Source organism: Streptomyces sp. 63XJN7_1_ISO-PGPR-S23-121 (assembly GCF_056173025.1).
Genome location: NZ_CM149653.1, coordinates 3,078,926 through 3,136,596 on the forward strand (window position 1 = coordinate 3,078,926; position 57,671 = coordinate 3,136,596).

Here is a 57,671-nt window from a genome sequence, read left to right on the forward strand (position 1 = left end):
GCCATGCACTCGGCGGCGGCCGACCGGGCGGTGTCGTAACGGCCGCGCAGCACCGCGTCCAGCACGAGGATGCCGTCCACGGTGTGGACGATGTTCACGGAGCCGAGCCGCAGCGCCTCCTCGCGGACCGCCAGCAGGTCCGCGGTGTCGCCGTCGGCCAGCCAGGCGTTGCCGCCGAGCCGGGTGGCCGCGTACATGCGCTGCAGCGGCAGTCGGTGGCGCTCCGCCGTGGCCAGTGCCTGCCCGAGCATCGCCGCCGACTCCTCGGGGTCGCGCTCGCGGGCCACCGTCGCGAGCAGTTCCCGGGCCTGGCAGGCGACGACGGGCAGACCGTGCCGTTCGGCGGTGTCGGCGGCGGACCGGGCCAGTTTCTCCGCGTGCTGGGTGCGGTCGGACCCCGGCGTGTCGAGGGCCAGGTAGGCGGCCGTGACGTCGACGGCCGCGGCGGCCGACTCGTCCGGTGCCACGGCCAGCACCTCACGGGCGCGGGCTATCTGCCGGTTGCCGTCGTTCCACCGGCCCGCCGTGTGGGCGACCTTGGCCAGCCGGGTGTGCAGCGTGGCCAGGCGGACGGGACTCAGCCCCGAGCCGTCCAGCGCGTGCAGGTCCTCGGCCAGGTCGAGGGCGCGGGCGAAGTCACCGGACTCCGCGAGGGCCGGCAGCAGGTTCTCCAGCACCATGGCCCGCGACTGCGGATCGCCCGCGTCGGCCAGCAGGCTCTCGGACCGGCTCAGCAGGGTGACGGCGGAACCGAGCGCTCCGGCCGCCAGCGCCCGGCCGCCCGCGTCCGCGAACAGCAGGCCGGCCTCCACCTTGTCGCCCGCCGTGCTGCGCAGCCCGGCCGCGAGCGCGCACCAGTCGCCGGCCAGGTCCGGATGCAGTTCTTCGACCGCCTCCGCGCCCCGCCGTGCCAGGTCCGCGCGCAGCCCCGGGGTCATCTGCGTGAACAGGGCCTCCACGGTGGGCGAGTGACGGAAGGAGTACCAGTCCGGCGCGGGTTCGTCGGGAACCACCAGCCGCGCGGCCACCCCGGCGTGCAGATGGCTGAGCAGGGCCCGGTCGTCGACACCGGTCATGCGCTGCAGGACCGTGAGCGGGAAGCGCCGTCCGAGCACGGCGGCGGCCGACAGCAGCGTCAGCCCCTGTGTGCCGAGCCGGTCGATACGCCGCAGGATGCCGCGCGCCAGCGAAGAGGAGACGTCGCTGCGCGGGTTGTCGACGGTCCGCCAGCCCTCCGGCCCCCGCACCAGGGTGCCCGCTCCGATCATCGACTGGAGCAGTTCCTCGACCAGGTACGGGCTCCCCGAACTGTCCTCCCACAGCCGCTCCAGCACCGCCGCCGGCGCCTGCTCCGGACCGTCGGTCCCGAGCTGCGCCGCGATCATCTCCTGCGTCTGGGGCCGGGTCAGCGGCGGCAGTTCCAGCAGGGTGGCGGCGCCGCGCCGGCGGGCCGACTGCGCGAGGTCGAGGGCGTCGCTGAAGTCCGTCCGGACCGTGGCGAGCAGCAGGACGGGCGAGTACTCCAGGTTGTCCACCAGGTACTCGAGGACGCCGAGCGTCTCCGGGTCGGCGTCGTGCAGGTCCTCCAACAGCAGCAACTGGCCCTGCCCGCGCCCGGCGGCGATGAGCAGGCGCAGCACGGCCTCGCCGAGGATCACCATGGAACTGCTGTCCCGCTCCCCGGTGTCCCAGTCCGGGATCAGCCGCCCCAGGACCGGCCGGTAGGGGCCGAGGGCCAGGTCGTCCACGGGTTCGCCACCGCGGAAGAGCGACATCAGGGCTTCGGTGAGCGGCCGGAACGGTACGGCCGGTCCCGTGGTGCTGCTGCGGCCCCGCAGCACCCGCATCCCGGCGTCCAGTGCCCCGCCGACGGCCTCGGCGGCGACCCGTGACTTGCCGACACCGGCCTCTCCGACCAGGAAGACCACACCGCCGCGGCCCTGGCGCGTGTCGGCCAGGGCACTTTCTAACAGGGCCAGTTGGGAGTCCCGTCCGACCAGGGAAGGCGCATGGGAACGCATGAGCGCAGATAGTAATCCGACATCGCGGTCCGCGGCAGGTCGCACAGCGGCGCACCGGTGCCACCGCCGCCACGGCGCGCCGACCGGAACAGGCCGACGCCGCACGTCCACGGAACCGCTCCGGCGCCCTGGAGGCGGACGGGTGCCGGGCGGGCCGGCGACACCACCGGCCGGCACCGCGGCGGCCGGCACCCGGACGCGGACCCGAGCGAGGCGCGCGGCCGCGGCGAGGTGATCGGTCAGCGGCCGGGTTCGTCCAGCAGCAGCAGGGACGGCACGGTCTCGGGGTGGGCGAGACGCAGGAGGCCGTAGCCGATGCCGGACAGCCCCGTCAGCAGCCCGGGGGAGGGGACGTGGTCGGGAGTGGCGCAACGGTGGCTCCGCGCCTCGACCAGCGCGAGCACCTGTCCGGAACATCGGGACAGCGCCCCGGCGGCCACCGTGTCGCCCCGCCCGGCGAGCACGGACAGCGCCTCCAGCGCCCCGAGCGTGCCCTGTCCGAGGCTGAGCCCGGGGCCCACCTCGGTGTCCGCCAGGAAGGGCGTCAGCGCGCCGGCGGCGCACCAGGGAGCGGCGGCGGCCACGCCGGCGAGCCCGGTGACCCAGGAGAGGTCCGAGGGCGCGGCCCGTACGGTGCGGACCGCGGCACGCAGCAGCGCGTCGGCGGCGTCCGCGTGCGCGGCGGCACGTTCCGGGCGGCAGCCGGCGTAGCGTCGCAGGGCCCAGCCGATGCCGGCGGCGCCGTCCGCGAACCCGGGTCCGTGGCCGACGGCCCGTGCGCCGGCGGGCCCACCCGTCCGGTCCGGTGCGCGCACCGCCGCCAGCAGCGAGTCCGCCACCGCGTCGGCCAGCCGCAGGGCCTCGGGCGCCCCGGTCGCCCCGTACGCGGCGACGGCGGCGGTCAGCGCCCCGGCCGCACCACCGGCCAGCCCCGGATCGGAACAGGCGGCGGTGGCGTGCCCGAGCGCGACGAGCGCGTCCGGCAGACAGCCCGTCAGGTCCTCACCGAGCAGCGCCGACAGCCGCACGAGCGCGTGGACGATGCCGGCGAGCCCGGCGTAGGCGCCGGGTCCGGCCGCCGCGCTCAGTTCGGGATCGTCGGCCAGCGCCTTGAGCAGGGCGGGCAGGGGCCGGACCGCCTCCCGGGCCAGCGCGGCGTACCGGCCGGCTCCGGTCAGCGCGTCCGCCTGCGCCAGGAACAGCGCCACCCCGCAATACCCCTGCCCCAGCCCGGCCCCCATCGGCAGCACGGCCCAGTGCGGCCCCGACACCCGCTCCAGGCCGAGCCAGTTGGTCCGGCCGCCGCCGCGTACCGCGCGGGCGGCGATCTCGTCGGCGATGCCGCACGCGGCGGCCAGCAGCCGCGAGGCGTCCGGCACGACCGCCGGGAGCGGGGCCAGGGCGAGTTCGGAACGCCGCGCCAGGGGGGAACCGGTCCCGCGCGCCGCCAGCGTGGCCGAGATGATCCACTCCTGGTCGTGGCAGTCGACCTCGTCCATCCGGGCCAGCTTCCGGCCCACCGCGGCCAGCGCGGCCACCGGCAGCACGTCCGGCAACCAGGTGCCGTCGGCCGCCCGGACCCCCGTACCGGACGGCCGATGCACGAACAGGGGGACGTCACCGCGCCACAGCTCCGCGGTCTCGTGCTCGATCAGGCGCCGGCGTGCCTCGTCGTGTTCCGACTCGGTCCACAGCACGGCGAACACCCCCTCCCGGGCCAGGGCGTCGCCGAGGAGCGAGGGGTGGGCGGACTCCTCCAGCAGCGCGGCGTAGAGACGGGTGGAACGCGTGATGAGCCGCGCGGGGCTGTCCGCGTGCCGCGCCAGCGGCCCACCCGGCGCGACCAGTTCACGACCGTGCGCGGCCAGCGCCGCGTAGCCGGTGCGAAACCCCTCCAGCAGAGCCGCCCGATGGTCGGCCCCGTCCAGATGCGCCCCCGAGGGCAGCGGCTGGTTCTGCGCGGCCGGACTGAGCACCGTTCCCCGTACCGCCCGCATCGTGTCCTCGCCGCTGTCCACCCAGCGTAGGCCCTCGCTCGGGAAGGCCCCCTCGGTGCTGCGGCCCAGCGCGGAGATGTCCAGCGCGCCGTCCTCGCCGATCAGCAGATGGGGCAGCAGACAGGTGCGGTGCACGGAGGCCTGGAGGGCGTCCGCGGCAGGATCGGCGCCGGCCGTCATGGCCTGCGGGAGGCCGGTGTGCAGCAGGGTCTCCGCGTCCACCAGGACCGGCTGGTCACCGCAGGCGATGACGTTCTCGTAGTGCACGTCGGCGCCGTCCACCGCGTACAGCAGGGCCAGCAGCACACCCTGGTGCCGGTAGAAGGCGTCGGTCTCGGCGCCCGACCGGCACCAGCGGTGCTCCACGAACTCCAGCCAGCCGTACCCCGGCCGGCGCACACTGCGGGGCGTGCGCAGCGCGAGCCCGGGCACCTTGGCGCCGAGCCAGGCCGCCAGGTCGTCCAGCAGGCCGTGCTGCTCCAGCGGCCGGGGCTTGTACACGAGCCGGTCGCCGCCGGCGAAGCGCAGCACCGCGACCGCCCGGTTGCCCTGATGGGCGTCGCCCAGACCGAGGTCCACCCCGGCCAGCGCACCGGGTGCCTGCCCGTCGAGGAGTCCGGTGACCAGGTCGGCCCGGTCGCCCTGGAACCGCGTCACCAGCTCCACCGCGGCGTCCGCCGCGTCCAGGGCGGTCTGCGCGAGCATCCGGGCCAGCACCGGGTAGGCCGTGAACAGCGCGGTCAGGCCCCGCCGGCTGCCGGTGGCGGCGACGAACGAGGCGAACCGCTCACGCGGGCCCGCTCCGGCGAGGCGCCCGGCGTGCCGGGCCAGGGACAGCTCGTGGACGAGGGTCCGGGCGGCCTGCCGGGTCAGCTGCTCGGTCAGGCGCCGCTCGAACGCCTGCCGCCACACGGCCCGTTCGGTCGTGGGAACGTCCGCCGAGTGGCGGGCGAGCCGGTCCGCGGCCGGGGTGACGAGGGGCCGTGCGACGGCGGCGAAGACCCCTGCGCCCGTGCCCTCCACGGCCGGCGCGTCGACGCTCTCGGAGGCCGCGGCCAGTGCCGCCTCGGCGTAGACGGCCCAGCGGGGCTTGGCCGCGCGGGCGGCGAGACGCTCGGCGGATTCCGCGGCGAGGGCCGCCGCGGTCGCCCCGTCCACCCCGAGATGGGCTAGTCGCAGCGCGAAGCCCGCGCCGTCCCCGAGGTCCCACGGAGCACGCCCGGCGGCGGAACCGGCGGGTGCCGCCGGACGGCCGGGTGCGGCGAGCCGCTCCGCGAGGGACAGCGCCGGGGCCCACCAGGCCGGCGGCAGACGGACGCTGAGCGGAGTCGGGAGGCTGTCGGTCCGGGGAGCCGGGGCGTCGGCGGTCTCAGTCACGAGGAAGAAGGTGCCAGACCTCCGCGTCCCCCACATGGGGAAGTGGCCCCCATATTCGTGCGCACCCCGCGCCGGAGCGCTGCGGTCACCGCGTGGACGTACCGTACCGAGGGGAACGGCCGGCCACGCGTGCCGCGACGGTACCCGGTGTCGCTCAGAACCGGGGCGTGGGCAGCAACCGCGGTTCGATCCGCTCCTCCACCACGTCGGAGCCCGCACGACCGACCACGTAGGCCCCCTTGCCCGGCAGTTCCGCCACGGCCTCGACCAGCTCGGTGCCCCGGTAGACCAGACCCACCCCGTCGTCGGTGCAGTGGGCCGTCCGGAACGCGCCCTCGGCGACCAGCCGGTGCATCAGCGGACGCCGGCCCGCGTCGGAGTCGTAGTGCACGCCGTTGCCGTACGGCAGCAGGCCCAGCCCGTCGGTGACCGGGCGCAGTCCGGGGCCGAAGGAGTCCGTCGCGCCGCCCTCGAACCAGCAGATGGAGCCCGCGCTGATCCCGGCGAGCACCACGCCCGCCCGCCACGCCCGCCGCATGATCGCGTCCAGGCCGTGCACCCGCCACACGGCGAGCAGGTTGGCCACCGAACCGCCCATCACCCAGACCACGTCGTGCGCGAGGACCGTGCCCTCGACGTCCTCGACGTTGGGCATGGGGAACAGCTGCAGGGGAGTGAGGTCGAAGCCCGCCACCCGGGCCGCCTCCGCCACCCGAGCCGTCACGTGCTCGGCGTCACCGGTCGCCGTGCCGACGTACAGGACGCGGGGACGCCGTCCGTGCACACCGGAGAGGTCGACCGCGTGGTGGACCAGGGAGTCGAGGAGCAGCCGGGTGCGCGTGCCGGCACGATGCCCTCCGGACGTGGCGAGGATGGTCGGTTCCGGAGCGGTCACACGCGAGATCGTAGCGCCCCGGCCTCCCCCTGCGAACGTGCCGTCCGGCCCCTCGCCTTCCCCGGTAAGGGCGTGGCGGGCCCGGCCTTCCGCCGAACCCGCCACGCCGGACTCCCCTCGGAGCCGGACCCCGTCGTGCCGTCAGCGCCGCAGGGTCAGCAGACCCGGACGGTAGGGCAGGAGGCCGTAGTCGCCGCCGGAGTTGGGGCTGCGCCCCTGGTAGAGCAACTGCAGATTGCAGGGATCGACGGTCATGGTCTGATCCGGGCTGGTGCGGATCAGTTCGCCATGGCTGATGTCGTTGGTCCAGGTGGCGCCGCTGTTGGCCTTGCCGGCGAACGGGTTGCTCTCGGTCGCGGCCTGGGGTGTCCATGAGCCGTTCAGGCTGGTGGCCGTGAACGAGCGGAAGTACCGGCCCTGCGAGCCGATCGCCTCGACGATCATGAGGTAGCGGTTCTGGCCCTGCAGCTTGTAGACCTGCGGGGCTTCGAACAGGTTGTTGGTCGTGTCGCTCATGACCACGGTCGAGGCCGAGCCGAAGCTTCCGGGGAAGTTCCCGATCGGCATGGCGGCCCGGTAGATCCTGCCGTTGTCGCCGGCGAAGAACAGGTACATGTTCGTGCCGTCACCGATGAGTGTCTGGTCGATGGGTCCGGTTCCGGAGCCGGAGATGCTTCCGGAGAAGAGCACCTGCTCGGACGACCAGCCGTTCGGGTTGGTGGGGTCGCTCGACGTCCGGTAGGAGAAGGCGGTCCCGCCCCACTGGTAGGCGCGCACCCAGATGTTCTTCGGTGCGAAGTGGAACAGCGTGGGCGCGACCGTGGAACCGGACATCGTGTTCTGCCCGGCCGAGGCCATCTCCGACCAGTTGGAGAACAGGCCGAAGTTCATCGAACCCCACCTCGTCCCCGTGTCGTGCGTGGTCGCGTAGACGAGTTGCCTGCCGTTGTACGGGGCGACGGTGAAGTCCTTGAGCGAGACCCACCCCTGCTTGGGCTGCGCCAGCGCGCCCGTGGACGTCCAGCGGTAGGCCGACGGGAGTTCGCACGAGCCGGGGGTGCCGGCGCCGACCTTGACGAGCTGCCACTGCTGGTTGGCGCCGCCCCAGTCGTCGTACTGGACGACGTTCGCGTTGTCGGCGGTGGAGCCCCCTTGCACTTCGAGGGCCTTGTTGCTGTGGCGCGAGACGATCCGCACGTAGCCGTCCGGGCTGTCGGCCAGCCGCCACTGCTGGTTGGTGGCGTTCAGGTCGGCCCACTGGACGATCGGGCCACCGTTCGCGGTGGACCAGTTGTGGACGTCCAGCACCTTGCCCGAGTGGCGGGACTTGATGCGGTAGTAGCCGTCCCCGGAATCGACGAACTGCCACTGCTGCTGGTTCTGGTCGTTCCTGGTCCACTGGGTGATGCGGGCGCCGTCGTCGGTCGCCAGATTGTAGACGTCCAGGGCTTTGCCGCTGTTGCGGTTGACCAGTACGTACGAGGCGTTGGGGTCGACGGTCGCGGCCTCGGCCGGCTGGGCACCGAGGAAGGCGGCCACCAGCAGCAGGGGCGCGAGGACGCCGAGTAAGCGTCTCGGACGGATCGGGGACAGGTGGCGAAGCCACATGGAGGGCCTCCTTGGGGGGTGAGGTCGGGGGGTGAGGTGACGCCGATGTGCACGGAGCGGCAACCCACGTCGAGGCAAGGACGGGTTCGAAACTTTCGAAGCGAACCCGATTCTGTGACGGCACAAGCTAGGAAGGCAGGGTGCTCCGGTCAAGGCCTGTCGCCGATCTGCCCGTTAATGATTTGTCTCTCTGGGCTTGGCGCGACTGCGGTATGGCTGGTCGACCCAGGGTCTTGGCCACGCAAGGTGAGCGTCGAAAGTTTCGATCAGGGTCCGGAAAGTTTCCACGCCCCGAGGGTTGACGAGTCACCGTCAAGCCTCAATCATCCTGTCTGGTGAACCGACCGTAGTACGAGATTTCGAACGAATCCCGCGACCCCAGTGTCCGGTGATCCGTCATTCCTGCCTTGGAGGCGCAGCAGTGGGCTCCTACGCACTTCCCAGACCCGTCCTCCGACGGAAGATCCGCATCCTGTTACCGACGCTGGTCGCCGGCGTCCTCGGTGTGGTCGGCGCGGTCGTCGCACCGCCGACCGCACACGCCGCCGAGAGCACGCTCGGCGCCGCGGCGGCGCAGAGCGGCCGCTACTTCGGCACCGCCATCGCCTCCGGCAGACTGAGCGACTCGACGTACACGTCGATCGCGGGCCGTGAGTTCAACATGGTGACGGCCGAGAACGAGATGAAGATCGACGCCACCGAACCGCAGCGGGGCCAGTTCAACTTCCAAGCCGCCGACCGCGTCTACAACTGGGCGGTGCAGAACGGCAAGCAGGTGCGCGGGCACACCCTGGCCTGGCACTCCCAGCAGCCCGGCTGGATGCAGAGCCTCAGCGGCAGCGCGCTGCGCCAGGCGATGACCGACCACATCAACGGCGTGATGGCCCACTACAAGGGCAAGATCGCCCAGTGGGACGTCGTGAACGAGGCCTTCGCCGACGGCAGTTCGGGAGCAAGGCGCGACTCCAACCTGCAGCGCACCGGCAACGACTGGATCGAGGTCGCCTTCCGCACCGCGCGCGCCGCCGACCCGTCGGCCAAGCTCTGCTACAACGACTACAACGTCGAGAACTGGACCTGGGCCAAGACCCAGGCCATGTACTCCATGGTCCGTGACTTCAAGCAGCGCGGCGTGCCGATCGACTGCGTCGGCTTCCAGTCGCACTTCAACAGCGGCAGCCCCTACAACAGCAACTTCCGTACCACCCTGCAGAGCTTCGCCGCCCTCGGCGTCGACGTGGCCGTCACCGAACTCGACATCCAGGGCGCCTCGTCGACGACCTACGCCAACGTGGTCAACGACTGCCTGGCCGTCTCGCGCTGCCTCGGCATCACCGTCTGGGGCGTGCGCGACAGCGACTCCTGGCGGTCGGGGGACACGCCGCTGCTGTTCAACAACGACGGCAGCAAGAAGGCGGCGTACACCGCCGTGCTGAACGCCCTCAACGGCGGCTCCGGCGGCGACCCGGACCCGGAGCCCGGTGACGGCGCCGCGATCAAGGGCGTCGGTTCGGGCCGCTGCCTGGACGTGCCCAACGCCAGCACCACCGACGGCACGCAGGTCCAGCTCTACGACTGCAACGGCCGCACCAACCAGCAGTGGACGCTGACCAGCTCCGGTGAGCTCAGGGTCTACGGCGACAAGTGCCTGGACGCCGCCGGCACCGGCAACGGCTCCAAGGTGCAGATCTACAGCTGCTGGGGTGGCGACAACCAGAAGTGGCGCCTGAACTCCGACGGCACCATCGTCGGCGTCCAGTCGGGCCGCTGCCTCGACGCGGTCGGCGCCGGCACCGCCAACGGGACGCAGATCCAGCTGTACGCCTGCGGCGGTGGCAGCAACCAGCGCTGGACCCGCACCTGACGAGGTCGGTCACACGAAGAGACCGCCGATGCCCGCGAGGGCCGCCGCCGAGCCGGCGGCGGCCCTCGCGACCGGCACGGCCCCGCAGGCGGCGTCGCTTGGTACGTCACAGGGGCGCGAACGCGTCCGGCAGGGGCCTTTCCCGCGAGAACCGTCTCGTAGGCGTCGCCCTCCGTGCGGCGGAGGGGAGGCGCCGTCGCGTCAGTCCACCGTGTCGAACACCAGCCCGCTGCTGCCCTCGCCGAACCCCGGGCGCTTGCGGCGGCCGATCCAGGTGTGGGTCGAGCCGTCGGACCAACGGGCGTACTGCCAGGCGCGGGTGATCTCCGCCCCGTCGCGGGGGACCTCCTCCTCGTGCAGCAGCAGGTCGGCGCCCGGAGTGAGTAGGACGCCCCGCGGCAGGGGATCGGGACCGCCGGTGGGGGAGGGCACGGTGCCCCGGCGAAGGTGGTGGCCGCCGCCCCGAGGCGCCTGGGGGATGAGGGGGAACCAGTGGGCGGGGACCGAGGAGGCGAGCCGGTAGCGGCCGGGCACGGGCGCGGGGACGGGCGCGGGCTCCTGCGCCCGGTGGACCGGGCGGCCGGCGGCGCCCTCGACCGACTCCTCCAGCGCCCACGCCAGGTTCGCGCCCTCGTCCTGGAAGAGGCGTACCACCTCCAGCGGTTCGCCCTGGAGCGAGACGGGCAGCGTCGGCGAGATCAGCATCCGGTCGGCCCGCCCGCCGTCCGAGCCGCTGTGGCGGAACACCGAGACGCCGGGCAGCAGCAGCTCCTGCCCGAGGTCCCGCAGGGCCTCGTACATGAGCCGGTCGAAGCGGGGTGTGACGGACAGCTGCCGCAGCGGGTCGGGCGCCGCGGCGGCAGCGAGGCCGGCCGCGGGCGGTTCGAGCGGTACGGAGAGCCGGGCGGCCAGCGACGAGGTGATGGCGGCGGTCGGGTCGAGCCCGCCCCGGACCTGCCGGGCCACGTCCGGAAGCCGGTCCACGGGCTTGGGCCGCTCGCCCCGGGGCAGGTCCATCGCGGCGAGCACGCGCTTCTGGTGACGGACGGCGGCCTCGATGAAGGCGTCGCCCACGTCCTTGCGACGGTCGGTGAGCGCCGGGTCCAGGTCGGCGACGGCCACGGCCGTGCCCTGGTTGTACGGATCCGGCCAGTCGGGTACGGGCCGTGACGCGGTCCACTGCCGCCCGCCGCCGCCGATCCGGTCGAAGTCCTCGCCGATCCGGAAGAATGCCTGGTTGGGGGCTTCCCCCGGCCCGTCGTGCAGATGCAGCACGATCAGGTCGGCGTACCGGGACCCGGTGATGTCGGTGACCGCGAGACGCAGCCCGCACAGGCCGGACGGCACGGGGCCACCGCCGACCGACCGCCAGGAGGTCCAGCCGCCCGCGGGCAGACCGCGCGCGTTGATCCGGCGTCCCACCGTGTACCGGACGCGGGAGGTGGCGCCCTCGGGCCTGGCGATCGCCACCACGAGGTCGGGGAGGCCGTCGTCGTTGGTGTCGGCGAGGGCCATGCCGACGGCGCTGACGGGGCCGCCGCTCCAGGGGACGCGGAGGGAGTCGGTCCAGCCGCGGGTGACCTTGCCGTCGGTGTCCAGGCCCCAGCCGATGCGGTAGTAGAGGCCCTTGGGGGTCGCGTAGGCCACGATCAGCTCGGGCCGGCCGTCCCCGTCGAGATCGGCGAGGGCGGCGTCGGCCCCGTACACGGCGTCGTTCACCGGGACCGGCGCCGCACGGGTCGCGCTCCAGCCGCCGGTGACCGCGCCGTCGCGGTCGAGCTCGCGACCGAGCTGGTGGTACAGCCGGTTGGGGCCCGTGGGATTGTCGATCCACGCGGCCACCAGGTCGGGCCGCCCCGTAGCGGTGACCTGGCCCACGGCGATGCCGAGACCCTGGCTCTCGCCGCCGGTCCAGCCCGGCTTCGTCTGACGCGCCGCCCAGCCCCCGCGTACCTCGCCCTGGAACCCCAGGTCGCGGCCGACCCGGTGGTGGATCGCGTTCTCGCCCTGCGGGTTGCCGATCCCGGCCACGACCAGGTCCGACATGAACCCGAGCGGGAGCTTCCACTCCGGACGGGCGACGGGCTCGTCCCGGTGGCCTCCCCTGCCCCGCTGGTCGGCCGGGACCCCGTGGTTGGCCACCCAGGTCCACACGCCGTTCGGTTCGGAGGCCGAGCACAGGCGCTCGCCGTACGGGGAGTCGGCGGTGGTGACGAAGACGGTACGCCGGGACGGCATCCAGGCGACCGGCCGCACCGCGCCGTGCCCCGGCGGCAGACCGGGCTCGCGCCACTGCCACGAGCCACCGGTCCAGGTGCGCTGGTAGAGCCGCCCGTTGGCGCCGGAGACGAAGACGTCCGGGGAGCCGGACGCGCCGCCGAGGATGCTCCGGCAGGTCGTGCCGGGCGGGGTGCCGTGATCCACCCAGGACCATGTCCAGTTGGAGTAGTACCGCTCGAAGAGCCGGCCGTCGCGGGTGGTCAGGAACAGCTTGTCGTCGTCCACGGCGGGGCCGAGGTCCTGGACCAGGGCGTTCGGCGGCGCGCCGTGCTCCTTCCACTCCCAGCGCGACCCGCCGGTCCGGTACACCCAGTCGAACTGCCACAGCGCGGTGACCTGGTCAGTGCCGCCCAGCACCCAGCAGCGGGTCTCGTTCCGCTGCGGCGCACCGAACCCCCCGGAGAAGTAGTACAGCCGGCTGCCCGGGGACTGGGTCGTCCACTCCCTGGCCCGAGATCCGCGCGAAGGCGAATGCCGACGGCGGGCAGATCCTCTTCGCCGATCAGGTCGGCATCCGTTCCGACCAGGTCACCGGCCGCACCTGGGGTGAGAAGGGGAAGACCCCTGTGGTGCGGCGGAGCGGGAACCGGTTCTCCGTCAACGCCATGTCGGCGATCAGCATTAGGGGCCGGATGCACTTCATGGTCTTCACCGCGAGCTTCACCGCTGAAGTGATGTGCTGCTTCCTGGACCGGCTCGTCGGCCACTTCGACCACAAGGTCCATCTCGTCGTCGACGGGCACTCCGCCCACCGCTCCAAGAAGGTCCGCGACTGGCTCGCCGCCCACCCCGACGACGTCGAACTGCACTTCCTGCCCCCGTACTCGCCCGAACTGAACCCCGACGAGCTGGTCAACGCGGACCTCAAGCACAGCCTGCCCAAGCAGCACCGGGCCCGCGATCAGGCCGAACTCGCCGCCGAGACCCGTCGCTTCTTCCGCAGACGTCAACGTCAGCCACACATCGTCCGCGGCTACTTCGGAGGCCCGCACGTCCGCTACATCCTGGACGAGAACCCCATGGAAGGGCGTCAACGCCGGTGTGACCAAGGAGTTCGTGCGCAAGACGGCCAAGGAGTTCGCGGACCTGCAGGCGGAGGCCGAGAGCGTCGCCAACGTCCTGGTCGACGCACACACCGAGCTGACGCGATATCAGAAGCGTGCGCAGACCCTCACGGACGAAGCGCGTAAGGGTGACCCGGACCGCACTCCGCCGGACCCGGGGCTCCTCGTCCTCGACGGCCCGGACGGGACGGTCCGCGTCACGGAGGCGATGTGCACCCCGAAGGCCCCGACCAGCGCGCCAAGGACCGCATGCAGTGGTACGCGGACACCCTCACGGGGATCGTCCAGCACGCAGCCGAGGTCGACGCGGCGGCCGTACACGCGCTGCGCAAGAGCCACGGCAGCGACCCGCACAACGCGGGCCATGCCACGTACACGTCCCTCGACGAGGAGCAGCTGCCGCGCGCGAAGGAACTGGCCGAGCTCGGCGGGGAAGCGAACCCGGAGCAGCGGGCCGAACTGCGGCGCCTGTGGGAGTCCCTGAGCCCCGATGCACGGGCACGGCTCTGGCAGGCGCAGAAGGACGATCTGATGGCGGCAGGCATCCTGAGCCCCACCATGTCGCAGATCGCGGCGGACGCGGGCTCAGGGAAGCACGGGTCAGAGTCGCCGGGCGTCGATGAGTGGGCCACCAAGCAGAAGATGGAATTGCTGACGGAGGGGGCCGACTGGAAGGGCATGACGGACGCGTCCCGCCACATGGCCCACTATCTGGGAAACAGCGGCAGTCCCATGAACCTGCCGGTGGACAAGATGATGGCGGACGTGCCCTCCTTCAAGGCGTACGTCGACGAGACGGTTCGGCTGAACCAGAACGACTGGCGCAGGCAGGCCCTCGAGGAGTTCAGGAAGAACGGCGGGAAACCGGTCGCCTTCCCGGTCGAGGTGAAGCATCCCGAGGGCTTCTACTTCGCGCAGGAGGACAACTCCAACTGGTTCTACGCGGTGGGCGGCGCCAACACCAACGTCACCGGTGTGGTGACCGCTGTTCCGGACGCGAACGGCAACCCCAGGATCGGGGTCGACTACCAGGCGAACGTCTGGGACCGGTACAACTGGGACGAGGGCAAGGGCGTCAACGTCGGCCCGCTGGAGATTCCCGACGGGCAGATGGCCAAGCTGCACCGGGTGGGCTTCGCGCAGGAGTTCGACATGGCGGGCAGCAGCGGCGTCCACCACTACGACCTCGGCTCCTCGAAACCCAACGGCGACCCGCTACCGGGTCCTGACGACAGCAGGGACGGACGCTTGAACCCCGGCCGTGAACAACAACAGGACCGTGCGACCGGCATGCCGACGGGGAGGGCGGACGGCCGATGAGCGACGCGAATCCCTACCGAGCACCCGAGGAAGGCGCAAGCGGTACCGAAGGCGGCGGCGGTGGTCACCCCCATGGCTCGTCGCCGGCGTGGCCGCGGGTGTGTTGGTCCTTTCGGGCGCCGTGGTGGCGGCGGGGTGGCTCCTCGACGGGCCGGACGGTGCTGGATCCGGTGATCGCCTGGAGAAGGCGGCGGCGGATGCGCGGTGGGCCGAGGGGATCACACCGGAGTGGATGAGCGAGCGGATGGGCCTCGACATCCCGGCCACGGCCCGTTCCCCCCAAGCCGCGTACGAGATCACCTCCCGCTTAGACACGGGTCTCCTCACCTTCACCCTGACCAAGGCGGAGGCGGAGGCTTATCTGGAGGAACATCCCCCGGAGGGCATGTGGCTCGAACCGACCTCCGCACCGGCCGACGTCAATCCCCACGACTTCGCGCACTTCGGACTCCCGGAACCCGAGACGTTCAAGGACGGCATGCGCTACGGCTACGTCTGCCCCGGCTCCGCCAAAGCCACCGAGGAGCCCGACGTCTCCGGTGTATACAGCTCCTCCGACGATCTGTGTGTCAGCCTGTACGCGCACGAGTACACGCCGAAGCGCACCCGCATCTACCTCCGCGATCACTTCGAACCCGGCATCAGCCCTCTCTCCACGCCGCCCTCGTCGACGTCGACAGGATGAGGACGGACCGGCCACGTCACGCCCGTACACCACACTGTCGAAACCGGGACAGTCACCCTGCGTACCGTCCGCGATACTCCCCACGGTAGGGCGGCTCGGTCACCCTCGGTGAGGTGAACCAGGAAACCGTCACCGCAACCAGTGAACCGGTCGTCGCCACAGACCACTTCCGCACCCCGTTCCCCGCTTCGCCCAGGCGCTGAGCAAGGCCCTCATCCCTCCCGAGCCGCGGACCGTAGCCCAGCCGGCCGAACGCCCGAGGCGGAGCCGGCGAGCCCCGGGAGTGATCGAGCCGTTCGCGGTGTTCTCCGAGTCCGGCGAGACGGGGCTCCGTTCGCGCCTGGGCGAACTCGACCTCGAACAACTGCGGGACATCATCTCGGAACACGGAATGGACCACGACCGGCTGGCGATGAAGTGGAAGGACCCCCAACGCGTCATCGACCGCATCGTGGAGCGTGTCGAATCGCGGACCGCGAAGGGAGCGGCCTTCCGAGGACGGCCGGAGCAGCCCACGACGCTGCACGGCGAGGCCGGCGATCCGAAGGCCGAGGATCCGCCTGCGTGAAGTGAAGGAGCGCGAAGTCTTCCCTCAGGCCTCGTCAAGGCACGAACACCTGCCCTGCCTGGTAGAAGCATGAGCTGAATGGTAGGCAGGCGCTTGCCTTGCGCCCTCTTCTTGTGAACGGAACCGAGTGAGTGGAGCGGTGCGCTCCTGGCCTGATCATTCATCATGAAGTCAGCAACGGGTCAGTGTGAGTCCTGAAACACCTGGCGACAGCTGACCGGACATGCGAATGATTGTACCCTGCGGACAACGCCCTTGACCTGCAGAAGCAGGCAGGGAGCAGACAAATCGGGAGTTCCTCCGTGTTTCGTACCATGTTCAAGTCCAAGATCCACCGTGCCACCGTCACCCAGGCCGACCTGCACTACGTGGGATCGGTGACCATCGACGCCGATCTGCTGGACGCCGCCGACCTGCTGCCCGGTGAGCTCGTGCACATCGTGGACATCACCAACGGCGCCCGGCTGGAGACGTACGTCATCGAGGGCGAGCGCGGCTCCGGGGTGATCGGGATCAACGGGGCCGCCGCGCACCTCGTCCACCCCGGCGACCTGGTGATCCTCATCAGCTACGCCCAGGTCACGGACGCCGAGGCGCGGGCGCTGAAGCCGCGGGTGGTGCACGTGGACGGCGACAACCGTATCGTCGCCCTGGGCGGCGACCCGTCCGAGCCGGTTCCGGGGTCGGACCAGGAGCGCAGCCCGCAGGCCGTGTCTTCCTGAGCGTGCCGCAGGCCCTGTCCGGACAAGGAGCGTGTGCTGGTGAGCGACATAGAGATCCGTGACGACCGGGCGGCGGGCCGGCTGGAGGCGAGGGGCGACGGCGACGCGGTGGTCGGCCGCATCGAGTACTTCGTCCTGGAGACCCCCGAGCGCGCCTTCGTCCCCGTGCACACCGTCGTCGAGCCGGCCCACGAGGGCAAGGGCGTCGCGGGCTCGCTGACCCGCGAGCTGTACACCCTGGCGCGGAGCGAGGGCGTCGCCGTCGCCCCGCTGTGCCCGTACGTCGTCACGTGGGCCGAGCGCCACCCGGACGAGGCTCCCGCGGCCGACCCCGCACTGCTGCGCGCGGCCACGGAATGGCTCGTGGCGCACCCCGGCCGGTTCTGACGAGGACGACGAGGACGAGAGCCGTACGCGTGCTGGCCCTGTTGCACACCTCACCCGTCCACGTGCCGGTCTTCGACGCCCTGCGCGACGAGGCGCACCCCGGCCTCGAACTGCGGCACCACGTCGACGCCGGTCTGCTGGACCGGGCCCGGCGCGAGGGGCCGCACGCGGTGCGGGCCGACGTCCTGGCCGCGCTGCGGCAGGCCGTCGCCGGGGGCGCGCGGGCCGTACTGTGCACCTGCTCGACCATCGGCGGCGTCGCCGAGGGGACCGCCGGCGGCGCTGGGGTGCCGGTGCTGCGGGTCGACCGGCCGATGGCCGCCGCCGCGGTGGCCGCCGGCCCGCGCGTCGTCGTCCTCGCCGCCCTGGAGAGTACCCTCGCGCCGACCCGGGCGCTCCTCGTCGAGGAGGCGGAGCGCGCCGGGCGTCCCGTCGAGGTGCGGACGCGTCTGGTCGCCGGTGCCTGGTCCTGCTTCGAGGCCGGGGACACCGACCGTTACGCACGCATGGTGGCGGCCGCCGCGGACGGGATCGGCGACGCCGACGCGATCGTCCTGGCCCAGGCGTCCATGGCGCCCGCCGGGCGGTTCACGACCACCCGGGTTCCGGTGCTGGCGAGCCCACGGCCAGGACTCGCCGCCGGGGCGGAGGCTGTACGGAACGGCGGACCCGCGGCCCGGCGGGCGTCGGAGCCCCTCGGCCACTTGGGTCCCGCCCGTCATACGGGGGAGTGAGTGCGGACACCGCAGTCGGGTAGGCGGGGGACAAGTCCAGAGCCGCTGTCGACCCACTGGCCGGAGGACCTCGCCATGACGAACCCGTATCCGGATCCCGTCCCGCCCGGCCCCACTCCGGGACCCACTCCGGGCCCGGACCCGACCCCCGCGCCGCCGACGCCCGGGCCGGGCCCCGACCCGACGCCCCCGCCGCCGCCACCGGGCCCCGGCCCGGAACCGACTCCGCAGCCCCCGGCGCCAGGACCCGAACCCACGCCCCAGCCGCCGGGCCCCGGCCCGTCCCCGGGACCGCAGCCGACCCCGCCGCACCCCGGCCCGCCGGAGCCCTCCCCGTCGCCGATCCCGCCGGGACCGGAGCCGGTACCCAACCCGGAACCGGGACCACCGCTCACCTGACCGCGACGCGGGACCGGCCACCGGTCCCGTCGCGCCCCGGAGTGGCGAGCGCCGACGTGCGGGCGGTGGGCGCCGCCGTGAGCGCCCCCGCCCGCACGGCGACGCCTAAGCCGTGACCTCCGACCGGTCCCCGCCCCACAGTGTGTGGAACGCACCGTCCCGGTCCGTCCGCCGGTACGTGTGCGCCCCGAAGAAGTCCCGCTGCCCCTGCGTCAGTGCCGCGGGCAACCGCTCGGCGCGCAGGGCGTCGTAGTAGGCGAGGGCCGCGGCGAAGCCGGGCGTGGGTACGCCCTGGCGGGTCGCGGCGACCAGGACCTCGCGCCAGTCGTCCTGGGCGTCGGCGATCTCCCGGGCGAACGTCTCGTCCGACAGCAGGCTCGGCAGGTCCGGCCGGGCGTCGTACGCGGCGCGGATGCGGTCCAGGAAGGCCGCGCGGATGATGCAGCCGCCGCGCCAGATCGAGGAGACCGCGCCCAGGTCGATGTCCCAGCCGTATTCCTCACTGCCCGCCGCGATCTCGTGGAACCCCTGCGTGTACGAAACGATCTTGGACGCGTACAGCGCCTGCTCCACCCGGTCGGCGAAGGCGGCGGCCTCCGACGCCTCCAGGGCCGTGGCCTTCGGGCCCGCCAGCCCCCGTGAGGCCTCCCGCAGCGCCCCGTGCCCGGACAGCGACCGGGCGAAGACCGCCTCGGCGATGCCGGACACCGGCACCCCGAGGTCCAGCGCGATCTGCACGGTCCAGCGCCCCGTGCCCTTCTGCTCGGCCTGGTCGAGCACCACGTCCACGAAGGGCTCGCCCGTCGCCGCGTCCACGTGCGACAGCACCTCCGCCGTGATCTCGATCAGATACGAGTCCAGGCGGCCGGTGTTCCAGGTGCGGAAGATGTCCGCGATCTCGGCGGGGGAGTACCCGGCGACGTCCCGGAGCAGCTGGTACGCCTCTCCGATCAGCTGCATGTCGGCGTACTCGATGCCGTTGTGCACCATCTTCACGAAGTGCCCGGCACCGTCCGGCCCCACGTGCGTCACGCAGGGCGCTCCGTCGGCGGCCTTCGCGGAGATCCTCTCCAGCATCGGACCCAGCGACGCGTACGACTCCTTCGAGCCGCCCGGCATGATGCTCGGCCCGTTGAGGGCGCCCTCCTCACCACCCGAGACGCCGGTGCCGACGAAGTGGATGCCCTGCTCGCGCAGTGCCCGCTCTCGGCGCCGGGTGTCGGCGAAGTGGGCATTGCCCCCGTCGATGATCATGTCGCCGGGTTCCAGCAGCGGCGCGAACTCCTGGATCACCGCGTCGGTCGGGTCACCGGCCTTCACCATCACCACCAGGCGCCTCGGCCGCTCCAGCGCCGCCACGAACTCCTTGGCGGTCTCCGCCACCACGAAGTCGCCCTCGCCGCCGAACTCCTCCACCAGCGCGTGCGTGCGCGACGCGGTCCGGTTGTGCACCGCGACCGTGTAGCCGTTGCGGACGAAGTTGCGGGCGAGATTGCGGCCCATGACCGCGAGTCCCGTCACGCCGATCTGCGCTGCAGTGCTCATTGGCTTGGCTCCTCATGACCTCGGTGTCGGTGGCGCCGGGCGTGCGCGTCGGTATCCCGCTGACCATCCTGACGTGCCGGTACACCGGCCGCACGTCCTGACCCGGTGGACACCAGTACGCACGGGAGGGGTCCGCGGCCTCAGCGGCCCCCCGCACGGCCCGGCCAACGGGCGCCGCTTCTGCGCCACTTGACCGGACCAACCGGCCGATTGCCGTCTTGTCATGGCCTGTTCGCGGCGTTTACTTTTGCCGCTCCTGACGCAATGTCGAGGGGGACACCCATGGCCGTACGCGGCCGGCACCGCCGGTATCAGCCGAACAGGATCAACCGGGCCTCACTGACCGTCACCGCGGGCGGCGCCGGGATCGCGCTCCCGCTCATCGGCACCGGCACCGCCCACGCCGCCGACGTTGGCACCTGGGACAAGGTCGCCGCCTGCGAGTCCAGCGGCGACTGGGGCATCAACACCGGCAACGGCTACTACGGCGGTCTGCAGTTCACCCAGTCCACCTGGGAGGCGTTCGGCGGAACCGCGTACGCGTCGCGCGCGGACCGGGCCACCAAGGACCAGCAGATCGCCGTCGCCGAGAAGGTGCTGGACGGGCAGGGGCCCGGGGCCTGGCCGGTGTGCTCGGTGCGGGCCGGACTGGGCCGCGGCGGTGAGACGCCCGACATCCGTCCGGCCGGGGGCGCGGGGGCCGAGAGGTCCGCCGGGAAGACGCCCGGCAAGGCCGCGAAGCCGGCCCGGCACGCGGCCGAGAAGTCCGCCCGGACCTCCGGCAAGAGCCCCGACGTACGTCCCCAGACCACACCGCAGTCCCGGGCCGGAAAGGCCCGTATGTACACCGTGGTCACCGGCGACACCCTGTCCGGCATCGCCGACAGCCACCGGGTCCCCGGCGGCTGGGAGGGTCTGTACGAGGCCAACCGCAGGTCGATCGGGGCGGACCCGGATCTGATCCTGCCCGGACAGCACCTGGCACTGCGGGGCGGAGGCACCGCCACGGCGCCCCGCCCCGAGCACAAGGCGCCCCCGGTGGCCGAGCCGAAGCAGCAGAAGAAACCGGCCAAGCAGAAGCAGCCCAGGAAGTCGTCCTCGGACACCCACAGGGAGAAGGCCACGAGCGGCCACTCCCTCGTGGCCCCGGTCGACGCCTCCACCGGCACGCCGTACCACCAGGCGGGCTCGTCCTGGTCGAAGGGCTACCACACCGGCGTCGACTTCCCCGTACCCACCGGCACCTCCGTCAAGGCGGTCGCCGCGGGCCGGGTCGTCAGCGCCGGGTGGGGCGGCTCCTACGGGTACCAGGTCGTGGTCAAGCACGCCGACGGCCGCTACTCCCAGTACGCGCACCTGTCGGCGATCTCCGTGAAGGACGGCCAGTCCGTCGGCGCCGGCCAGCGCCTCGGGCGGTCGGGCTCCACCGGTAACGTCACGGGCCCGCATCTGCACTTCGAGGTGCGGACGGGGCCCGGTTTCGGTTCGGACGTCGACCCGGTGGCGTACCTGCGGGCCGGCGGGGTCAGGATCTGATCCGCGCCCGGCGCCGGTCGAGGACGGGCAGCGGGACGTGGACGGCGCCGTAGAAGGGCCCGAAGGAGACGATCATCCGCTCCTCGGCGGCGGGCTCCGCCGGTTCCAGGGCCGCGTGCGCCTCGGCGGCGGGCGCGGTCGCCGGGGCCGGCACCGACACCGGTCCGGGCAGGAACACCCTGGTGGGCACCGGGGCGAGCGGCTGCCCGCTCCCGGCGCCGACCGCCACGACCGCCCCGGCGGCCGACACCGCTCCGGCCGGGGACACCGCCTCGGCCGGGGACACCGCTCGGCCGCTGACGACCGCCTCGACCCTCGATACCGCTCCGGCCGGGGACACCTCCCCGGCGACGGAGACCGCTCCGGCCGGGGACACCGCCTCGACGCCGGAGACCGCTCCGGTCGCGGAGACCGCCCCCGTCCCAGGCACCCCGCCGGCCGCCACCGGCTCGGCGTCGGAACCCTCCGCGGCCTCCCGCGCGAGGCGCTCCGTCGTCAGCAGGATCAGGCCGCCCGCGGCCACCACACCACAGCTCAGGGCGAGCGCGGTGCCGGTCGTGCCGTAGCGGAAGGTCTCGCCGAACATCGTGATGCCGACCACGGCCGCCACCACCGGGTTCACGACCGTCAGCACGGCCAGCGGGGCCGCGAGTCCGGCGCCCCGGTAGGAGGCCTGCGACAGCAGCATGCCGGCCGTGGCGAGCACGCCGATCACGGCCAGGGAGGGCACGTCGGCGGCCGACACGCCGTCGGCCCAGTCGACCGCCACCGTCTTGGTGAACACCGAGGACATGCCGAACGCGACACCGGAGGCGGTCGCCAGCAGCACGCTGCGCACCGCGGGATGCCGGTGCGCGGCCCGGCCGGCGGCCATCAGCGTCACGATCGCACCGGCCGTCACCACGGCCACCGCCACCCGCTGCGCCGTGTCCAGCGACTGGGCGTCGGACGCGCCGACCAGCGACAGCAGCCCGGCCAGACCGACCGTCGCCATGATCGCGCCCCGCCAGGCCGTCGCACCGGCCCTGCGGCCCACGAACACCGCCGCCATGGGCAGCGCGAAGACGATCGTGAGGGCCCCCAGCGGCTGCACGAGACTCAGCGGACCGCAGGCGAGTGCCACCACGTGGAGGAGACCGCCGGCACCGTTGAGGCCGACCGCGGCCCACCAGCCGGGCCGGCGCAGCGGCGCGTACTGCGCGTCGGCGGAGGACGCCGCGACCCGCTCCTGCACGATCGCTCCACCCGCGTACGCGACGGCGGAGACGAGCGACAGCAGCACGGACAACGCGAGGGCGCTCATCGGCTGCTCCTCTGCGGGAGGCGGGGGCGCTCGGCCCGGCGCGGCGTACGGTCGTCTTCCATGGACAACACGATGCCTTCTCAGGATCTTCCCGTCGTCGTCCCTGAGCACTCATTGGGTCCTACTACCGATGGAGTACGGCGACGGCGCCGTCCTCCCCAGGGTGGGCGTCCCGCGTCCGAGACCCCTGACGGCGCCCCGTAGGGGCCCTGGTACTACTGCTCTCCGTGGAATTCGACCCCGGCCTCGCGGCCCTCCGCCCGCTCGGCGGCTTCTTCGTCCTGCGCACCTCGCCGCGGCCCCCGCACCGGCCGCTCCCCACCCTCGCCCACGCCTGCCGGGACCTCCCCGCGCACGGCCCCGCGGACGACCTCGGAATCGGCCTCGCGCACGACCACGACCCCCTCGCCCACCGCGTCCGGAAGGTCGCCGTCGCCCTCCGCGCCCCCGAGGCCCGGACCGCCGCGTCCGTGGCGCACCAGGGTCTCGCCGCGCGCCTGTGGTCGGTGACGCTGGGCTGCGCCGTCCTGTACGGCCGGGTCCCCGACCTGGACCCGGGCCTGCTGCACTGGGACCCCGACGCCACCGCCCCCGACGACCTCTGGCTCGCCGAGGCGCGTCCCCGGCCGGGGGACGCCGCCACCGTGGCGGACGTCGTGCTCGACACCCACCTGGTACCGCTGACGGCGGCAGTCCGCGGCCGGTACCGCCTCGCGGCAGGGCTGCTGTGGGGCAACGCCGCCTCCGCCCTGGCCGGCGCCGCCCGCGAACTGGACCGCTGGGCCCGCCGCCACGGCCGTACCGCGGCCGCCGCCCGTGCCCGCTCGCTGACCACCGGCCTGCTCGCGCACCCGCTGCTCGCCGGGACCGGCACCCTGACGGACACCGCCTTCCGGCGCCGCAGTTGCTGCCTGTACTACCGCGTCCCCGGCGGGGGCGTCTGCGGCGACTGCTGCTTCTCCCGGCCCCCGGGGACGCCACGGCCGCCGGACGCGCCACCGCCGCACGGCTCCCGGAGACCCCCGCGGTCTTCCCCGGACGCCCCGTCTGAGTGACCATGAGGGGACCAGCCGTCGAGCACAGGAGGTTCCGGGTGCGTGTGGGACTGCTGACCCGGGAGTATCCGCCCGACGTGTACGGCGGCGCGGGCGTCCACGTCGAGTTCCTCGCCCGGGAACTCGCCCGCCTCGTCGACCTGGACGTGCACTGCTGGGGCGAGGGCCGCGCCGACGGCGTCCAGCGCCACCGCCCCTGGCCGGCGCTCGACGGCGCCAACGACGCGCTGCGCACCTTCTCCGTGGACCTCACCATGGCCGCCGCCCTCGAAGGCCGCGAGCTCGTCCACTCCCACACCTGGTACGCCAATCTGGGCGGCCGGCTCGCCCAGCAGCTGTACGGCATCCCGCACGTCGTGACCGCCCACTCCCTGGAGCCGCTGCGCCCCTGGAAGGCCGAGCAGCTCGGCGGCGGGTACGCCCTGTCCAGCTGGGCCGAACGCGGCGCCGTCGAGTCCGCCGACGCCGTCGTCGCGGTGTCCGGCGCCATGCGCGAGGACATCCTCGCCTGCTACCCGGCCCTGGACGCGTCCCGGGTCCACGTCGTCCACAACGGCATCGACACCACCCTGTACCGGCCCGACCCCGGCACCGACGCCCTGGACCGGATCGGGCTGGACCGCTCCCGGCCGTACGTCCTGTTCGTCGGCCGCATCACCCGGCAGAAGGGCGTCCCCCACCTGCTGCGGGCGGTGCGGGACATCGACCCCGCCGCGCAGGTCGTGCTGTGCGCGGGCGCCCCGGACACCCCCGAGATCGACCGGGAGTTCCGCGACCTGTTCGCCGAGCTGAGCCGGGCCCGCGAGGGGGTGCACTGGATCCCGCGGATGCTGCCGCGCCCGGAGGTGATCCAGCTGCTGACCCACGCCGCCGTCTTCGTCTGCCCCTCGGTGTACGAGCCCCTCGGCATCGTCAACCTGGAGGCGATGGCCTGCGGCGCGCCCGTCGTGGCCTCCCGCGTCGGCGGCATCCCCGAGGTCGTGGCGGACGGCGAAACGGGGGTACTCGTACCCAGAGACGACACCGGCAGCGACCACGGGGACGAGGAGTTCGAGGCGGGCCTCACCCGGGCGCTGGACTCGGTCCTCGGCGACCCGGAGGCCGCCCGGCGCATGGGCGGGGCGGGACGGGAGCGCGCGGTGGACGAGTTCGGCTGGGACGCGGTCGCCCGGCGCACCGTCCGGCTCTACGAGGAGATCCTGAAACAGGCTTAGGCGTCGGGCCCACGGGCAGGCATGGGCCACCAACGAGGGTGAGGGGAGCGGCCATGCGTCGTGGTGGTCCTTCGGTGCTGGGGATCGTGCTGGCGGGCGGGGAGGGCAAACGCCTGATGCCGTTGACCGCGGACCGCGCCAAACCGGCGGTCACCTTCGGCGGCACCTACCGCCTGGTCGACTTCGTGCTGTCCAACCTGGTCAACGGCGACATCCTGCGGATCTGCGTCCTGACGCAGTACAAGTCGCACTCGCTGGACCGGCACATCACCACCACCTGGCGGATGTCCAGCCTGCTCGGCAACTACGTCACCCCGGTCCCCGCCCAGCAGCGCCTCGGCCCGCGCTGGTACCTCGGCAGCGCCGACGCGATCCTGCAGTCGCTGAACCTCGTGTACGACGAACAGCCCGAGTACGTGGCGGTGTTCGGCGCCGACCACGTCTACCGGATGGACCCCCGGCAGATGCTCGCCCAGCACATCGAGTCCGGCGCGGGCGTGACCGTGGCCGGAATACGGGTGCCGCGCGCCGAGTCGTCGTCGTTCGGCGTGATCACCCCCGGGTCCGACGGGCGCACCGTCACCGGGTTCCTGGAGAAGCCGGCCGACCCTCCGGGGCTCGCCGACGCGCCCGACTGCGTCTTCGCCTCCATGGGCAACTACCTCTTCACGACCAAGGCCCTCGTCGACGCCCTGCACCGGGACGCCGAGGACCCGCACTCCGTGCACGACATGGGAGGCTCGATCCTGCCTCAGCTCACCGACCGGGGGGAGGCCGCGCTGTACGACTTCAGCGCCAACCACGTGCCGGGGGAGACCTCCCGCGACCAGGGCTACTGGCGCGACGTGGGCACGCTCGACGCCTACTACGAATCCCACATGGACCTGATCGCCGAGCGGCCCGCCTTCAACCTCTACAACCGCGACTGGCCGGTCTACACCCACTCCACCCAGCTGTCCCCGGCCCGCTTCAACGCCGGCGGCATGGCCAGCGAGTCGATCATCAGCGCGGGCTGCCTGATCCGCGGCCAGGTCACCCGGTCCGTGCTGTCACCGGGCGTGGTGGTCGACCCCGGGGCGGTCGTGCAGGGCTCGGTGCTGCACGACAACGTGCACATCGGCCGGGGCGCGGTGGTGCGCGGGGCGGTGCTGGACAAGAACGTCGAGGTGCCGCCGGGCGCGACGATCGGCGTCAACCCGGAGCGGGACGCCGACCTGTACACCGTTTCCAAGGGTGGCGTGATCGCGCTGGGCAAGGGGCAGCGGGTGCCGTGACGGACGGGTCGGCAGCGGCCCCGGGAGGCGTGCGCCGCCTCTGGGGTCGTTGTCATGTCCCTGGACGTCAAACGGAATCCGTGTTGTCATTCCACTGCTGTTCCATCGATGGATGACATCGATGTCCTGAGCCATCAGCCACCACCCGTTCCCGAGGAGAGGGTCAGTGCGCACCACACGACTCAGAGACAGACTGGCGTTACTGCTCGCCGCCGCGCTGGGTGTCGCGGGACTCGCCGCCGTACCGGACGCGAGCGCGGCGGACGCCACCGACGAGATCCACGGTCTGAAGGGCGAGTACTACACCCAGTCCGCCCCCGGCGCCTTCGACTTCCACGAGCTCAAGGCCACCGGCTTCGACCCCCGGATCGACTTCGACACCCTGGAACCCCGCCTGAACTTCGCCACCGGCCGGTCCGACGACGTCAGCGTCCGCTGGACCGGCAAGCTGGTGCCGGAGAAGACCGGCGCCCACACCTTCTCGGTCACCGGCGACAACGGCTTCCGCCTCTGGATCGGCGGACGGCTCGCCATCGACCACTGGGTCGACGACTGGGACCGCGAGCAGACCGCCGAGCCGGTCGAGCTCACGGCCGGACAGTCCTACGACCTCAAGCTGGAGTACTTCGAGCACTACGGGGGCTCCAACCTGCACCTGCGCTGGACCGAGCCCGGCGGCACCAAGGAACCGGTGCCGCAGTCGGCGTTCCGCCTGCCCGACGGCTTCGACTACGACGGCGCGACGGCGACCACCGTGCTCGCCACGGGCCGCACCCTCGAGCTGGACTTCGCCCGGCCCCTCGCGGCGGTCCCGGCCGGCCTCACCGACCACCTGGAAGCGGTGATCGGCGGCGCCAAGTGGCCCCTGGGCGGGGCCGCGCTCGACCCGGCCGACCCCACCGTGCTCCGCGTCGCCCTCGGCGAGCCCGTCGTCGGCAACAGCACCGGCACCGCACCCGGCACCGCCGACGTCCGCTACGACGGCGAGGGCGGCCTCACCGACGCCGACGGCAACGTTGTCAACACGTTCTGGAGCAGCGGCGCCAACCACTCCACGTACGAACTGCGCACCCGGTGGGCCGACGACGTCGACCCGGACGACGCCCACCCGGAGTACCCGCGCCCGCAGCTCGCGCGGGACGCCTGGCGCAGTCTCAACGGCCGCTGGCAGTTCGCCGCCGCCGAGGCCGGCGAGCAGCCGCCGGTGGGCAAGCGGCTGAAGGAGCGGATCGTCGTCCCGTACCCGGTGGAGTCCCAGCTCTCCGGCATCCAGCGGCACGAGGACCGGATGTGGTACCGCCGTACCTTCACGGTGCCCCGCGACTGGCACATCGGCTCCGGGCAGCGGCTGAAGCTCAACTTCGGTGCCGTCGACTGGCAGTCCGAGGTGTACGTCAACGGCACGAAGGTCGCGGAGCACAAGGGCGGCTACGACAAGTTCGGCGCCGACGTCACCGACGCGCTGAAGCCCGGCAGCACCCAGGAGCTGATCGTCGGCGTGTACGACCCGACCGACGCGGCGAACGGCGAGAACCCGCCGCTCGGCAAGCAGCGCCTGGACCCGAGCGGCATCTGGTACACGCCCAGCTCCGGCATCTGGCAGACGGTCTGGATGGAACCGGTCGCCCGCGACCACGTCGAGTCCCTGAAGCTCACCCCGGACGTCGGCGCGAGCACCCTGACCGTGGAGCCGAAGGGCGTGCGCGACGGCCTCCGGATCACCGCGACCGCCTACGCCGGACAGCGCAGGGTCGCCACGGTGAGCGGCCGCACCGGCGAGCCGCTGACCCTGAGGATCCGCGACCCGCGGCTGTGGTCGCCCGACGACCCCTTCCTGTACGACCTGAAGGTCACCGTCGGCACCGACCGTGTCCAGAGCTACTTCGGGATGCGCTCCGTCGCCGTGGAGAAGGTGGACGGCGTGCCCCGCACCGTCCTCAACGGCGAGCCCGTCTTCATGATGGCCACGCTCGACCAGGGCTTCTGGCCCGACGGCCTGCACACCGCTCCCACCGACGAGGCGCTCGCGTACGACCTGAGGCTGCACAAGCAGCTCGGCTTCAACTCGGTGCGCAAGCACATCAAGGTCGAACCCGACCGCTGGTTCTACTGGGCCGACCGGCTGGGCCTGCTGGTGTGGCAGGACATGCCCGCGATGACCGCCGGCGTGAACCCGGCCCCGGCCGCGCGCGCCGAGTACGAGCGCGAGATGAAGGAGATGATCGACGAGCACGTCAGCAGCCCGTCCGTCGTCATGTGGGTCACCTTCAACGAGGGCTGGGGCCAGTACGACATCGGCCGCGTCGCCGCGCAGGCCAAGGCCTGGGACCCGACCCGCCTCGTGAACAACCAGTCGGGCCTGAACCTGGGGGCCGACGGAGGCGCCGGCGACATCATGGACGAGCACGGCTATCCGAGCCCCGCCCTGCCGCCCCGTCCGGACGGCGAGCGCGCGCTGGTCAGCGGCGAGTACGGCGGCCTGGGCCTGGCGGTGCCCGGACACGCCTGGTCGGTGCAGCAGTCGTACGTCGACGTGGACCCGGCGACGTACACCGACGACTACCTGGCCAAGCTCGACGAGGTCCGTGCCCTGGTCTGCAAGGGGAGCAACGGCGCCGTCTACACCCAGATCACCGACGTCGAAGGAGAGCTGAACGGGCTGACCACCTACGACCGCGAGGTCCTCAAGCCGGACGCCGCCCGGATGAAGGCCGCCCACGAGGCGCTGATCCGCGACGCGTCCCGGCCCGCCCCCGCGGGGTGCCCGGCCGCCTGAACACCCCGCACGGCCCCCGGTCGGCCCGCAGCCGTCCGGGTGGGGAAGCGCGGGGCGGGTGGCACCGCCGGTGACCATCCGACCGCAAGCGCCCCATGAGTCACAGGAGTCCGGCCCCTTTCCGAGGGGCCGGACTTTAATGCGTTGTTAACTGTGTGTAGCTTGATCGTACTTGACCGTAATCGGCAGAGGGCGATTGACTGTTTGTCCACCCGTCGTCCTTGCGAGGCACGCCCTTGACTTCCGATCTGCTCGCCCCTCTCGACCTGGCGTTCTGGAACATCGAGTCCGCCGAGCACCCCATGCACCTCGCGGCGCTCGGCGTCTTCCCGGCGCACTCGCCCACCGCGGGCGCCCACGCGGCGGACCTGCTCGCGGCCCGGGCGCCGGCAGTGCCCGGGCTGCGGATGCGGATCCGGGACTCGTGGCAGCCGCCCCTCGCCCTGCGCCGGCCCTTCTCCTTCGGCGGGGCCACCCGCGAGCCCGACCCGGGCTTCGACCCGCTCGACCACGTCCGGCTGCACGCCCCGACGACGGACTTCCACGCCCGGGCCGGCCGCCTGATGGAACGCCCGCTGGAGCGCGGCCGGCCGCCCTGGGAGGCGCACGTGCTGCCCGGCGCGGACGGTGAGTCCTTCGCCGTGCTGTTCAAGTTCCACCACGCCCTGGCCGACGGACTGCGGGCCCTGGCCCTCGCGGCGGGCGTCCTCGACCCGATGGACATGCCCGCGCCGCGCCCCCGGCCCGAGGAGCCCCGGCGCCGCCTCCTGCCGGACGTGCGCAACCTGCCGGACCTGGTGCGCGGCGCCCTGTCCGACGCGGGGCGCGCCCTGGACATCGGCGCCTCCGCGGCCCTGTCCACCCTCGACGTGCGCTCCTCGCCCGCCCTCACCGCCGAGCCCTCCGGCACCCGCCGCACCGCCGGGGTGGCCGTCGACCTGGACGACGTGCACCGTATCCGCAAGACCGTCGGCGGCACCGTCAACGACGTCCTGATCGCGGTCGTCGCCGGCGCCCTGCGCCGCTGGCTGGACGAGCGGGGCGACGGCAGCGAGGGTGTCGCGCCCCGCGCCCTGATCCCCGTCTCCCAGCGCCGCCCGCGCACCGCCCACCCGCAGGGCAACCGGCTCTCCGGCTACCTGATACGGCTTCCGGTCGGCGATCCCGACCCGCTCTCCCGGCTCGGCACGGTGCGCGCCGCCATGGACCGCAACAAGGACGCCGGGCCGGGCCGGGGCGCCGGCGCGGTCGCCCTGCTCGCCGACCACGTCCCGGCGCTCGGCCACCGGCTCGGCGGCCCCCTGGTCGGACAGGCCGCCCGGCTCTGGTTCGACATCCTCGTCACCAGCGTGCCCCTGCCCAGCCTCGGCCTGCGGCTCGGCGGCCACCCGCTCACCGAGGTCTACCCCCTGGCGCCGCTGGCCCGCGGCCACTCCCTGGCGGTCGCCGTCTCGACGTACCGGGGACGGGTCCACTACGGGCTCGTCGCCGACGCCAGGGCCGTGCCGGACCTCGACCGGTTCGCCCTGGCCGTGTCCGAGGAGGTGGAGACGCTCATCACTGCCTGCGGTCCCTGACCCCGCCGGGTTTGGTCCGCGGCCCCGCGCTCCGTAAAATTCCCCGTTCGAAAGCGGGCGCGACCGGAGCGCCGCGACGGTGACCAGGAACGGCAGCGGCGATGACGGTGACACAGGACGGCTCGGCGACCACGGACGAGGTGGCGAACGGGTCCGGTGACGGGACGCGGTACGGCCCCGGCATCGACCCGGAGCGGCTCGCCGTCTGCCTCGGCGTGCTCGAGGAACTCGACCGGCTCGAGGTCGACCACCCCGACGCGATCGCGGTCCGCCGGGCCACCTCGCACATCTACCGGACGGTCAAGCAGCGCCGCCGCCAGGAGCGCCGGGCCGCCAAGACCGCCCACGACAAGGCGGTCACCGAGGCCACCGCCACCGGATCCGCCGAGCGCATCGACGACGAGACCGAAGGCATCCTGCCCTCCTCCCGCACCGAGGAGGGCACGATCGCGGGGATACTCCAGCGCCCGCGCTCCTGCTACATCTGCAAGCAGCGCTACGTGGAGGTCGACTACTTCTACCATCAGCTCTGCCAGACGTGCGCCGCCGAGAACCGCTTCCGGCGCGACGCGCGCGCCGACCTCACGGGCAAGCGCGCGCTGCTCACCGGCGGCCGGGCCAAGATCGGCATGTACATCGCGCTCAGGCTGCTGCGGGACGGCGCGCACACCACGGTCACGACCCGCTTCCCCAAGGACGCCATCCGCCGCTTCAAGGCCATGGACGACTCCGCCGACTGGATCCACCGCCTGGAGGTCGTCGGCATCGACCTGCGCGACCCGGCCCAGGCCGTGGCCCTGGCCGACCGGGTCGGCGAGCAGGGCCCGCTCGACATCCTGATCAACAACGCCACCCAGACCGTGCGCCGCCTGCCCTCCGCGTACGCCGCCCTCGTCGAGGGCGAGAGCGCCCCGCTGCCGGCCGGTGAGCTGCCCGCCCACCACGTCATCGGCGCCTTCGACTCCGGCGCGGTGGACGGGCTGGCCGCACTGCCCGTCGGTGTCTCGGGGCTCGACGCGCAGAAGGTGGCCGACCTCGCCCTGGTCGCAGGCAACGCCAGTGTGGTCCGGCACCGCGAGGGCACCGCCATCGACGCGGGCGGCCTGGTCCCCGACGTCGTCGACACCAACACCTGGGTGCAGACGATCGAACAGATCTCCCCGGTGGAGCTGCTCGAGACCCAGCTGTGCAACTACACGTCGCCGTTCATCCTCATCAGCAAGCTGCGTCCGGCGATGGCCGAGGCCGCGCGCAGGGCGGCCTCCGGGCGCGCCTACGTCGTCAACGTCTCCGCGATGGAGGGCGTGTTCGCCCGCGGCTACAAGGGCGCGGGCCACCCGAACACCAACGCGGCCAAGGCCGCCATGAACATGGTGACGCGGACCAGCGCCCAGGAGATGTTCGACACCGACGGCATCCTGATGACCTCGGTCGACACCGGCTGGATCACCGACGAACGCCCCCACTACGACAAACTGCGCCTGGCCGACGAGGGCTTCCACGCCCCGCTCGACCTGGTCGACGGCGCCGCCCGCGTCTACGACCCGGTCGTGCGCGGCGAGGCCGGCGAGGACCTGTACGGCGTCTTCCTCAAGGACTACGCGCCCGGCAAGTGGTGACGGCGGCACCGGGCCGACGGCCGTGATCCGCCGGCCCGTTCACCGGGCACCGCCCTACCGTGGGTGGTGCGCCGGCGTGCCCGGTGCGCCGGCCCCGCGTACTTCGTGGTTCGACCCCATGCAGGCCCGCCCCCGGGCATGTCGCCCCGTCGGGGGGCACCGCGGGGCCGCCCCGATCTCGGGCACGCCTCGCGCGCACCCGCGGCGGATCCGGTCAGTCGACCGTCCGCAGCGGGGAGTTGTGCGTCGCCACCAGTTCCAGCAGCGCGCGCCAGTCCTCCAGTACCCCGGCGTCGAAGACGGCGGTGCGGGCCTCCTCGTGGGCCTGGCGCAGGCTGAGCAGGTCGTCGTCGTGGGACCGGCCGTCCGGCAGGTCGCGCCGGTGCAGCAGGTGGGCGACGCGTGGGCCGAGCAGCGGCCGTACCGCGCCGGCCGTGCGGCCGGCCGGACCGCCCGGCCACAGCAGCGCCCCCACGGCCGAGACCAGGCCGGCGACCTGGAGCTCCTTGTCGGCGGGGCGCCGCCGGCGCAGCAGCGCCGCGGTGCGGAGCGCGTGCCCGAGCGGATCCGCGGGGCCGGTGTCGTGACCGGCCCGCGGCCGTGCGCCCCGGCAGGCGTGCAACAGGTCCATCAGCTCTTCCACGCTGCGCGGTTCCATGCCCCGGTCCTCCCACGAGACAGCCGTTGCGGACCGCCAGCGCACCATGGCGAGCTTGCGACGCAGCCAACGGCGACTGAACGTCACGGCCCGCGCCGCCGATGTGCGCAGGCCCGGCCCGACACATGGGCCGAACGGGTGAGACGCAGACCGGGCGAAATGTAGTGCTTCGCGGCAGACTGGCCCCAATTGTGCGCGGGACGGCGGGCAATGGTTGCCCCATGTTTTCGAGCCCCATAGAGCGCACCCCCGCTCATTTGGTTAGTCTGGAGCGGTCGGACGAGCAGTAACCGGGTGCGCACCCGCACCCACGGTCCGTCGCGGGACGGGCCGGTCCACAACGGCCCGCGCCCGCACGCGTTACCGGCGCCACCGCGTCCGAACCGCATTCGACCCACACCCGAGCGTGCGCCAGGTGCCGGACAGCAGACCGGCCGACAGGCCCCGAGGGTGACCCGACACATAAGGAGTGCGCGGTGACACCGGAGACGACGACGAATCCCGAGCAACGTCCCGAGGAACGTGCCGAGCGCGCGGGGCGCCGGCCCGGAGAGATCGGCAGCCTCGACGTGTGGGCACGGTCCGCCCCCATCCGCCTCGCGGGCTACGAGGAGGACCTCGCCGAGCCGCACATCCTGCCCAGCGTGGACTGACCCGCCGCAGGGCCCGCCGGACGCGTGGGCGTGCCAGACTCACGCCCATGCTGATCAGGGAAGCCACGGCCGCCGACTGGCCGCACATCTGGCCCTTCTGGCACCGTATCGTCACGGCCGGCGAGACCTACGCCTGGGACCCGGACACCCCCGAGGACGTCGCCCGCGACCTGTGGATGAACCCCGCCAAGCACGTCCTCGTCGCCGAGGACGACACCGGTACCGTCGTCGGGTCCGCCTACGTCACCCCCAACTACGGCGGTCCCGCCGCCCGCATCGCCAACGCGGGCTTCATGGTCGACCCGGACCGGGCCGGCCGGGGCACCGGCCGGGCCCTCGCCGAACACGTCCTGGCCACCGCCAGGGCCGACGGGTACCGGGGCATGGTCTTCAACGCCGTCGTCGAGACCAACCCGGCCGTCGGCCTGTGGACCTCCCTCGGCTTCACCGTCCTCGGCACGGTGCCGGACGCCTTCGACCATCCTCGGCACGGCCCGGTCGGCCTGCACATCATGTACCGCGCCCTGTAGGGGCCGCGGTCAGTCCAGCGGAGCCGTCCGCCGCCACGGACGCAGCGCCTCGATCCGCTCCGCCAGCTCCAGCAGCGTCGCCTCCGACCCGGGGCGCCCCACCAGCTGCACGGCGCAGGGGGCGCCCGAGGGCAGCGTGCCGAACGGCACCGACATCGCGGGCCAGCCGGTCAGGTTCCACGGCGGCGTGAAGGGCGAGTACGCCGAGTTGGCCGCAACGTTGCGCAGCCAGCCCCGCTCGTGCCACGGGCCGGCCTTGGGCGAGCGGCGGGCCAGTGCCGGGGTGAGCAGCACGTCGTACTCGGCGAAGAACGGCTCCAGGCGGTCGCGCAGCCGCTCGCGGCCTCCGCCGGCCGTCACCGTGCGCACGAAGCGCCGCCCGATGCCCGCGTGCACCCGGGTGCGCCGGGCCAGCCCGCGTGTGTCGAGACCCCGCGCGTCCACCGCCGTCCCCGCCGTCCAGTGGGTCACGGCGGTCACGCCCAGCGACGCCGGGTAGGGCGGGTCGGCCCGCCGCACCTGGTGCCCGGCCCGCATCAGCACCCCGGCCGCCTCACGAACGGCGTCCGCGTACGGGCGGGAGACGGTGACCCCGGCGAGCGGGCTGCGCGGGGAGACGGCGACCCGCAGGCTGCCGGACTCCGCGCGGCGGAACCGTCCGCCCTCCGCCGCGTCGCTCGCGGGGCCGGCGCCGGGATCGTCGGCGAGCACCGAGAGCATCAGGCGGGCGTCCTCGACCGTGGTGGCCAGCGGTCCGTTCTCGGACATGCCGAACCAGTCGCCTTCGCCGATGCCGGCCGGGACCACGCCGTGGCCCGGCTTGATGGTGACCAGCCCGCAGTTGGCCGCCGGAATGCGCAGGGAGCCCATGCCGTCGTTGCCCAGCGCGAGGGGCACCAGGCCGGCCGCGACCGCCGCGGCGCTGCCGCCCGACGAACCGCCCGCGGTGCGCGTCGGGTCCCACGGGTTGCGAGAGGTGCCGTGCACGCCCTCGGTGGTGCCGAACACGCACAGCTCGGGCACGTTCGTCAGCCCCACGACCACCGCGCCCGCCGCCCTCAGCCGGGCCACGGTGACGTGGTCGGCCGCGGCGGGCGTGTCCGGCGTCGCCGCGGAGCCGACCCGGGTGGACTCGCCGCGCACCGCGAGGTTGTCCTTGACGGCCACCGGGACGCCGGCCAGCGGCAGTTCGGCCAGATCGCCCCGAGCACCCACCTCATCGGCCTCCGCGAGTGCCGCCTCCGCGCGCACCGCCCGGAAGGCGCCGACGCGGCCGTCGAGCCGCTCGATCCGGGCGAGGTGTGCCGCCACCACCTCGCGCGGCGTGACCCGCTTCTCGCGTACGGCGGCGGCGATCTCGGCGGCGGTCCGGCCGGCCCAGTCGGTCACGGGAGCTCCTCGGTGTCGTGCGTGCGGTGCGGGGACGGGATTACTGGCGAGTACGCACAGAGCACTCTGCCCGTCCGGACGCCTCCGCGTCGAGAGCTGGTGCCCGTCGGCCACCCGTTCGGATCCGCCCGGCGACGGCCCCGCCCCGGACAGGCCGGGCACGCCGCACGGTTCGAAGGCCGTGCCGTGGGGGAGCTTCACACCACGCCGGCCCCGTCACCGCGACCCACCCCTGGCAGCCCCCGCCCCGCCAACCCTGGAGCGCCCCGCATGCATGACGACCGCAGCCTGGTCGAAGCCCGCCTCAGGCGCGTCCTCGACGAGCGCGTCCGCCCCGCCGTGTACCCCGACTCCGTGCCGCTGGACGTGGCGGTCTGGCACGCGCCCGGCGAGCCCGTCCCGGTCGAGGAGGGACTCGCGGCGGAACCCGCGCCCATCGAGGTGGGCGCCCGCTGGGGCGCGCCCTGGGGCACCAGCTGGTTCCGGGTCACCGGCACCGTGCCCGAGGAGTGGGCCGGCCGGACCGTCGAGGCGGTCCTCGACCTCGGCTTCGACGAGAACATGCCCGGCTTCCAGTGCGAGGGCCTCGTCTACCGGCCCGACGGCACCCCGGTGAAGGGCCTCAACCCGCGCAACCAGTGGGTGCGGATCGGCGCCCCCGTGGAGGGCGGCGAGGAGGTGCGCCTGCACGTGGAGGCCGCGTCCAACCCGGTCGTCTTCGGCCCCCGCCCCTTCGTGCCCACCCCGCTCGGCGACAAGGACACGGCGGGCGACGAGCCGCAGTACACGCTCGCCCGCATGGACCTGGCCGTCCTCGACGAGACGGTGTGGAATCTCGTGCTCGACCTGGAGGTGCTCGGCGAGCTGATGGCCGAGCTGCCCGTGGAGTCGCCGCGGCGCTGGGACATCCTGCGCGCCGTGGACAGGGCTCTGGACGCCATCGACCTCCAGGACGTGAACGGCACGGCGGAACGGGCCCGTGCGCGCCTCACCGAGGTGCTGTCCGCCCCCGCCGTCGCCTCCGCGCACCGCATCAGCGCCGTCGGCCACGCGCACATCGACTCGGCGTGGCTGTGGCCGCTGCGCGAGACCGTGCGCAAGGTCGCCCGCACCGTCTCCAACATGACCGCCCTCCTGGAGGACGAGCCGGACTTCGTCTTCGCCATGTCGCAGGCCCAGCAGTGGGCGTGGGTGCGCGACCACCGGCCCGAGGTGTGGGCGCGGGTGAAGAAGGCCGTCGCGGACGGGCGGTTCGTGCCGGCCGGCGGCATGTGGGTGGAGTCCGACACCAACATGCCCGGCTCGGAGGCGATGGCCCGGCAGTTCGTGCACGGCAAGCGGTTCTTCCTCGACGAGTTCGGCGTCGAGAACGACGAGGCGTGGCTCCCGGACACCTTCGGCTTCGCCGCCGGACTGCCGCAGATCATCAAGGCGGCCGGCGCCAGGTACCTGCTGACGCAGAAGATCAGCTGGTCACGGACGAACGCGTTCCCGCACCACACCTTCCGCTGGGAGGGCATCGACGGCACCCGGATCTTCACGCACTTCCCGCCCGTCGACACCTACAACTGCTCCATGAAGGGCAGCGAGATCGCCCACGCGGCGCGGAACTTCAAGGACAAGGGGGTCGCCCGGCACTCCCTCGCCCCCACCGGCTGGGGCGACGGAGGCGGCGGCACCACCCGCGAGATGATCGCCAGGGCCGCCCGGCTTCGCGACCTCGAGGGCTCGGCGACGGTCGAGTGGGAGACCCCGCACGCCTTCTTCGAGAAGGCCGAGGCGGAGAACCCCCGGCCGCCCGTCTGGGCCGGCGAGCTCTACCTCGAACTCCACCGCGCCACCCTCACCAGCCAGGCGAGGACCAAGCAGGGCAACCGGCGCAGCGAACACCTCCTGCGCGAGGCCGAGCTGTGGGCGGCCACGGCCGCCGTGCGCGCCGGCTTCCCCTACCCGTACGAGGACCTGGACCGCATCTGGAAGACGGTGCTGCTGCACCAGTTCCACGACATCCTGCCCGGCTCCTCCATCGCCTGGGTGCACCGCGAGGCACGCGCGACCTACGACCGCGTCGCCGCGGAGCTGAACGGGATCGTCGACGCCGCCCAGCGCGCGCTCGCGGGCGAGGGCGACACCCCGCTCCTCTTCAACTCCGCCCCGCACACCCGCGCCGGCGTCCCGGCGGGCGCCGCCGCCACGCCCGCCGTCGAGGGCGGCACCGGCCTCACGCCCCGCCCCGGCGGCGGGCACGTCATGGACAACGGTCTGCTGCGCGTGGAGATCGACGCGCGCGGCCTGGTCGTGTCGGCGTACGACATCGCCGCCGACCGCGAGACCATCGCCCCGGGCGGGGCGGGCAACCTGCTCCAGCTCCACCAGGACCTCCCCAACATGTGGGACGCCTGGGACGTCGACGAGTTCTACCGCAACACGGTCACCGACCTCACCGACGCCGACGAGGTCGTCCCCGGCGACGACGGCGCCTCGGTGCGGATCGTCCGCTCCTTCGGTTCCTCCCGCGTCACCCAGGTGCTGAGGCTGGCACCGGGGGAGCGGCGGCTGGACGTGGACACCGAGGTCGACTGGCACGAGACGGAGAAGTTCCTCAAGCTCGCCTTCCCCCTCGACGTGCACGCCGGACGGTACGCGTCGGAGACCCAGTTCGGGCACTTCCACCGGCCCACCCACACCAACACCAGCTGGGAGGCCGCCAAGTTCGAGGCCTGCAACCACCGCTTCGTCCACCTGGAGGAACCCGGCTGGGGCGTCGCCGTGGTCAACGACTCGACGTACGGGCACGACGTCACCCGGACCGTCCGCACCGACGGCGACGACGGCACGACCACCACGGTCCGCGTGTCCCTGCTGCGCGCCCCGCGCTTCCCGGACCCCGGGACCGACCAGGGCGTGCACCGCTTCCGGCACGCGCTGGTGCCGGGCGCGGGCATCGGCGACGCCGTGCGCGAGGGCTGGCGGATCAACCTTCCGGAGCGGCGGGTCACCGGCGCCCGGGAGGTCGCGCCGCTGGTGACCGTGGACCGGGACGCCGTCGTGGTGACCGCCGTCAAGCTCGCCGACGACGGCAGCGGAGACCTGGTCGTCCGTTTCCACGAGGCCCACGGTGGCCGGGCCCGCGCCACGCTCACCACCGGGTTCGCGGCCACGGACGTCCAGGTGACCGACCTGCTGGAACGCCCGCTCGCGGACGCGGAGACACCCCGGTCGGACGGCGGCCGGATCGCCGTACGGCTGCGGCCGTTCCAGCTGATGACCCTGCGGCTGAAGCGCGCCTGACGGCACCGGCGCTCACACCAGCCGGGTCGGCGGCAGGAACTCCCGGACGTACGTCCGCTCCCACCAGGCGCCCGTCTCCCGCAGCTCGCGCCAGGTCGTGTACCGGTAGCGGAACAGGCGCGCCCGGACGAAGCGGGGCGGCGCGCCGGGCGGGAACGGGGAGCGGCGCAGCAGTCTCAGCGTGGCCCGGTCGTCCTCCAGCAGCCGTTCCACGAAGGCGCCGAACCACGGTCCGGCGTACGACGGCGACAGCGCGGCGAACCACATCAGCCAGTCCAGCCGCAGATGGTAGGGCGCGAACTGGCGCGGCCGGCGCCGCGGGTCCCCGGGCTTGCCCCGGAACTCGTACTCCCGCCAGTCCGAGTCCTCGCGCGCCACCTCGTCGGCGGTCCCCTCGATCACGACCTCGTAGCGGACCCGGCTGACGCTGCCGAACGCGCCGTAGGTGTTGACCAGGTGCAGCGGGTCGAAGGACCGGTTCATCACCTGCCGGCGGGAGATCATGTTGAGGACGGGCCGGTGGCTGAGGAAGAGCAGGAGCGCCGCCACCGCGAGGACCACGACCACGTACCACAGCGGAGCGCCGGGCACGGACGGCGGACGGGCCGGGAACCGGATCGCCGACAGGGCCAGCACGATGGTGATCCAGTTCAGCCAGGCGAAGTTGCCCGACAGCACCAGCCAGAGCTGGGTGACGATCATGAGCGCCGCGGCGGCGGTCGCGACGGGCTGCGGTGTGAACAGCAGGAAGGGCACCACCAGCTGCGTGACGTGGTTCGCGGCCACCTCCACGCGGTGCGCCGGCGGGGGCAGGTGGTGGAAGTACCAGCTCAGCGGGCCCGGCATCGGCTGGGTCTCGTGGTGGTGATCCAGGCAGGTGAGCTTCCGCCAGCACTCGTCGCCGCGCATCTTGATCAGTCCCGCCCCGAACTCGACGCGGAAGAGCAGCCAGCGCAGCAGGAACAGGACCACGATCGGCGGGGCCACCTCCTCGTTGCCGAGGAAGACGGCGAGGAACCCCGTCTCCAGCAGCAGGGACTCCCAGCCGAACGAGTACCAGGTCTGTCCGACGTTGACGACCGACAGGTACAGCGCCCAGGGCACCAGCCACAGCAGCATGGCCCCCCACAGCGGCAGTAACGAGTCCAGTCCCGCCACCAGTGCCGCCGACACCGCGCAGCCCGCCCAGACACAGCCCGCGAAGAAGCGGTCCGAGTAGCGCAGCTGGAACAGGCTCGGCGCCCGTTCGAACGGCACCCGCTCGACGAACCGGGGCACCGGCAGCATGCCGCGTTCTCCGATCAGCGCGCGGAACTGAAGGGCCGCCGTCACGAAGGCGACCAGGTACATGACGGCCAGGGCCCGCTGGAAGACCAGCCGGGTCAGCCAGTAGTCGGGTGCGGTGAACCACTCCACGGGCGGGCTCCTCTCGTGCCACGCCCCGGGTACCCCGGCCGCCCGGCGTCCCGGCAGCGGATGAGGAGTCGAATAATCGGGCAAATGCTGGCAAGGTGGGGCGCATGGTTGATCGGGGAGCGAGCGCCCTGGCACTCCCGGACGACTGGCCCGCCCACCCGGAGCCGATCCTGGCGCTGAACCGCATGGGGAGCTTCGACTGGGACCTGGACGCCGGGTTGCTGCACATGGACGCCCAGGCGCACGAGGTGTTCGACCTGCGCCAGGACGAGTTCGACGGCCGCCCCGAATCCCTGGAGGTCCGGGTCCCGACGGCCGAGGGCCACCGCCTGGACACCCTGGTCGCCCAGGCGATGAAGGACGGCAGCGAGAACTACGGCACCTACTTCCGCATGCGCTGCCGTGACGGCAGCCTGCGCTGGGCCCACACCCAGGGCTACATCCGGCGCGACGGGACCGGCCGGCCCCGCCGCATCATCGGCATCGTGCGCGACGCCACGCAGGAACTCGGCGACATCGAGGCCCGCCGCGAGCAGGCCGCCCAGGACGAGGCCCGCCGGCAGCAGACCAACGTCGTGCAGCTCGCCACGGCCGCCCTCGCGCACGCCCGCACCGTGGACGACGTGATCGGCACCCTCAAGGACACCCAGGGCCTCACCCACCTGGGCGCCACCAGCGTCGTCATGGGCCTGGTGGAGGCCGACCGCATCCTGCTGGTCGCCGAGGGGCCCGACGGCAGTTTCGTCCACGGCACCCGGGTCACCGGCGTCGACGAGGCCTACCCGATGAGCGAGGCCGTCCGCACGCTCAGCCCGCGCTTCATCGAGTCGCCCCAGGAGTTCGCGGAACGCTATCCGATCCTGTGGCCGCACCTCACCGGTCTGCACATCACCGCGGCGGCCTATCTGCCGCTGATCGCCCAGGCAAGGCCCATCGGCGCCCTCGGCCTGCTGTACAGCGACCGGCAGGGGTTCTCGCCCGAGGACCGCAACGTGCTCGTAGCCCTCGGCAGCAGCATCGCGCAGAGCCTCCAGCGGGCCATGCTCTACGAGCAGGAGATGGACCTCGCCGAGGGCCTTCAGCAGGCCATGCTGCCGCGCACCATTCCCGACGTCCCCGGCTGCGACGTCGCCGTCCGCTACCGGGCCGCCAGCTTCGGCGGCTCCCTGGGCCGTGACATCGGCGGCGACTGGTACGACCTGATCCCGCTGCCCCGCGGACGCGTCGGTGCCGTGATCGGCGACGTCCAGGGCCACGACACGCACGCCGCCGCCGTCATGGGCCAGCTGCGCATCGTGCTGCGCGCCTACGCCGCCGAGGGTCACCCGCCGGCCACCGTGATGGCGCGGGCCTCGGTCTTCCTCCACGAGCTCGACACCGACCGCTTCGCGACCTGCCTGTACGCGGAGGCCGACCCGGCCACCGGAGTGGTCCAGGTGGTCCGCGCCGGGCACCTCGACCCGCTGCTGCGGCACGCCGACGGCAGCTGCCGCCGCGTCCCCGTGGAGGGCGGGCTGCCGCTCGGCCTGTCCGCCGAGTTCGGGCCCCTCGCCTACCCGGTCGGCACCGTCGAGCTGGATCCGGGCAACGCCCTGCTGCTGTGCACCGACGGGCTGGTCGAGGAGCCCGGCGCCGACCTCGACGACGGGATGCGGGCCCTCGCGGAGCTGGTCGCCTCCGGCCCGCAGAACGTGGGCAGGCTCGCCGACCGGCTGATCGAGGCGGCCGAGCAGCGCCGCGGCGACGACGACATGGCCCTGCTCGTGCTGCGCCGCCGCGCCCCGGACACGCCCCGGATCGGCGGCCGGGTCCGCCGCTACGTCGCCCCGGGCGACCCCGAGGCCCTCGCCGGGGCCCGGCACGCGATCCGCGCCGCGGTGCGCGGCTGGGGCGACGAGGACCACGCCGACGCGATCGAGCTGGTCGCCGACGAGCTGCTGACCAACTCCCTCATGCACACCGAGGGCTCCGCCATCGTCACCCTGCGCTTCCTCTCCGGCACCGACCGCCGGCTGCGGGTCGAGGTCGAGGACACCTCCAGCGCCCTGCCGCGCCGCCGCGACGCCGGGGACTCCGGGGTCTCCGGACGGGGACTGTGCCTGGTCGACACCCTCGCGGACGCGTGGGGCGTCGAGGCGCGCGGCAGCGGCAAGTGCGTGTGGTCGGAGTTCGTGATGCCGCACGCCTGAGACCGCACGCCTCAGACCGCACCGTCGAGGGCGCGTGCCGTGGTCCGGCGCCGCCGGCCGGCGGTGGCACCCTGGATCCATGCCCGAACTGCCCGAGGTCGAGGCGCTCAGGGACTTCCTGACCGAGCATCTCGACGGCCGCGAGATCGTCCGGGTGCTGCCCGTCGCGATCAGCGTCCTGAAGACGTACGACCCCCCGCCCACCGTCCTGGAGGGCCGCCGGGTGACCGCCGTGCACCGCTACGGCAAGTTCCTCGACGTCGAGACCGCCGGGAACCTCCATCTGGTGACCCATCTGGCCCGCGCCGGCTGGCTGCACTGGAAGGACGGCCTCCCCGACGGCATGCCCCGGCCCGGCAAGGGCCCTCTCGCCCTGCGCGTCGCGCTGGACACCGGCGCGGGCTTCGACCTGACCGAGGCGGGCACGCAGAAGCGACTCGCCGTGTACGTCGTGTCCGACCCGCAGGAGGTGCCGGGCGTGGCCAGGCTCGGCCCGGACCCGCTCGCCGACGACTTCACCGAGGCGCGTCTCGCCGCGCTCCTCGCCGGCGAGCGGCGGCAGCTCAAGGGCGCCCTGCGCGACCAGGGTCTGATCGCGGGCGTGGGCAACGCCTACAGCGACGAGATCCTGCACGCCGCGAGGATGTCCCCCTTCAAACCGACCGCCTCGCTCACCGACGAGGAGACCGCACGGCTGTACAGGGCGCTGCGCACCACGCTGACCGAGGCGGTCGAACGCTCCCGGGGGCTGGCGGCCGGCCGGCTCAAGGCCGAGAAGAAGAGCGGTCTGCGCGTGCACGGCCGTACCGGCGAGCCCTGCCCGGTCTGCGGCGACACCATCCGCGAGGTGTCCTTCAGCGACTCCTCCCTCCAGTACTGCCCGACCTGCCAGACCGGCGGCAAGCCGCTGGCCGACCGGAGACTGTCGCGGCTGCTGAAGTGACGGACCCGGCACGTCCTGACCGCTCACCCGACGGGGAGGGTCACCAGGCGCTCCCCGTCCATGGTCCGCACCTCGTAGCGGGCGGTCTGGCCGGGGCGCAGCGCCGCGCCGCCGCGCAGGGTGCTGGGCCGGGCGTCGTGGTCAGGGACGCTCCAGGTGGTGACCGTCTCCTCGGCTCCGTCACGGCCGACGGCGACGAGCCGGCACGAGCGCGGGCCCGCCCCGTCCTTGACCTCGAGCTCCACGTCGCTGCCCCAGGCCTCGTCCTCGGCCGTGACCCGCGCCCACACCCCCGTCCGCTCGTCGGTCGCGGTGACCCGGACACCCGGGGCGTCCTGCTGGGCCTGAAGCGCGAGGGCGGGGCCGGCCACGGCGCACACCACGGCGGCGGCCACCGCGTACAGCCGCCGCCGGCGGCCGGCCCGGTGGTGCGCCGCCACCCGCGACAGCAGGCGGTCCAGCAGCTTCGGCCCGGGCCGGGTCAGGGGGTGGACGAGGCGCGGCGTCGCCCCCCGGTACAGCATCAACTGGCGGGCGGTGGGACCGAACTCCGTCACCTGCGCCGTGCAGCGGGGGCATTCCATGAGGTGGTCCTCGAAGCGGAACGCGTCCGCCTCGTCCAGCACGCCGAGCGCGTAGGCGCCGGCGTCGCGATGCCTCTCCAGGGACCTCATGCCGAATCCTCGTGCCGTCGGGTGCGGGTGGGGGTTGCTCCGTGCCCCCACCGGTACGCATCGGACAGCCGAATCACTCAAGCCACGCACGGAATCGCCACCAGGGGTTCGGAGCGGCCGAGCCCGTGGATTGGTCCGTGCGCGAAGAAGTCGCGGAGGCGGTCAGAAGAGGTGGATGGCGAGGTGGCCGAGGGGCAGCCCCAGCTGCCAGGCCGGGGTCCACACCTTCGGGCCCTCGTCCTCCCCGCCGCCCGGGGCGCCGCCGGGCACCGCGTTCAGGTCCGGGGCGAGCAGTTCGGTCTCCTCGAGCCAGCGCCAGGCCGCCCGGGCCAGTTCCAGGTCCGGCGAGTGCCTGCCGGCGGTGTCGGCCGTGACCTCGGCCAGCCGCTCCCGCACCCACGTCTGCCACGGCTGGTCGTAGGCCGTCAGGGACAGCCACGTCTCCAGGTGGGTGACGACACGGATGCCGCTGAGCTCGTTCTCGGTGTCGGAGAGGAAGACGGTCAGCGCCAGCGCGTCGCGTCCGGCGCGGAACTCGAAGGACGTCGGCGGCATCAGGTCGCCGGTCCGCAGCAACTCGTCGGCGATGTACTCGGCGTAGAGCCACGCCATCGGGACGGTCAGTTCGCCTCCGCCGGTGCCGTCCGTGCTCTCCTGCCCTCTGTGCGGCATCCCTTCCTGCCTTCCTCCGGTGCGTACGCGTCGCCCGGCCCGGGTCATGGGCCCCCGTCCGGAACACGGATGAGGACAGCCGATTACTCAACCGGGGTACACGGCAAGGCGCTTTACGGAGACTTGACCCAAGGGTCGGTTTCACCGCAGGTCGGCGGCGTATCCCGGTAGCACCCTGCGAAGGGCGCGCAGCGCGTAGTAAGCGCGCGACTTCACGGTACCGGGCGGGATGCCGAGGGCCGTCGCGGCTTCCGCCACACTCGCCCCCTGGAAGTACACGAGCACCAGGACGTCACGGTGCTCCGGCGTGAGTGTCTTCACAGCCTCCCGCACGTCGAGGGCGGCGGCGGCCCGTTCGGCATGGTCGGCGCAGACCGGAGCGTTCTCCAGCACCGCGTCGCCGACCTCGGCCGGCCTCGCCTGGCGGGCCCGGCGTGCGTCGATCGCCAGCCGCCGGGCCACGGTGAGCAGCCAGGGCCGCACCGAGTCGAAGGCGTCGGCGCGCAGCGCCTCGGGGTGCTGCCAGGCGCGCACCAGGGTCTCCTGCACGAGGTCCTCGGCGCGCTGGCGGTCGCCGTCGCTGAGCCGCAGCAGCAGGGCGAAGAGCGGCCGGCCGTGCTCGCGCTGCAGTGCGGCGAGCTCGTGCTCGGCGGTCGTCGCGTCGGGGAGGGTGATTCCGGCCGTCATGGCCGTATGGCATCGCAGGGCCCCGTGCGGGGACAGGGCGCGCGCACGGGTCTGCGACGGACGGTCGATCGCGTCGGTGAACGGTCCGACGAACGGTCGGCGGCCCTCCTTCCGTGCGCACCGGACGGGCTAATGAGCGTGTCGGAGCCCTCTGTGACCGTGTCGATCTCTTTACCTGTTTGTGTGTAAATGTGATTTTTCTTCGTGCATGCGACCCCAGCGGAGTGAACGGATGATCACACGCAGTCGGCAGGTGGCACTGGCCCTGACCGTCCTCCTCACCGCGGGCGCGGCCTGTCAGGCCCGCGACCGCGAGCCGCCGTCGCGGCCGGCCCCCGCCCCGTCCGCCGCCCCCGCCGGAGCCTTCACGCTCGTCGCCTCCGGCGACGTCCTGCCGCACGACTCGATCAACGAGCGGGCGCGCTTCGACGCGGGCGGCACCGGCTACGACTTCCGCCCCATGCTGGCCGGCGCGAAGCCCGTCGTGGCGCGCGCCGATCTCGCCCTGTGCCACATGGAGACGGTGTACGGGGCGAACGGCGACTACAGCGGCTACCCCCTCTTCAAGTCCCCGCCCGAGGTCGCCGCGGCCCTCGCCGCCACCGGCTACGACGGCTGCTCCACCGCCTCCAACCACACCTTCGACGCCGGTGCGGACGGCATCCGCCACACCCTCGACGCCCTCGACCGCGCCGGAGTGCGGCACGCCGGCTCCGCCCGGACCGAGGGCGAGGCGCGCACCACGACGATCCTGCGCGCGGGCGCGGCCCGGGTCGCCCACCTCGCCTACACGTTCGACACCAACGGCCGCCCGGCGCCGCAGGGGCAGCCGTGGGCGGTCCAGCTGATCGACGAGGACCGGATCGTCACGGACGCGCGGGCCGCCCGGCAGGCCGGCGCCGACGTCGTCGTGGTGTCCCTGCACTGGGGCACCGAGTGGCAGGACGAACCCGACGACGAGCAGCTGGCCCTGGCCGACAGCCTGACCGCCGCGCGCAGCGGCGACCGCCCCGCCGTCGACCTGATCCTCGGCACCCACGCCCATGTCCCGCAGGCGTACGAGAAGGTCAACGGCACCTGGGTGGTCTACGGGATGGGCGACCAGATCGCCGGCGAGATGATCAACGACGAGGGTGAGCGCGATCCGCGCGGCAACCAGTCGAGCATCGGCCGCTTCACCTTCGCCCCGCCCGCCCGTCCCGGGGAGCGGTGGCGGGTGACGAAGGCCGAGTTCGTCCCGCAGCTCTTCGACCCCGCCGCCGGCCGGATCGTGGACCTCGGCCGCCTGGAGAAGGACCCCGAGGCGCGCGCCGTGCGCGACCGGATCCGGGACGTGGTGCTCAGCCGCGGCGCCGCCGAGGACGGGCTGGTGATGGGGGAGTAGCGCCGTCCGGCCGTCCTCCCGGGCTCACCCGACGTCGACGTGGTCGAGGGCGTGCAGCATCTCGCCGAGCACGCGCAGGCAGGCCGTCACGTCGGCCGCCGTGAGCGCGCCGCCGACCTCGCGGAGCACGGCGTGCTCGTGGCCGAGGACCTCGGTGACCGTGCTCCGGCCCGTGTCGGTGAGCCGGATCAGCGACGACCGCCGGTGGGCGGGGTTCGGGACGCTCTCCACCAGGCCGCGGGCCGCCGCGTCGTTCACCATGCGCTGCACGAACTGACGGCTGATCGCCTGCGCCCGGCCCATCTGCGGCACGGTCATCGGACCTCCCCGGTGCAGCAGGGTCAGCACGGCACGGACCCCGACGGACACGCCGTCGCGGGCCAGGCCCTGCTCGACGCTGCGCTGGGTGCGCCGGTAGAGGGGGCCGACCAGGTCGTACACCTCGGCCAGACGGTGGCCGAGTTCGTCCGGAAGGAGGGGAGCGGTGGTGTCGTCCATCCCCTCATCATGACACCCAGGTTGCCAAATCTCCGACAGAATGACACCTTGGTTGTCATGAATGCTCCCTCGGATCTGCGCTTCCTCACCTCCACCGACGGCGACCTCGCCTACCGCGACACCGGCACGGGCGACCCGGTCGTCCTGCTGCACTCGGGCTTCGCCGACCACCGGGTCTTCGACGCCCAGGTACCGGCCCTGGCCGCCACCCACCGCGTGATCGCGCCCGACATCCGCGGCCACGGCTCCTCGGCCAACGCCACCGAGCCGTTCCGCTGGGCCGACGACCTCGCCGTCCTGCTGCGCCACCTCGACGCCGGCCCCGCGGTCCTCGTCGGCGTCTCGATGGGCGGCGCCATCGCCACCGACACCGCGCTGGAGTACCCCGAGCTGGTCCGCGCGGCCGTCGTGTGCGGCGCGGCCACCAGCGAGTTCGAGTACACCGACCCCTGGGCCCGCGCGGTGCAGGCCGAGCAGGGCAGGGCCCTGGCCGCCGGGGACCTCGAGGGCTGGCTCACGGCCTTCCTGCGCTTCGTGCCCGGCGAGCACCGCACCGTCGAGGACGTCGACCCGGACATCCTGCGCCGGGTGCGGGAGATGGCCGTCGGCACCCTCTCGAAGCACACGCCGGGCGAGAGGAACCACCACGTGCCCATGACCGACCCCTGGGCCCGTGTCCCGAAGATCGACGTCCCGGTCCTCACCGTCAACGGCGCCCTCGACGCCCCGGACCTGATCGCGGAGGCGGAACGACTCGCCCGTACCGTCCGGGACGGCCGTTCCGTGACCATGGAGGGCACCGCGCACTACCCGAACATGGAGCGGCCCGAGGAGTTCAACCGGATCCTGCTCGACTTCCTGCGCGGCCTCTAGTCTTTTGAGTCAGGAATTCTGTTCAGATAGTTGGCGAGGCGTTCGAGGATCTCGTCTGCGGTCTTCGTCCAGACGTAGGGCTTGGGATCGGTGTTCCATGCGGCGATCCAGGTCCGGATGTCCTTCTCAAGCGCCTGAACGCTTCTGTGGACGCCTCGTCGTATCTGCTTGTTGGTCAGCTCGGCGAACCACCGCTCGACCAGGTTGAGCCAGGACGAGCCGGTGGGTGTGAAGTGCAGGTGGAAGCGGGGGTGGGCCAGCAGCCAGGTCTTGATGGCTGGGGTCTTGTGGGTGGCGTAGTTGTCCAGCACCAGGTGGACGTCCAGGTCCGCCGGTATCTCCCGGTCGAGTTTGATCAGGAACTTCTTGAACTCCTCGGCACGGTGTCGGCGGTGCAGGGAGCCGATCACCTTACCCGTGGCGACCTCCAGGGCGGCGAACAGGGTGGTGGTGCCGGCGCGCACGTAGTCGTGGGTGATCCGCTGCGGGACGCCGGGCATCATCGGCAGCACCGGCTGGGACCGGTCCAGGGCCTGGATCTGTGACTTCTCGTCGACACAGAACACCAGAGCGCGTTCGGGCGGGTCCAGATAGAGGCCGACGACGTCGTGGACCTTGTCGATGAAGTACGGGTCCGTGGACAGCTTGAACGTCTCGGTGCGGTGCGGCTGCAGGCCGAAAGCCCGCCAGATCCGCGACACGGTCGACTGCGACAGGCCCATCTCCGTGGCCATGGCCCGCGTCGACCAGTGCGTGGCGTTCTTCGGCGTCGACTCCAGCGTCCGCTTCACCACCGCCGCGACCTGCTCGTCGGTGACCGTCCTCGGGCCGCCCGGGCGCGGCATGTCACCCAGTCCGGCGATCCGGTGCTCGACGAACCGCTTCCGCCAGCGGCCCACCGCATGCGGTGTCGAACCGAGTTGGGCGGCCACGTCCTTGTTCGACGCGCCGGTCGCGCAGGCCAGGATGATCCGGCACCGCAAAGCCCACGCCTGCGGAGTGGAGCGGCGCCGCACCCATACCTCCAGCGCAGCCCGCTCCTCATCCGTCAGGACCAACTCGGCCTTCGGCCGCCCAGTACGTGCCACCAGGCAACCCTACACATCTGGATAGAATTCCTGACTCAGAAGACTAGCGGCCCGCCAGCTCCGACTTCCGGTAGGAGTAGCTGAAGTAGATCACCAGGCCGATCACGAACCAGACGGCGAAGCGCACCCAGGTCTGCCACTGCAGGAACGTGATCAGCCAGATCGAGAAGACGATGCCCAGCGCCGGCACGAAAGGCATCCACGGCGTACGGAAGGTGCGCGGCAGGTCCGGCTGCCGGTAGCGCAGCACGATCACCGCCGCGCACACGACCACGAACGCCAGCAGGATGCCGATGTTGGTCAGCTCCGCCGCCTCGCCGATCGGCAGGAAGCCGGCGATCAGGGCGGACGCGACCCCGACGATCCAGGTGACCCGGGTCGGCACGTGCCGCGTCGGGTGCGTCTTGGCGAACCACTTGGGCAGCAGCCCGTCCCGGCTCATGCTGAACCACACGCGGGTGACGCCCAGCATGAAGGTGAACATCACGGTGAGGATGCCGATGATCGCGCCCACCGCGATGACGTCGGCCAGACCGCTGAGCCCCACCGACTTGAAGGCCGTCGAGAAGCCGCTCTCGGGGTCGATCTCCTTGTAGTCCTGCATGCCGGTCAGCACCAGACAGGCCGCCACGTACAGCACCATCGAGATGATCAGCGAATAGATGATCGCCTTCGGCATGTGCCGCTGGGCGTCCTTGGACTCCTCGGCCGCCGTCGACATGGCGTCGTAGCCGAAGACCGCGAAGAACACCGTCGCCGCACCCGTGAAGGCACCGCCGACCCCGAACGGGAAGAACGGCTGGTAGTTCGAGGTGCTGATGTGGAAGAAGCCGACGCCGATCACCAGCAGCACCACCAGCACCTTCAGTACGACCACCACCATCTCGAAGCGGGCCGCGTTCCTGATGCCGAGCGTCAGCAGATAGGCGATCAGCAGGCACAGCACCGACGCGAACAGGTCGACCCGGTGCCCGTCGCCGGTGCCCGGCGCGCCGAGCATCCAGTTCGGCAGGTCGGCTCCCATCTCACCGATCAGGAAGCTGAAGTAGCCGGAGATGCCGATGGCGACCACCGCCACGATCGCCGTGTACTCCAGCAGCAGGTCCCAGCCGATGAACCAGCCGACCAGCTCACCCAGCACCGCGTAGCCGTAGGTGTAGGCCGATCCGGCCTTCGGGATCAGGCCGGCGAACTCCGCGTAGGACAGTGCCGCCGCCGCGCTCGCGACACCGGCGATGAGGAAGGAGATCAGGACCGCCGGACCCGCGGTGCCGTTGGCCACCGTGCCTGCCAGGGTGAAGATGCCGGCACCGATGATGCCGCCCACGCCGATGGCCGTCAGCTGCCACAACCCCAGCGACCGCACCAGGCCGGCACCCTGCCCGGCCTCCGTGTCCTCGATGTGCTCGATGGGTTTGCGGCGGAGAACGCCTTCACCCATGCGGAATCCGGCCATGCGCCCCACCTCTTCGTGATCGGCAAACGGCTGACGGTGGATCATGATGACTCACTCGCGTCCCCGACGGAAGGCATGACGCACGCACCGGACCGGCCGATGTCACGGCACCACGGTCACCGGCCAGCGCCCCGCCTTCACCAGCCGCACCGCGACCGAACCGACGATCCGGTGCCCGGCCTGCTCGGACGCACCCACGACCACGGCGTCCGCGCGCAGCTCGTCGGCCGCCTTCACCAGGCCGTTGTAGGGGTCGCCGCGGAAGGTGTGGAACTCCCAGCGCACGTCGAATATCCCCTTGGACCGCTCGGCCGCCTCCCGGATCTGGGCCACCAGGCCCTCGGCGATCTCGTCGGTCGTGTCCGCCACCGGTGCGCCGAGCGCCGCGCCGGCCGCCAGCACCGGCTGCACGTACACCACGGCGAGCAGCGCGCCCTGCCGCCGGGCCAGACCACCGGCGTAGGCCGCCGCGCGCAGCGAGGAGTCGGAGCCGTCCACCCCGGCCACGATGACCTTCGGCCCGTCCGTGCCCCGTTCGAACTGATGGGAGTGCTGTTGCGTCACGCGGCGAGGCTATCGGACCCCCCGGACCCGCCCGGCCCCGGCCGTTCGCCTCGCGCCGGCCGCGGGGCGGACGGCACCGGGGAGCGGTCCCACTGGGCCGGCCGGGTGGTTCCGTGCCGCCGCACCGGTGTCGTTCGCGGGCGTCGGCCGCCGTCCGGGCGAGTCATGAGTCATGAAGAAGGATCAGTTGCTCACGCGGCGCCGTGCCCTGCTCGCCGGCGTCGCGGCGGCCGGAGCGGCCGGCACCGCCGGCGTGCTGGCGGTGGGCGGGGACCACGGCCCCGGCCGGGTGGCCGCCCCCGCCCCGGGCCCCCCGGCGCGGCGCCCGCTCCTGCCCTCCGCCTATCGCCTCCAGCCCCTGACCGGATACGGCACGCCCGAGGGCGGGCCCGACCGGCCCCCGGTACGCAGCGAGCCGATCCTGCGCATGTCCGGACGGGGCCGCACGATGATGCTCACCTTCGACGACGGACCCGACCCCCGCTACACCCCCGGCATCCTGGACACGCTGGCCGAGTACGACGTGCGCGCGACGTTCTTCGTGTGCGGGGAGATGGCCGACTACAACAAGGGCCTGCTGTCCCGGATGGCCGACGAGGGGCACGTGGTCGGCAACCACACCTGGTCCCACCCCCTGCTGACCAAGCTCACGCGGCGCCGTATCCGCTCCGAGATGGAACGCACCAGCGAGATCGTCGAGAAGGCCTACGGCGAGGCGCCCCGCTGGTTCCGCGCGCCGTACGGGGCGTGGAACCGCGCCGCCTTCCAGCTCGGCGCCGAACTCGGCATGGAACCCCTCGCCTGGACCGTCGACACCCTCGACTGGACCACCCCCGGCACCGCCACCATCATCGACCGGGTCGAGGGCGGCGCCGCCCCCGGCGTCGTGGTGCTCTCGCACGACGCCGGCGGCAACCGCTCGCAGAGCGTGCGCGCCCTGCGGACCTATCTGCCGCGGTTGCTGGACTCCGGCTACCACCTCACCGTCCCCCGGCGGCAGCACGTGTGACGCGCGCCGAGCCCGCCCGGCCGGGTCCGCTCAGCGGACCTGGACCAGGCGGGCGAAGGCGACGACGTTCCCGTCGTAGCCGTTCTGCTTGGTGAAGCCGCCGCCGCAGGTGATGACCCGCAGCTCGGGGCCGCCCTTGGCGGCGTACACCCGGTCGCCGGGGAAGTCGTCCTTCTCGAACACCTCGACGCCGTAGATCTCGAACACCGCCGTCCTGCCGTCCTGGCGGGACACCTCGACCCTGTTGCCCTTCTTCAGGGCCCCGAGCCCGTAGAAGACGGCGGGGCCCTGTGTGTTGTCGACGTGGCCGACCACCACCGCGGTGCCGTTCTCCCCGGGGGACACCGCGCCGGTGAACCAGCCGGCCAGGTTCGGGTCCTCCGGCGGCGGCGCGCCGACCCAGCCGTCCGCGTCCAGGCCGACCGGCATGATCGGCGCGTCGACCTGGATGGCGGGGATCACGACCCGGTCGGGGACCGCGTACGCCAGCGGCGCGAGTCCCGCGACGGCGTTCTCCCCTCCGGCGACACGCGTGTCCGACGCGGCCGCCGAGGCGGGCTGCGGCGGGCCCACGTCGAACTCCCCCGAACCGTTGCGGATGAGCGCGAGCCCGGTCAGCAGAACCAGCGCTATCACGCCCCAGGGAGCGCGCTTCCTCCTCCGCTCCTCCTCGGCCAGTTCCTCGGACCCGTGCATTCGCCTTCCCCTCTCGACCCGGCCGTCGCCGTGTCCGTCGCGCATACGAGCACGCTAAGCGCGGCGCGTCCCGGCGGCGACGGGGCGCATGCGAACGGGTGGCGCGCGCACCCGGCGGTGAGCCATCCGGGACACGCCCCGGCGGAAATTTTCTGACGGTCCGTGACCTGCGGTGATACCCGCTCGCCCGGTTCCGGCCCGGCATGCCCGCTCACCAGGACGGACCAGCCCCGAAATGCGGCTGGAAGCACGGCAACTGAGGGTCTTTCCGGGAGGCGCTTTCTCGCCGATCGACCGGGGACGGGTCCCGGGGCGTCTTCCGCGGAGGATCACATGCGCAACTTCCGTGCCCTGGCGGCCGCGGGTGCCGCGGTCGCCGTTCTGGGGCCGGCCGCCCCCACGGCCATCGCCGGCGGCGACCACAACACGCCCAGCAACATCGTCGCGCTGCCCAGCGTCGTCGCCCGCGGCGGTGAGCTGACCGTCACGGTCGACGGCTGCCCGCAGGGCGGGACGATGACCTCGAACGCGTTCGGCCGGGCCCACCTGACGCCGGTGAGGGGAGCCAACGAGACGTCCAGGGGCACCGCCACCATCAGGGACGAGGCGCGGCCCGGGTCCTACGACATCACCGTCAACTGCTCGGGCAGGCCGCTGACCCGGCCCGCGGCCTTCACCGTCATCGGCGGTGTCCGCGGCGGTCTCGGGGGCAGCAGTTCGAACGGGGCCACGCCCACGGACATCGCGATCGGCGGCGGGCTCGTGGCCGCGGCCGTCGCCGGTGGCGGTCTGTTCTGGCTGCGCCGCCGTTCCGAGCGCCGGATCTGACCGCGCCCGAAGCGGGACCGTGCGGGCACCGCCGCAGGGGAGCGGGCCCGCCTTCCGTAGCCCCCGGGACGGCGCACGCCGCACAGGGCTTCGCCCCGGATCCTTCAAGGGATCCGGGGCGAAGCCCTGTGCGCGGGGAGGGGAGGTCAGGCGCTCCCCTCGCCGGAGCGGCGGCGGGACAGGTGGTACGCCGCGCCGACGGAGCCGGCGACGAGGGCGAGACCGAGCCCGATCTCCTTGAGGTCGAAGCCGGCGATGCTGCCGCCCTCGCCGGCGTGCACGCCCTTGGGCGGCACGGTGCCCGGGCGGTGCGAGTGGCCGCCGGCGATGGTCAGGTCGGTGGTCCCCGTCCTCCCGTCGCAGGTGAACGACACCCTGTACACCGCGCCGGGACGGGCGTCCCGGTCGACCTCCGCCTGCGCCGACACGTGCTGGCGCGGGATGACGACCGTGTCGAACACCGGGGACGAGACCGTCACGCGGCCCCGGCAGTCGCCGTCGTTCCGGTCCACCCGCAGGGTGACCTCCCCGCCCGGGGCGACGACGGACGGCCGGACGCTGAAGCCGAACGGCGTGCTGCCGCCGACGGCCGCGCCGGCCGGCACACAGGAAGACAGAGCGGCGACGCCGAGCAGCGCGGCCGAGGCGACGGGTATCGCGCGCATGGTGAATCCTCCGGGTCCCGAGGAGCAGCTGCGGACCTGTTCCGCTCGCGCCGGAAATGCACCTCGATGCCCGAAACGCTAGGAAGCCCGGCCCGGGGGCGCGATCGCAGTCGCGCGAATGGGGCACGTGTGTGGGCCGACCGGGGGACGGTGCCGTGGCGGCCGTGGGACGGTGACGGCGTGTCGACTCGCCGGCGGGCCGCCCCCGGGCACGAGCGACCGGGGGCGGCCCGTGCGGACCGTCAGCCCTCGACGCCCGGGAAGAGGCTCAGGAACGGCTCCGTCGACGCGGCGACCCCGCGGCTGTAGGGCGCGTCGAAGTCCCAGATCAGGAAGAGTAGGAAGGCGATCAGCGCGGAGAACAGCCCGGCCAGGACCAGTTCCCGTGGGGTGCGCCGGATCTGCAGGGCGAAGACCATGCCGATGGTGATGACGGCACCGGCGATGAGCCCGAACCACACCACGCCCGGCATCGTCGCCCCCGTGGAGTCGGCGCGGGCGGTGCGGGCCTGGTCCGCGACGGCCACCTGGTCGACGAGCGGCTGGTAGGCCTGGGCCTCGAAGTCCGACGCGGGCTCGTAGTCGGTGACGTCCGCGCGGACCCGGTCGAGGAGCTCGGTGCCGCGCTCGGTGACCTCGCCGTCGTCGGCCATGGACTTCCACTCGGTGGTGACGACGTGTCCGACATAGGCGTTGACATCCTCCCGGATGCGGTCACGCACCTCGGGGGGATAGACCCGGACGCGCTCGGAGATCTCGTGCAGCGCGACGGCCTCCGCCTGCACGTGGTCCTCGGCCGCGCTGCGCGCCTCCCAGACACCGGCGATGGCCAGGCCCAGGACGATGGCGTACACCACACCGATCCACATCGTCATGTACTCGATGACGTCCGGTGTCTCGGTGATGTCCTCGTCGTCGGACGCCGCGCGGTGCCGCAGGAAGGTCACGACGACCACGACGGCGCAGGCGGCCAGCATCGCGAGGATGAGAACAAGCCATTCCGGCAAGAGAAGCCTCCAGGGGTCAGCGCGCGCGGAGCGCGGCGACGGCTACCACCGCGGGCACCGTGATGAGCAGGACGAAGACGAGCGGTGAGGTGGTCCCGCGCGAGGACCGCTGCTGCACCCGGGCGGTGCGGTACCGCGGGAAGTGCACCGGGGTGAGCGAGGGGCGCGGCGCCGGCGTGGCCGACGGGGCGGGCGCGGGAGGGGCGGGCCGGTCCGGCGTCCGTGGGGGCGCCGGTGCGGGTGTGGGGGCGGGCGTCGGGCGGGCCGGGGCCGGGGCTGGGCGCGGGGGCGGCGGCTCGGGCTTCGGGGCGGGCGGCGGCGGAGGTTTCGGCGCGGGCGTGGGCGGAGGAGTGGGCTTCGGCGTCGGTGGTGGCGGCGGTGGTGGTGTCGGTGTCGGGGTAGGAGTGGGCGGCGGTGTCGGCGGGGGCGTGGGCTCCGGGCACGGCGGGAAGGTGGGCCAGGAGAAGCTCCCGGCGACCGCCACCGCCTCGGTGCCGCCCGGGCCCGTCGACGCCCACGCGCAGGCGTCGGCCCGCGCCGTGCCGACCGGCACGCCGACGAGCGTGAACGTCAGCGTCACCAGGGCCAACACCCGGCCTGCGGCGCCGGATCGGGTCGGTTCAGGTCCTTGCACGACGAGATCATCGGGTTTGGCGCGCGGTGCCACGCGGGAGAACCCGGCGATTGCCCCGAAGGAGGGACATGAGCCGGTCGGCGGTTTGACCGGCCGCCGGCCCGCCGCGCCGGGATGCGTACTCACGTGCGCACTCCGGGGGAGGCGTCCCTCCGCCCGCCGTACCGGGGGCGGGTGGCCGCGAAGAATTCCGCGTCCCGGTTGAACACAACCCGCACCGTCGTGCGTACCCAGTGTCGTGCGGCGGGCCAGCAGGGCGCCGCAACACCGTTGCGATGATCGGGGATTGACCATGAAGACCTCCTGGCGGAGCGCCTCACTCGTGGCGAGCGCTGCGGCGGTGCTGGCACTGACGACGGCGTGCGGCCAGGACGGCGGCAGTGCCGCGGGCAGCCAGAACGTCGGTGCGACGGCCGCTCCCGGTGACGTCAGCAGCATCGGGGCCGGAGCCGGGACCGGCGAGGGTCTCGGTGCGAAGGGAGGGCAGGCCTCCGCGGCTCCGCCCGCCTCCGCCGGCAAGCTGTCCGCCACCGCGAACGCCGAGCTCGGCGAGGTCGTGACCGACGGCGCGGGCCGCACCCTGTACCGGTTCGACGAGGACACCGCCCAGCCGCCGGAGACGACGTGCGAAGCCGACTGCGCGACGGCCTGGCCGCCGGTGGCGGCGGACGACGCCATCGCCGGCGAGGGCATCGACAAGTCGCTGCTCGGCGAGGTCACCCGCGCCGACGGCACCAAGCAGCTCACCATCGGCGGCTGGCCGGCGTACCGCTACGCCAAGGACGCCGTCGGGGAGGTCAAGGGTCAGGGCGTCGGCGGCAAGTGGTACGCGCTCGCCCCCGACGGCAAGAAGGCGAAGGCCGCCGACGCGGCGGGACTGTCCACCCGCAACGATCCCCAACTCGGCGAGATCGTCGTCGACGGGAACGGCATGACCGTCTACCGCTTCATGAAGGACGAGGCGTGGCCGAAGCCGGTCTCCGCGTGCACCGGGGCCTGCCTGGAGAAGTGGCCGGTCGTGGCACCCGTCGAGGCGAACGACACCAAGGGCGTCGTCAAGAAGGGCCTGATGAGCTTCACCCGGCCCGACGGCGCCGCGCAGCAGACGGTCGACTGCTGGCCGATCTACACCTTCGCGGGGGACAAGAAGGCCGGCGACACCAACGGCCAGGGCGTCGGCGGCACCTGGTACGCCGTCGCACCCGACGGGAAGCCGGTCGGCGCGCCGAAGAAGTGACGGCACCTCCCCGGGGCCGTCCCCTCCGCCCGTACTCGGAGGGGACGGCCCCATTCGCGCGCTTTGGCGTGCCTTGGCGCCCGGCACGTGCCGCAGGCAGTGACCGGGAACGGACGGTCGGTCTCCGCTCGGGCTCGCCCCTTTGACGGGCGATCAGTAGCCTCAGCTCGAACACCGGATCGCCCGAGCCTTGGAGAGATAGATGGAGCGTCCCGCCTGGGCCCCACGGAGCATCGACATCTCGGTGCCGAGCGTGTCCCGCATCTACGACTTCTACCTGGGCGGTTCGCACAACTTCGAGGTCGACCGCGAAGCGGCCCGCAGGGCCATGGAGTTCATGCCGGGACTCCCCAAGATCATGCAGGCGAACCGGGCGTTCATGCGCCGCGCCGTGCGCTTCGCGGCCGCCGAGGGCATCGACCAGTTCCTCGACATCGGTTCCGGCATCCCCACCTTCGGCAACGTCCACGAGGTGGCCCGGGCGGCCCGGCCCGGGGCCCGTGTGGTGTACGTCGACCACGACCCGGTCGCGGTCGCGCACAGCCAGGCGGTCCTGGAGGGCGTCGAGGACGCGGACGTGGTGGCGGCCGACCTGCTCAAGCCGCAGGACATCCTCACCAGCCCCCAGGTGGAGCGGCTGATCGACCTGAATCGGCCGGTGGCCCTCCTGCTCGTCGCCGTACTGCACTTCGTGGAAGACGCGGACGACCCCTGCGCGGCGGTGGCCGAGCTGCGCGACGCGCTCGCACCCGGCAGCATGCTCGTCCTCACGCACGCCACGTACGAGGGAATCCCGCTGCCCGCCGAGCG

The 57,671-nt window shown here is 73.0% G+C and carries 47 protein-coding genes (2 of these 47 running past the window's edge); 26 read left to right on the forward strand and 21 right to left on the reverse strand.

Annotation, left to right across the window (positions count from 1 at the left end; translation table 11 throughout):
• From AC0VYN_RS13295 to AC0VYN_RS13310, 4 genes are all read right to left on the reverse strand, one after another.
• Positions 1–2,021, reverse strand: the 5' portion of a protein-coding gene (locus AC0VYN_RS13295; protein ID WP_475536152.1) for a helix-turn-helix transcriptional regulator. Its footprint begins 895 nt before the window's first position; the window shows 2,021 of its 2,916 coding nt (coding positions 1–2,021); the start codon lies at positions 2,019–2,021; the stop codon falls past the left edge of the window.
• A gap of 239 nt (positions 2,022–2,260) precedes the next feature.
• Entirely contained in the window at positions 2,261–5,395 is a 3,135-nt protein-coding gene (locus AC0VYN_RS13300) for a type 2 lanthipeptide synthetase LanM family protein (protein ID WP_475536153.1), read from the reverse strand.
• Positions 5,396–5,549: 154 nt separating this feature from the next.
• Positions 5,550–6,290: a Type 1 glutamine amidotransferase-like domain-containing protein gene (locus tag AC0VYN_RS13305; RefSeq protein ID WP_475536154.1), complete on the reverse strand. Its 741-nt coding sequence runs from the start codon at positions 6,288–6,290 to the stop codon at positions 5,550–5,552.
• 141 nt (positions 6,291–6,431) lie between these two features.
• The gene (locus tag AC0VYN_RS13310) at positions 6,432–7,898 is read right to left on the reverse strand and encodes a non-reducing end alpha-L-arabinofuranosidase family hydrolase (RefSeq protein ID WP_475536155.1); all 1,467 of its coding nucleotides are present in this window, start codon (positions 7,896–7,898) and stop codon (positions 6,432–6,434) included.
• A gap of 421 nt (positions 7,899–8,319) precedes the next feature.
• Between AC0VYN_RS13310 and AC0VYN_RS13315 the strand changes: the two genes are divergently transcribed.
• A complete protein-coding gene (locus AC0VYN_RS13315) occupies positions 8,320–9,762 on the forward strand; it encodes an endo-1,4-beta-xylanase (RefSeq protein ID WP_475536156.1) in 1,443 nt (480 codons plus the stop codon).
• Positions 9,763–9,963: 201 nt separating this feature from the next.
• On the opposite strand, the gene AC0VYN_RS13320 is transcribed toward AC0VYN_RS13315, so the two are convergent.
• Positions 9,964–12,399 carry an FG-GAP repeat domain-containing protein gene (locus AC0VYN_RS13320; RefSeq protein ID WP_475536157.1) on the reverse strand — a complete coding sequence of 812 codons (2,436 nt, stop codon included), beginning with the start codon at positions 12,397–12,399 and terminating at the stop codon, positions 9,964–9,966.
• 98 nt (positions 12,400–12,497) lie between these two features.
• Here AC0VYN_RS13320 and AC0VYN_RS13325 point away from each other — a divergent pair, with 98 nt between their 5' ends.
• The 7 genes from AC0VYN_RS13325 to AC0VYN_RS13355 all read left to right on the forward strand — a co-directional run bounded on the left by AC0VYN_RS13325 (position 12,498) and on the right by AC0VYN_RS13355 (position 17,522).
• Positions 12,498–13,232, forward strand: coding sequence for an IS630 family transposase (locus AC0VYN_RS13325; RefSeq protein ID WP_475536877.1), 735 nt, complete (start codon positions 12,498–12,500; stop codon positions 13,230–13,232).
• A gap of 84 nt (positions 13,233–13,316) precedes the next feature.
• Entirely contained in the window at positions 13,317–14,426 is a 1,110-nt protein-coding gene (locus AC0VYN_RS13330) for a hypothetical protein (RefSeq protein ID WP_475536158.1), read from the forward strand.
• 232 nt (positions 14,427–14,658) lie between these two features.
• Positions 14,659–15,111 (forward strand): hypothetical protein, encoded by a 453-nt coding sequence (locus tag AC0VYN_RS13335; RefSeq protein WP_475536159.1) that lies wholly within the window; start codon positions 14,659–14,661, stop codon positions 15,109–15,111.
• A gap of 283 nt (positions 15,112–15,394) precedes the next feature.
• Positions 15,395–15,679 carry a hypothetical protein gene (locus tag AC0VYN_RS13340; protein ID WP_475536160.1) on the forward strand — a complete coding sequence of 95 codons (285 nt, stop codon included), beginning with the start codon at positions 15,395–15,397 and terminating at the stop codon, positions 15,677–15,679.
• Positions 15,680–15,981: 302 nt separating this feature from the next.
• Positions 15,982–16,401, forward strand: coding sequence for an aspartate 1-decarboxylase (gene panD / locus AC0VYN_RS13345; protein ID WP_475536161.1), 420 nt, complete (start codon positions 15,982–15,984; stop codon positions 16,399–16,401).
• A gap of 39 nt (positions 16,402–16,440) precedes the next feature.
• A complete protein-coding gene (locus AC0VYN_RS13350; protein ID WP_475536162.1) occupies positions 16,441–16,788 on the forward strand; it encodes a GNAT family N-acetyltransferase in 348 nt (115 codons plus the stop codon).
• Between the two features lie 29 nt (positions 16,789–16,817).
• Positions 16,818–17,522, forward strand: coding sequence for an aspartate/glutamate racemase family protein (locus tag AC0VYN_RS13355; protein WP_475536163.1), 705 nt, complete (start codon positions 16,818–16,820; stop codon positions 17,520–17,522).
• Positions 17,523–18,026: 504 nt separating this feature from the next.
• Here the strand turns inward: AC0VYN_RS13355 and gndA are convergent.
• On the reverse strand, positions 18,027–19,466 hold the full coding sequence (gene gndA, locus AC0VYN_RS13360) for an NADP-dependent phosphogluconate dehydrogenase (protein ID WP_475536164.1): 1,440 nt from the start codon (positions 19,464–19,466) through the stop codon (positions 18,027–18,029).
• A gap of 282 nt (positions 19,467–19,748) precedes the next feature.
• Here gndA and AC0VYN_RS13365 point away from each other — a divergent pair, with 282 nt between their 5' ends.
• Positions 19,749–21,002, forward strand: a complete 1,254-nt coding sequence (locus AC0VYN_RS13365) for a transglycosylase family protein (RefSeq protein WP_475536165.1) — start codon at positions 19,749–19,751, stop codon at positions 21,000–21,002.
• Here the strand turns inward: AC0VYN_RS13365 and AC0VYN_RS13370 are convergent.
• Positions 20,992–22,305, reverse strand: a complete 1,314-nt coding sequence (locus tag AC0VYN_RS13370) for a DMT family transporter (RefSeq protein ID WP_475536166.1) — start codon at positions 22,303–22,305, stop codon at positions 20,992–20,994. The two genes, AC0VYN_RS13365 and AC0VYN_RS13370, sit on opposite strands and share 11 nt — an antisense overlap.
• Positions 22,306–22,532: 227 nt before the next feature.
• Here AC0VYN_RS13370 and AC0VYN_RS13375 point away from each other — a divergent pair, with 227 nt between their 5' ends.
• The 6 genes from AC0VYN_RS13375 (at position 22,533) to AC0VYN_RS13400 (ending at position 31,820) form a co-directional block, all read left to right on the forward strand.
• A complete protein-coding gene (locus AC0VYN_RS13375) occupies positions 22,533–23,360 on the forward strand; it encodes a (2Fe-2S)-binding protein (protein WP_475536167.1) in 828 nt (275 codons plus the stop codon).
• Positions 23,361–23,398: 38 nt separating this feature from the next.
• Positions 23,399–24,574 carry a glycogen synthase gene (gene glgA, locus AC0VYN_RS13380; protein WP_475536168.1) on the forward strand — a complete coding sequence of 392 codons (1,176 nt, stop codon included), beginning with the start codon at positions 23,399–23,401 and terminating at the stop codon, positions 24,572–24,574.
• A gap of 53 nt (positions 24,575–24,627) precedes the next feature.
• Positions 24,628–25,848, forward strand: coding sequence for a glucose-1-phosphate adenylyltransferase (gene glgC / locus AC0VYN_RS13385; RefSeq protein ID WP_385462327.1), 1,221 nt, complete (start codon positions 24,628–24,630; stop codon positions 25,846–25,848).
• Positions 25,849–26,014: 166 nt separating this feature from the next.
• Complete coding sequence (locus AC0VYN_RS13390; protein WP_475536169.1) at positions 26,015–28,624, forward strand: PA14 domain-containing protein; 2,610 nt, start codon at positions 26,015–26,017, stop codon at positions 28,622–28,624.
• A gap of 236 nt (positions 28,625–28,860) precedes the next feature.
• Positions 28,861–30,201, forward strand: coding sequence for a wax ester/triacylglycerol synthase family O-acyltransferase (locus AC0VYN_RS13395; protein WP_475536170.1), 1,341 nt, complete (start codon positions 28,861–28,863; stop codon positions 30,199–30,201).
• A 101-nt stretch (positions 30,202–30,302) separates the two neighbouring features.
• Positions 30,303–31,820: an SDR family NAD(P)-dependent oxidoreductase gene (locus tag AC0VYN_RS13400; RefSeq protein WP_385462336.1), complete on the forward strand. Its 1,518-nt coding sequence runs from the start codon at positions 30,303–30,305 to the stop codon at positions 31,818–31,820.
• Positions 31,821–32,034: 214 nt separating this feature from the next.
• Here the strand turns inward: AC0VYN_RS13400 and AC0VYN_RS13405 are convergent, their stop codons facing one another.
• Positions 32,035–32,478, reverse strand: a complete 444-nt coding sequence (locus AC0VYN_RS13405) for a hypothetical protein (protein WP_475536171.1) — start codon at positions 32,476–32,478, stop codon at positions 32,035–32,037.
• A 476-nt stretch (positions 32,479–32,954) separates the two neighbouring features.
• On the opposite strand from AC0VYN_RS13405, the gene AC0VYN_RS13410 reads away from it, so the two are divergent.
• Together AC0VYN_RS13410 and AC0VYN_RS13415 are read left to right on the forward strand one after the other, a co-directional pair.
• A complete protein-coding gene (locus AC0VYN_RS13410; RefSeq protein ID WP_451629012.1) occupies positions 32,955–33,131 on the forward strand; it encodes a hypothetical protein in 177 nt (58 codons plus the stop codon).
• Positions 33,132–33,178: 47 nt separating this feature from the next.
• The gene (locus tag AC0VYN_RS13415; RefSeq protein ID WP_475536172.1) at positions 33,179–33,661 is read left to right on the forward strand and encodes an N-acetyltransferase family protein; all 483 of its coding nucleotides are present in this window, start codon (positions 33,179–33,181) and stop codon (positions 33,659–33,661) included.
• Positions 33,662–33,670: 9 nt separating this feature from the next.
• On the opposite strand, the gene AC0VYN_RS13420 is transcribed toward AC0VYN_RS13415, so the two are convergent.
• Positions 33,671–35,050, reverse strand: coding sequence for an amidase (locus tag AC0VYN_RS13420; RefSeq protein ID WP_475536173.1), 1,380 nt, complete (start codon positions 35,048–35,050; stop codon positions 33,671–33,673).
• Positions 35,051–35,320: 270 nt separating this feature from the next.
• Between AC0VYN_RS13420 and AC0VYN_RS13425 the strand changes: the two genes are divergently transcribed.
• Positions 35,321–38,341, forward strand: a complete 3,021-nt coding sequence (locus AC0VYN_RS13425; protein ID WP_475536174.1) for an alpha-mannosidase — start codon at positions 35,321–35,323, stop codon at positions 38,339–38,341.
• A gap of 12 nt (positions 38,342–38,353) precedes the next feature.
• Here the strand turns inward: AC0VYN_RS13425 and AC0VYN_RS13430 are convergent, their stop codons facing one another.
• Positions 38,354–39,757 (reverse strand): lipase maturation factor family protein, encoded by a 1,404-nt coding sequence (locus AC0VYN_RS13430; RefSeq protein ID WP_475536175.1) that lies wholly within the window; start codon positions 39,755–39,757, stop codon positions 38,354–38,356.
• Positions 39,758–39,861: 104 nt separating this feature from the next.
• Here AC0VYN_RS13430 and AC0VYN_RS13435 point away from each other — a divergent pair, with 104 nt between their 5' ends.
• Both AC0VYN_RS13435 and AC0VYN_RS13440 read left to right on the forward strand, forming a co-directional pair.
• Positions 39,862–41,946: a SpoIIE family protein phosphatase gene (locus AC0VYN_RS13435; RefSeq protein ID WP_475536176.1), complete on the forward strand. Its 2,085-nt coding sequence runs from the start codon at positions 39,862–39,864 to the stop codon at positions 41,944–41,946.
• A gap of 79 nt (positions 41,947–42,025) precedes the next feature.
• On the forward strand, positions 42,026–42,889 hold the full coding sequence (locus AC0VYN_RS13440; RefSeq protein WP_475536177.1) for an Fpg/Nei family DNA glycosylase: 864 nt from the start codon (positions 42,026–42,028) through the stop codon (positions 42,887–42,889).
• 23 nt (positions 42,890–42,912) lie between these two features.
• Here the strand turns inward: AC0VYN_RS13440 and AC0VYN_RS13445 are convergent, their stop codons facing one another.
• The 3 genes from AC0VYN_RS13445 to AC0VYN_RS13455 form a co-directional block, all read right to left on the reverse strand.
• Positions 42,913–43,563: a zf-HC2 domain-containing protein gene (locus AC0VYN_RS13445; protein WP_475536178.1), complete on the reverse strand. Its 651-nt coding sequence runs from the start codon at positions 43,561–43,563 to the stop codon at positions 42,913–42,915.
• 162 nt (positions 43,564–43,725) lie between these two features.
• On the reverse strand, positions 43,726–44,235 hold the full coding sequence (locus tag AC0VYN_RS13450; protein ID WP_385462363.1) for a hypothetical protein: 510 nt from the start codon (positions 44,233–44,235) through the stop codon (positions 43,726–43,728).
• Positions 44,236–44,376: 141 nt separating this feature from the next.
• Positions 44,377–44,922 (reverse strand): sigma-70 family RNA polymerase sigma factor, encoded by a 546-nt coding sequence (locus AC0VYN_RS13455; protein ID WP_385462366.1) that lies wholly within the window; start codon positions 44,920–44,922, stop codon positions 44,377–44,379.
• Between the two features lie 232 nt (positions 44,923–45,154).
• Here AC0VYN_RS13455 and AC0VYN_RS13460 point away from each other — a divergent pair, with 232 nt between their 5' ends.
• Positions 45,155–46,306, forward strand: coding sequence for a CapA family protein (locus AC0VYN_RS13460; protein ID WP_475536179.1), 1,152 nt, complete (start codon positions 45,155–45,157; stop codon positions 46,304–46,306).
• Between the two features lie 24 nt (positions 46,307–46,330).
• Here AC0VYN_RS13460 and AC0VYN_RS13465 read toward each other — a convergent pair whose 3' ends face one another.
• The gene (locus AC0VYN_RS13465; RefSeq protein ID WP_475536180.1) at positions 46,331–46,804 is read right to left on the reverse strand and encodes a MarR family winged helix-turn-helix transcriptional regulator; all 474 of its coding nucleotides are present in this window, start codon (positions 46,802–46,804) and stop codon (positions 46,331–46,333) included.
• 57 nt (positions 46,805–46,861) lie between these two features.
• Here AC0VYN_RS13465 and AC0VYN_RS13470 point away from each other — a divergent pair, with 57 nt between their 5' ends.
• On the forward strand, positions 46,862–47,677 hold the full coding sequence (locus tag AC0VYN_RS13470; RefSeq protein ID WP_475536181.1) for an alpha/beta fold hydrolase: 816 nt from the start codon (positions 46,862–46,864) through the stop codon (positions 47,675–47,677).
• Here the strand turns inward: AC0VYN_RS13470 and AC0VYN_RS13475 are convergent.
• The 3 genes from AC0VYN_RS13475 to AC0VYN_RS13485 form a co-directional block, all read right to left on the reverse strand.
• Positions 47,674–48,765, reverse strand: coding sequence for an IS630 family transposase (locus tag AC0VYN_RS13475; RefSeq protein WP_475535730.1), 1,092 nt, complete (start codon positions 48,763–48,765; stop codon positions 47,674–47,676). The two genes, AC0VYN_RS13470 and AC0VYN_RS13475, sit on opposite strands and share 4 nt — an antisense overlap.
• Before the next feature lie 43 nt (positions 48,766–48,808).
• Positions 48,809–50,221, reverse strand: a complete 1,413-nt coding sequence (locus tag AC0VYN_RS13480) for an amino acid permease (RefSeq protein WP_475536182.1) — start codon at positions 50,219–50,221, stop codon at positions 48,809–48,811.
• A gap of 102 nt (positions 50,222–50,323) precedes the next feature.
• Positions 50,324–50,785, reverse strand: a complete 462-nt coding sequence (locus tag AC0VYN_RS13485) for a universal stress protein (protein WP_385462381.1) — start codon at positions 50,783–50,785, stop codon at positions 50,324–50,326.
• Positions 50,786–50,957: 172 nt separating this feature from the next.
• Here AC0VYN_RS13485 and AC0VYN_RS13490 point away from each other — a divergent pair, with 172 nt between their 5' ends.
• The gene (locus AC0VYN_RS13490) at positions 50,958–51,794 is read left to right on the forward strand and encodes a polysaccharide deacetylase family protein (RefSeq protein WP_475536183.1); all 837 of its coding nucleotides are present in this window, start codon (positions 50,958–50,960) and stop codon (positions 51,792–51,794) included.
• Between the two features lie 30 nt (positions 51,795–51,824).
• On the opposite strand, the gene AC0VYN_RS13495 is transcribed toward AC0VYN_RS13490, so the two are convergent.
• The gene (locus tag AC0VYN_RS13495; protein WP_385462396.1) at positions 51,825–52,490 is read right to left on the reverse strand and encodes a class F sortase; all 666 of its coding nucleotides are present in this window, start codon (positions 52,488–52,490) and stop codon (positions 51,825–51,827) included.
• A 333-nt stretch (positions 52,491–52,823) separates the two neighbouring features.
• Between AC0VYN_RS13495 and AC0VYN_RS13500 the strand changes: the two genes are divergently transcribed.
• Positions 52,824–53,318: a hypothetical protein gene (locus AC0VYN_RS13500; RefSeq protein ID WP_475536184.1), complete on the forward strand. Its 495-nt coding sequence runs from the start codon at positions 52,824–52,826 to the stop codon at positions 53,316–53,318.
• Positions 53,319–53,464: 146 nt separating this feature from the next.
• Here AC0VYN_RS13500 and AC0VYN_RS13505 read toward each other — a convergent pair whose 3' ends face one another.
• From AC0VYN_RS13505 to AC0VYN_RS13515, 3 genes are all read right to left on the reverse strand, one after another.
• Positions 53,465–53,983: a hypothetical protein gene (locus tag AC0VYN_RS13505; RefSeq protein ID WP_475536185.1), complete on the reverse strand. Its 519-nt coding sequence runs from the start codon at positions 53,981–53,983 to the stop codon at positions 53,465–53,467.
• Positions 53,984–54,225: 242 nt separating this feature from the next.
• On the reverse strand, positions 54,226–54,990 hold the full coding sequence (locus AC0VYN_RS13510; protein WP_385466555.1) for a bestrophin-like domain: 765 nt from the start codon (positions 54,988–54,990) through the stop codon (positions 54,226–54,228).
• A gap of 16 nt (positions 54,991–55,006) precedes the next feature.
• Complete coding sequence (locus tag AC0VYN_RS13515; protein WP_475536186.1) at positions 55,007–55,138, reverse strand: hypothetical protein; 132 nt, start codon at positions 55,136–55,138, stop codon at positions 55,007–55,009.
• A 778-nt stretch (positions 55,139–55,916) separates the two neighbouring features.
• Here AC0VYN_RS13515 and AC0VYN_RS13520 point away from each other — a divergent pair.
• Both AC0VYN_RS13520 and AC0VYN_RS13525 read left to right on the forward strand, forming a co-directional pair.
• A complete protein-coding gene (locus AC0VYN_RS13520) occupies positions 55,917–56,861 on the forward strand; it encodes an SCO0930 family lipoprotein (RefSeq protein WP_475536878.1) in 945 nt (314 codons plus the stop codon).
• Between the two features lie 202 nt (positions 56,862–57,063).
• On the forward strand, positions 57,064–57,671 hold the 5' portion of the coding sequence (locus tag AC0VYN_RS13525; RefSeq protein ID WP_475536187.1) for an SAM-dependent methyltransferase. The gene runs 205 nt beyond the window's last position; only the first 608 of its 813 coding nucleotides appear in the window; it begins with the start codon at positions 57,064–57,066; its stop codon lies off the right edge, out of view.

What these genes read in the sequence shown, in the direction of transcription:
- AC0VYN_RS13450 (WP_385462363.1), bottom strand. Translation starts at nt 44,235, where the DNA reads ATGCCGCACAGAGGGCAGGAGAGCACGGACGGCACCGGCGGAGGCGAA.
- AC0VYN_RS13425 (WP_475536174.1), top strand. Translation starts at nt 35,321, where the DNA reads ATGCATGACGACCGCAGCCTGGTCGAAGCCCGCCTCAGGCGCGTCCTC.
- glgC (WP_385462327.1), top strand. Translation starts at nt 24,628, where the DNA reads ATGCGTCGTGGTGGTCCTTCGGTGCTGGGGATCGTGCTGGCGGGCGGG.
- AC0VYN_RS13400 (WP_385462336.1), top strand. Translation starts at nt 30,303, where the DNA reads ATGACGGTGACACAGGACGGCTCGGCGACCACGGACGAGGTGGCGAAC.
- AC0VYN_RS13310 (WP_475536155.1), bottom strand. Translation starts at nt 7,898, where the DNA reads ATGTGGCTTCGCCACCTGTCCCCGATCCGTCCGAGACGCTTACTCGGC.
- AC0VYN_RS13520 (WP_475536878.1), top strand. Translation starts at nt 55,917, where the DNA reads ATGAAGACCTCCTGGCGGAGCGCCTCACTCGTGGCGAGCGCTGCGGCG.
- AC0VYN_RS13460 (WP_475536179.1), top strand. Translation starts at nt 45,155, where the DNA reads ATGATCACACGCAGTCGGCAGGTGGCACTGGCCCTGACCGTCCTCCTC.
- AC0VYN_RS13435 (WP_475536176.1), top strand. Translation starts at nt 39,862, where the DNA reads ATGGTTGATCGGGGAGCGAGCGCCCTGGCACTCCCGGACGACTGGCCC.
- AC0VYN_RS13370 (WP_475536166.1), bottom strand. Translation starts at nt 22,305, where the DNA reads ATGAGCGCCCTCGCGTTGTCCGTGCTGCTGTCGCTCGTCTCCGCCGTC.
- AC0VYN_RS13495 (WP_385462396.1), bottom strand. Translation starts at nt 52,490, where the DNA reads ATGCACGGGTCCGAGGAACTGGCCGAGGAGGAGCGGAGGAGGAAGCGC.
- AC0VYN_RS13480 (WP_475536182.1), bottom strand. Translation starts at nt 50,221, where the DNA reads ATGGCCGGATTCCGCATGGGTGAAGGCGTTCTCCGCCGCAAACCCATC.
- AC0VYN_RS13490 (WP_475536183.1), top strand. Translation starts at nt 50,958, where the DNA reads ATGAAGAAGGATCAGTTGCTCACGCGGCGCCGTGCCCTGCTCGCCGGC.
- AC0VYN_RS13500 (WP_475536184.1), top strand. Translation starts at nt 52,824, where the DNA reads ATGCGCAACTTCCGTGCCCTGGCGGCCGCGGGTGCCGCGGTCGCCGTT.
- gndA (WP_475536164.1), bottom strand. Translation starts at nt 19,466, where the DNA reads ATGAGCACTGCAGCGCAGATCGGCGTGACGGGACTCGCGGTCATGGGC.
- AC0VYN_RS13415 (WP_475536172.1), top strand. Translation starts at nt 33,179, where the DNA reads ATGCTGATCAGGGAAGCCACGGCCGCCGACTGGCCGCACATCTGGCCC.
- AC0VYN_RS13470 (WP_475536181.1), top strand. Translation starts at nt 46,862, where the DNA reads ATGAATGCTCCCTCGGATCTGCGCTTCCTCACCTCCACCGACGGCGAC.
- AC0VYN_RS13445 (WP_475536178.1), bottom strand. Translation starts at nt 43,563, where the DNA reads ATGAGGTCCCTGGAGAGGCATCGCGACGCCGGCGCCTACGCGCTCGGC.
- AC0VYN_RS13335 (WP_475536159.1), top strand. Translation starts at nt 14,659, where the DNA reads ATGAGCGAGCGGATGGGCCTCGACATCCCGGCCACGGCCCGTTCCCCC.
- AC0VYN_RS13455 (WP_385462366.1), bottom strand. Translation starts at nt 44,922, where the DNA reads ATGACGGCCGGAATCACCCTCCCCGACGCGACGACCGCCGAGCACGAG.
- AC0VYN_RS13405 (WP_475536171.1), bottom strand. Translation starts at nt 32,478, where the DNA reads ATGGAACCGCGCAGCGTGGAAGAGCTGATGGACCTGTTGCACGCCTGC.
- AC0VYN_RS13465 (WP_475536180.1), bottom strand. Translation starts at nt 46,804, where the DNA reads ATGGACGACACCACCGCTCCCCTCCTTCCGGACGAACTCGGCCACCGT.
- AC0VYN_RS13505 (WP_475536185.1), bottom strand. Translation starts at nt 53,983, where the DNA reads ATGCGCGCGATACCCGTCGCCTCGGCCGCGCTGCTCGGCGTCGCCGCT.
- AC0VYN_RS13440 (WP_475536177.1), top strand. Translation starts at nt 42,026, where the DNA reads ATGCCCGAACTGCCCGAGGTCGAGGCGCTCAGGGACTTCCTGACCGAG.
- AC0VYN_RS13365 (WP_475536165.1), top strand. Translation starts at nt 19,749, where the DNA reads ATGGCCGTACGCGGCCGGCACCGCCGGTATCAGCCGAACAGGATCAAC.